The organism is Rhodospirillales bacterium, assembly GCA_014323865.1.
GTDB lineage: Bacteria > Pseudomonadota > Alphaproteobacteria > SP197 > SP197 > SP197.
This window is the reverse complement of record JACONG010000017.1, coordinates 1-53,226: the sequence shown is the minus strand read 5'-3', so window position 1 is coordinate 53,226 and position 53,226 is coordinate 1. Positions and strand designations below refer to the sequence as shown.

Annotated in this window: 53 protein-coding genes, 2 tRNA genes, 1 pseudogene and 1 riboswitch; of the genes and pseudogenes, 32 read left to right on the top strand and 24 right to left on the bottom strand. The window is 64.2% G+C overall.

Features of this window, described 5'->3' with window-relative positions; genetic code table 11:
• Window positions 1-1,521: ankyrin repeat domain-containing protein (locus tag GDA49_13645; GenBank protein ID MBC6441417.1), on the bottom strand; the 1,521-nt coding region annotated here is incomplete at its 3' end.
• A gap of 160 nt (window positions 1,522-1,681) precedes the next feature.
• Between GDA49_13645 and GDA49_13640 the strand changes: the two genes are divergently transcribed.
• The 7 genes from GDA49_13640 to GDA49_13610 all read left to right on the top strand — a co-directional run bounded on the left by GDA49_13640 (window position 1,682) and on the right by GDA49_13610 (window position 10,285).
• Complete coding sequence (locus tag GDA49_13640; GenBank protein MBC6441416.1) at window positions 1,682-2,305, top strand: class I SAM-dependent methyltransferase; 624 nt, start codon at window positions 1,682-1,684, stop codon at window positions 2,303-2,305.
• Between the two features lie 416 nt (window positions 2,306-2,721).
• A complete protein-coding gene (locus GDA49_13635) occupies window positions 2,722-3,633 on the top strand; it encodes a class II glutamine amidotransferase (GenBank protein ID MBC6441415.1) in 912 nt (303 codons plus the stop codon).
• Window positions 3,615-5,567 (top strand): glutamate synthase, encoded by a 1,953-nt coding sequence (locus GDA49_13630; GenBank protein ID MBC6441414.1) that lies wholly within the window; start codon window positions 3,615-3,617, stop codon window positions 5,565-5,567. The genes GDA49_13635 and GDA49_13630 overlap by 19 nt, the downstream gene beginning before the upstream one ends.
• A 10-nt stretch (window positions 5,568-5,577) precedes the next feature.
• Window positions 5,578-8,106, top strand: a complete 2,529-nt coding sequence (locus tag GDA49_13625; protein ID MBC6441413.1) for an FAD-dependent oxidoreductase — start codon at window positions 5,578-5,580, stop codon at window positions 8,104-8,106.
• A 276-nt stretch (window positions 8,107-8,382) separates the two neighbouring features.
• The gene (locus tag GDA49_13620; GenBank protein ID MBC6441412.1) at window positions 8,383-8,793 is read left to right on the top strand and encodes an HIT domain-containing protein; all 411 of its coding nucleotides are present in this window, start codon (window positions 8,383-8,385) and stop codon (window positions 8,791-8,793) included.
• Window positions 8,794-8,832: 39 nt separating this feature from the next.
• A complete protein-coding gene (locus GDA49_13615; protein MBC6441411.1) occupies window positions 8,833-9,300 on the top strand; it encodes a GMC family oxidoreductase N-terminal domain-containing protein in 468 nt (155 codons plus the stop codon).
• Window positions 9,301-9,415: 115 nt separating this feature from the next.
• Window positions 9,416-10,285, top strand: coding sequence for a phytanoyl-CoA dioxygenase family protein (locus GDA49_13610; GenBank protein ID MBC6441410.1), 870 nt, complete (start codon window positions 9,416-9,418; stop codon window positions 10,283-10,285).
• A gap of 224 nt (window positions 10,286-10,509) precedes the next feature.
• Here GDA49_13610 and GDA49_13605 read toward each other — a convergent pair whose 3' ends face one another.
• The 7 genes from GDA49_13605 to GDA49_13575 all read right to left on the bottom strand — a co-directional run bounded on the left by GDA49_13605 (window position 10,510) and on the right by GDA49_13575 (window position 15,800).
• Entirely contained in the window at window positions 10,510-11,259 is a 750-nt protein-coding gene (locus GDA49_13605) for a TlyA family RNA methyltransferase (protein ID MBC6441409.1), read from the bottom strand.
• Between the two features lie 4 nt (window positions 11,260-11,263).
• A complete protein-coding gene (locus tag GDA49_13600) occupies window positions 11,264-11,392 on the bottom strand; it encodes a hypothetical protein (protein MBC6441408.1) in 129 nt (42 codons plus the stop codon).
• 48 nt (window positions 11,393-11,440) lie between these two features.
• The gene (locus GDA49_13595; GenBank protein MBC6441407.1) at window positions 11,441-11,578 is read right to left on the bottom strand and encodes a cell wall hydrolase; all 138 of its coding nucleotides are present in this window, start codon (window positions 11,576-11,578) and stop codon (window positions 11,441-11,443) included.
• A 177-nt stretch (window positions 11,579-11,755) separates the two neighbouring features.
• On the bottom strand, window positions 11,756-13,675 hold the full coding sequence (locus tag GDA49_13590) for a 1-deoxy-D-xylulose-5-phosphate synthase (GenBank protein ID MBC6441406.1): 1,920 nt from the start codon (window positions 13,673-13,675) through the stop codon (window positions 11,756-11,758).
• Between the two features lie 18 nt (window positions 13,676-13,693).
• Window positions 13,694-14,590 carry a polyprenyl synthetase family protein gene (locus GDA49_13585; GenBank protein ID MBC6441405.1) on the bottom strand — a complete coding sequence of 299 codons (897 nt, stop codon included), beginning with the start codon at window positions 14,588-14,590 and terminating at the stop codon, window positions 13,694-13,696.
• Between the two features lie 14 nt (window positions 14,591-14,604).
• Complete coding sequence (locus tag GDA49_13580; GenBank protein MBC6441404.1) at window positions 14,605-14,856, bottom strand: exodeoxyribonuclease VII small subunit; 252 nt, start codon at window positions 14,854-14,856, stop codon at window positions 14,605-14,607.
• Window positions 14,856-15,800 carry a histone deacetylase family protein gene (locus GDA49_13575; GenBank protein MBC6441403.1) on the bottom strand — a complete coding sequence of 315 codons (945 nt, stop codon included), beginning with the start codon at window positions 15,798-15,800 and terminating at the stop codon, window positions 14,856-14,858. The genes GDA49_13580 and GDA49_13575 overlap by 1 nt, the downstream gene beginning before the upstream one ends.
• Window positions 15,801-15,898: 98 nt before the next feature.
• On the opposite strand from GDA49_13575, the gene GDA49_13570 reads away from it, so the two are divergent.
• Genes GDA49_13570 through GDA49_13560 form a run of 3 tightly spaced genes read left to right on the top strand, consistent with a single transcriptional unit; the run spans window position 15,899 to window position 21,390 of the window.
• Window positions 15,899-17,041 (top strand): efflux RND transporter periplasmic adaptor subunit, encoded by a 1,143-nt coding sequence (locus GDA49_13570; GenBank protein MBC6441402.1) that lies wholly within the window; start codon window positions 15,899-15,901, stop codon window positions 17,039-17,041.
• On the top strand, window positions 17,038-20,229 hold the full coding sequence (locus GDA49_13565; protein MBC6441401.1) for an efflux RND transporter permease subunit: 3,192 nt from the start codon (window positions 17,038-17,040) through the stop codon (window positions 20,227-20,229). Before GDA49_13570 ends, GDA49_13565 begins: the two co-directional genes overlap by 4 nt.
• A gap of 33 nt (window positions 20,230-20,262) precedes the next feature.
• On the top strand, window positions 20,263-21,390 hold the full coding sequence (locus GDA49_13560) for an FAD-binding oxidoreductase (GenBank protein ID MBC6441400.1): 1,128 nt from the start codon (window positions 20,263-20,265) through the stop codon (window positions 21,388-21,390).
• A 78-nt stretch (window positions 21,391-21,468) separates the two neighbouring features.
• Here GDA49_13560 and GDA49_13555 read toward each other — a convergent pair whose 3' ends face one another.
• From GDA49_13555 to GDA49_13535, 5 genes are all read right to left on the bottom strand, one after another.
• The gene (locus GDA49_13555; protein MBC6441399.1) at window positions 21,469-22,857 is read right to left on the bottom strand and encodes an aspartate aminotransferase family protein; all 1,389 of its coding nucleotides are present in this window, start codon (window positions 22,855-22,857) and stop codon (window positions 21,469-21,471) included.
• A 215-nt stretch (window positions 22,858-23,072) separates the two neighbouring features.
• A complete protein-coding gene (locus tag GDA49_13550; GenBank protein ID MBC6441398.1) occupies window positions 23,073-23,741 on the bottom strand; it encodes a helix-turn-helix transcriptional regulator in 669 nt (222 codons plus the stop codon).
• 154 nt (window positions 23,742-23,895) lie between these two features.
• A complete protein-coding gene (locus GDA49_13545) occupies window positions 23,896-24,141 on the bottom strand; it encodes a DUF2312 domain-containing protein (GenBank protein ID MBC6441397.1) in 246 nt (81 codons plus the stop codon).
• Window positions 24,142-24,364: 223 nt separating this feature from the next.
• Window positions 24,365-25,561 carry a cystathionine gamma-synthase gene (locus GDA49_13540; protein ID MBC6441396.1) on the bottom strand — a complete coding sequence of 399 codons (1,197 nt, stop codon included), beginning with the start codon at window positions 25,559-25,561 and terminating at the stop codon, window positions 24,365-24,367.
• A 78-nt stretch (window positions 25,562-25,639) separates the two neighbouring features.
• Window positions 25,640-27,016, bottom strand: a complete 1,377-nt coding sequence (locus GDA49_13535; protein MBC6441395.1) for a cystathionine beta-synthase — start codon at window positions 27,014-27,016, stop codon at window positions 25,640-25,642.
• 121 nt (window positions 27,017-27,137) lie between these two features.
• On the opposite strand from GDA49_13535, the gene GDA49_13530 reads away from it, so the two are divergent.
• From GDA49_13530 to GDA49_13520, 3 genes are all read left to right on the top strand, one after another.
• Window positions 27,138-27,584 carry an NUDIX domain-containing protein gene (locus tag GDA49_13530; GenBank protein ID MBC6441394.1) on the top strand — a complete coding sequence of 149 codons (447 nt, stop codon included), beginning with the start codon at window positions 27,138-27,140 and terminating at the stop codon, window positions 27,582-27,584.
• A 144-nt stretch (window positions 27,585-27,728) separates the two neighbouring features.
• The gene (locus GDA49_13525; protein MBC6441393.1) at window positions 27,729-27,935 is read left to right on the top strand and encodes a hypothetical protein; all 207 of its coding nucleotides are present in this window, start codon (window positions 27,729-27,731) and stop codon (window positions 27,933-27,935) included.
• Window positions 27,932-28,549, top strand: coding sequence for a Fic family protein (locus GDA49_13520; GenBank protein ID MBC6441392.1), 618 nt, complete (start codon window positions 27,932-27,934; stop codon window positions 28,547-28,549). The genes GDA49_13525 and GDA49_13520 overlap by 4 nt, the downstream gene beginning before the upstream one ends.
• Window positions 28,550-28,703: 154 nt before the next feature.
• Here GDA49_13520 and GDA49_13515 read toward each other — a convergent pair whose 3' ends face one another.
• The 4 genes from GDA49_13515 to GDA49_13500 all read right to left on the bottom strand — a co-directional run bounded on the left by GDA49_13515 (window position 28,704) and on the right by GDA49_13500 (window position 32,638).
• Entirely contained in the window at window positions 28,704-29,420 is a 717-nt protein-coding gene (locus GDA49_13515; GenBank protein ID MBC6441391.1) for an ATP-binding cassette domain-containing protein, read from the bottom strand.
• A 1-nt stretch (window position 29,421) separates the two neighbouring features.
• On the bottom strand, window positions 29,422-31,050 hold the full coding sequence (locus tag GDA49_13510) for a thiamine/thiamine pyrophosphate ABC transporter permease ThiP (GenBank protein MBC6441390.1): 1,629 nt from the start codon (window positions 31,048-31,050) through the stop codon (window positions 29,422-29,424).
• Between the two features lie 58 nt (window positions 31,051-31,108).
• On the bottom strand, window positions 31,109-32,104 hold the full coding sequence (locus GDA49_13505; protein ID MBC6441389.1) for a thiamine ABC transporter substrate binding subunit: 996 nt from the start codon (window positions 32,102-32,104) through the stop codon (window positions 31,109-31,111).
• A 59-nt stretch (window positions 32,105-32,163) separates the two neighbouring features.
• Window positions 32,164-32,270: riboswitch (TPP riboswitch) on the bottom strand.
• A gap of 146 nt (window positions 32,271-32,416) precedes the next feature.
• A complete protein-coding gene (locus GDA49_13500; GenBank protein ID MBC6441388.1) occupies window positions 32,417-32,638 on the bottom strand; it encodes a sulfurtransferase TusA family protein in 222 nt (73 codons plus the stop codon).
• Between the two features lie 195 nt (window positions 32,639-32,833).
• Here GDA49_13500 and GDA49_13495 point away from each other — a divergent pair, with 195 nt between their 5' ends.
• Window positions 32,834-33,022, top strand: coding sequence for a hypothetical protein (locus GDA49_13495; GenBank protein MBC6441387.1), 189 nt, complete (start codon window positions 32,834-32,836; stop codon window positions 33,020-33,022).
• 113 nt (window positions 33,023-33,135) lie between these two features.
• Here the strand turns inward: GDA49_13495 and GDA49_13490 are convergent, their stop codons facing one another.
• The 3 genes from GDA49_13490 to GDA49_13480 all read right to left on the bottom strand — a co-directional run bounded on the left by GDA49_13490 (window position 33,136) and on the right by GDA49_13480 (window position 34,363).
• Window positions 33,136-33,558 (bottom strand): hypothetical protein, encoded by a 423-nt coding sequence (locus GDA49_13490; GenBank protein ID MBC6441386.1) that lies wholly within the window; start codon window positions 33,556-33,558, stop codon window positions 33,136-33,138.
• Complete coding sequence (locus GDA49_13485) at window positions 33,555-33,986, bottom strand: TIR domain-containing protein (GenBank protein MBC6441385.1); 432 nt, start codon at window positions 33,984-33,986, stop codon at window positions 33,555-33,557. Before GDA49_13485 ends, GDA49_13490 begins: the two co-directional genes overlap by 4 nt.
• A gap of 302 nt (window positions 33,987-34,288) precedes the next feature.
• Window positions 34,289-34,363: transfer RNA gene (locus GDA49_13480), tRNA-Thr, on the bottom strand.
• A gap of 5 nt (window positions 34,364-34,368) precedes the next feature.
• On the opposite strand from GDA49_13480, the gene GDA49_13475 reads away from it, so the two are divergent.
• The 13 genes from GDA49_13475 (at window position 34,369) to GDA49_13415 (ending at window position 43,711) form a co-directional block, all read left to right on the top strand.
• A complete protein-coding gene (locus GDA49_13475) occupies window positions 34,369-34,653 on the top strand; it encodes a hypothetical protein (GenBank protein MBC6441384.1) in 285 nt (94 codons plus the stop codon).
• Window positions 34,654-34,812: 159 nt separating this feature from the next.
• A complete protein-coding gene (gene murA, locus GDA49_13470; GenBank protein ID MBC6441383.1) occupies window positions 34,813-36,105 on the top strand; it encodes a UDP-N-acetylglucosamine 1-carboxyvinyltransferase in 1,293 nt (430 codons plus the stop codon).
• A 29-nt stretch (window positions 36,106-36,134) separates the two neighbouring features.
• Complete coding sequence (locus GDA49_13465) at window positions 36,135-36,605, top strand: DUF2948 family protein (protein ID MBC6441382.1); 471 nt, start codon at window positions 36,135-36,137, stop codon at window positions 36,603-36,605.
• Window positions 36,606-37,062: 457 nt separating this feature from the next.
• Entirely contained in the window at window positions 37,063-37,923 is an 861-nt protein-coding gene (locus GDA49_13460; GenBank protein ID MBC6441381.1) for a hypothetical protein, read from the top strand.
• A complete protein-coding gene (locus GDA49_13455; GenBank protein ID MBC6441380.1) occupies window positions 37,916-38,434 on the top strand; it encodes a PIN domain-containing protein in 519 nt (172 codons plus the stop codon). The genes GDA49_13460 and GDA49_13455 overlap by 8 nt, the downstream gene beginning before the upstream one ends.
• Window positions 38,435-38,756: 322 nt before the next feature.
• The gene (locus GDA49_13450; GenBank protein MBC6441379.1) at window positions 38,757-39,245 is read left to right on the top strand and encodes a UPF0262 family protein; all 489 of its coding nucleotides are present in this window, start codon (window positions 38,757-38,759) and stop codon (window positions 39,243-39,245) included.
• Window positions 39,246-39,249: 4 nt separating this feature from the next.
• The gene (locus GDA49_13445; GenBank protein ID MBC6441378.1) at window positions 39,250-39,705 is read left to right on the top strand and encodes an arsenate reductase ArsC; all 456 of its coding nucleotides are present in this window, start codon (window positions 39,250-39,252) and stop codon (window positions 39,703-39,705) included.
• A gap of 83 nt (window positions 39,706-39,788) precedes the next feature.
• Window positions 39,789-40,364: a septum formation protein Maf gene (gene maf, locus GDA49_13440; protein MBC6441377.1), complete on the top strand. Its 576-nt coding sequence runs from the start codon at window positions 39,789-39,791 to the stop codon at window positions 40,362-40,364.
• The gene (locus GDA49_13435) at window positions 40,361-41,590 is read left to right on the top strand and encodes a ribonuclease E/G (GenBank protein ID MBC6441376.1); all 1,230 of its coding nucleotides are present in this window, start codon (window positions 40,361-40,363) and stop codon (window positions 41,588-41,590) included. Before maf ends, GDA49_13435 begins: the two co-directional genes overlap by 4 nt.
• Before the next feature lie 385 nt (window positions 41,591-41,975).
• On the top strand, window positions 41,976-42,275 hold the full coding sequence (gene yacG / locus GDA49_13430) for a DNA gyrase inhibitor YacG (protein MBC6441375.1): 300 nt from the start codon (window positions 41,976-41,978) through the stop codon (window positions 42,273-42,275).
• Window positions 42,276-42,373: 98 nt separating this feature from the next.
• Window positions 42,374-42,449, top strand: a tRNA-Phe gene (locus GDA49_13425).
• A 296-nt stretch (window positions 42,450-42,745) separates the two neighbouring features.
• The gene (locus GDA49_13420; GenBank protein MBC6441374.1) at window positions 42,746-43,144 is read left to right on the top strand and encodes a hypothetical protein; all 399 of its coding nucleotides are present in this window, start codon (window positions 42,746-42,748) and stop codon (window positions 43,142-43,144) included.
• A gap of 69 nt (window positions 43,145-43,213) precedes the next feature.
• Window positions 43,214-43,711 (top strand): TIR domain-containing protein, encoded by a 498-nt coding sequence (locus GDA49_13415; GenBank protein MBC6441373.1) that lies wholly within the window; start codon window positions 43,214-43,216, stop codon window positions 43,709-43,711.
• Between the two features lie 32 nt (window positions 43,712-43,743).
• Here GDA49_13415 and GDA49_13410 read toward each other — a convergent pair whose 3' ends face one another.
• Together GDA49_13410 and GDA49_13405 are read right to left on the bottom strand one after the other, a co-directional pair.
• Entirely contained in the window at window positions 43,744-44,697 is a 954-nt protein-coding gene (locus GDA49_13410; protein ID MBC6441372.1) for an endonuclease/exonuclease/phosphatase family protein, read from the bottom strand.
• A gap of 949 nt (window positions 44,698-45,646) precedes the next feature.
• On the bottom strand, window positions 45,647-46,255 hold the full coding sequence (locus tag GDA49_13405) for a hypothetical protein (GenBank protein ID MBC6441371.1): 609 nt from the start codon (window positions 46,253-46,255) through the stop codon (window positions 45,647-45,649).
• A gap of 729 nt (window positions 46,256-46,984) precedes the next feature.
• On the opposite strand from GDA49_13405, the gene GDA49_13400 reads away from it, so the two are divergent.
• Window positions 46,985-47,194 carry a hypothetical protein gene (locus GDA49_13400; protein MBC6441370.1) on the top strand — a complete coding sequence of 70 codons (210 nt, stop codon included), beginning with the start codon at window positions 46,985-46,987 and terminating at the stop codon, window positions 47,192-47,194.
• Window positions 47,195-47,290: 96 nt separating this feature from the next.
• Entirely contained in the window at window positions 47,291-47,848 is a 558-nt protein-coding gene (locus GDA49_13395) for a type I restriction-modification system subunit M N-terminal domain-containing protein (protein ID MBC6441369.1), read from the top strand.
• Here GDA49_13395 and GDA49_13390 read toward each other — a convergent pair.
• Together GDA49_13390 and GDA49_13385 are read right to left on the bottom strand one after the other, a co-directional pair.
• Window positions 47,733-48,407 carry a hypothetical protein gene (locus GDA49_13390; GenBank protein MBC6441368.1) on the bottom strand — a complete coding sequence of 225 codons (675 nt, stop codon included), beginning with the start codon at window positions 48,405-48,407 and terminating at the stop codon, window positions 47,733-47,735. The genes GDA49_13395 and GDA49_13390 overlap by 116 nt on opposite strands.
• Entirely contained in the window at window positions 48,404-48,724 is a 321-nt protein-coding gene (locus GDA49_13385) for a hypothetical protein (protein MBC6441367.1), read from the bottom strand. The genes GDA49_13390 and GDA49_13385 overlap by 4 nt, the downstream gene beginning before the upstream one ends.
• A 326-nt stretch (window positions 48,725-49,050) precedes the next feature.
• Here GDA49_13385 and GDA49_13380 point away from each other — a divergent pair.
• From GDA49_13380 to GDA49_13370, 3 genes and pseudogenes are all read left to right on the top strand, one after another.
• Window positions 49,051-51,129: pseudogene (locus tag GDA49_13380) on the top strand (SAM-dependent DNA methyltransferase).
• 50 nt (window positions 51,130-51,179) lie between these two features.
• Entirely contained in the window at window positions 51,180-52,436 is a 1,257-nt protein-coding gene (locus tag GDA49_13375) for a restriction endonuclease subunit S (GenBank protein ID MBC6441366.1), read from the top strand.
• On the top strand, window positions 52,433-53,226 hold a 794-nt coding region (locus tag GDA49_13370; protein ID MBC6441365.1), incomplete at its 3' end, for a type I restriction endonuclease subunit R. The genes GDA49_13375 and GDA49_13370, both read left to right, overlap by 4 nt.

Sequence of the window (53,226 nt, the reverse complement as noted above, 5' to 3'; positions counted from 1 at the left end):
GTCTCCGGCCCGGGCCCCGATGTTGGCCCCGGTAGCGATCAGGGTCTCCACGGTCTCCGCTGTGCCGAAACGCGCCGCCCAGTGCAGCGGTGTATTTCCGAGTTCGTCCCGCGCCCCGATGTTGGCCCCGGCGTCGATCAGGGCCTTCACGGTCTCCTCTGTAACGCCAAGCGCCGCCACGTGCAGCGGTGTCTCTCCGCCTTCGGCCCGCGCCTTGATATCGGCCCCGGCGTCGATCAGGGCCTGCACGGTCTCTGCCGTGCCGTGACCCGCCGCCACGTGCAGCGGCGTCGCTCCGCTGTCGGTCCGCGCCTCGGTGTCAGCCCCTGCGTCGATCAGGGCCTTCACGGTCTCCGCTGTGCCGTGACCCGCCGCCACGTGCAGCGGTGTCCCTCCGCCTTCGTCCCGCGCCTCGATATCGGCCCCTGCGTCGATCAGGGCCTTCACGGTCTCTGCCGTGCCGTGACCCGCCGCCACGTGCAGCGGCGTCGCTCCGTTGTCGGTCCGCGCCTCGGTGTCAGCCCCTGCGTCGATCAGGGCCTGCACGCTCTCCGCTGTGCCGAGACCCGCCGCCGCGTGCAGCGGTGTCCATCCGCTTTCGGCCCCCGCCTCGATGTTGGCCCCAGCGTCGATCAGTGCCTTCACGGTCTCCGCTGTGCCGTGACGCGCCGCCCCGTGCAGCGGTGTCCCTCCGCCTTCGTCCCGCGCTTCGATGTCAGCCCCGGCATCGATCAGTGCCTTCACGGTCTCCGCTTTGCCGCCATCCGCCGCCCAGTGCAGCGGTGTCTGTCCGCCTATGTGCCGTGCCCCGATGTTGGCCCCAGCGTCGATCAGTGCCTTCACGGTTTCCGCTTTGCCGAGACCCGCCGCCAACTGCAGCGGTGTCAATCCGTCTTCGTCCTGCGCCTCGATGTCGGCCCCGGCGTCGATCAGGGCCTTCACGGTCTCTGCTGTGCCGTAACGCGCCGCCAAGAGCAGCGGTGTCGATCCGCCTTTGTCCCGCGCCTTGATATCTGCCCCTGCGTCGATCAGGGCCTGCACGGTCTCTGCTGTGCCGTAACGCGCCGCCAAGAGCAGCGGTGTCCATTCGTCTACGATCCGCGCCTCGATGTTGGCCCCTGCGTCGATCAGGGCCTGCACGGTCTCTGCTGTGCCGTAACGCGCCGCCAAGAGCAGCGGTGTCCATCCGTTTCCGGCCCGCGCCTCGATACCTGCCCCAGCGTCGATCAGAGCCTTCACGGTCTCCGCTGTGTCGCCAATCGCCGCCCTGTGCAGCGGTGTCCATCCGATGCTGTTCCGCGCTCCGATGTCGGCCCCAGCGTCGATCAGGGCCTGCACGGTCTCCGCTTTGCCCCACCGCGCCGCCCTGTGCAGCGGTGTATTTCCGAGCTCGTCCCGCGCCCCGATGTTGGCCCCTGCGTCGATCAGAGCCTGCATGGTCTCTGCTGTGCCGTAACGCGCCGCCAAGTGCAGCGGTGTCGATCCATTTTCGTCCCGCGCCCCGGATTTCCGCGTGTCCATATCGGTTTCTTCCCTGGAAGAATGGCTATCGTTTCACGTTAGCTTAATCATAGCGCACCACGTGACGTCGCTCCACGCTTTCCTGTGTCCGGTCGTGGCCTCCACGCAGCGATGGCACCATAGTCGCGGCCATAGTCACGATGATTAAGGGAGTTACGCCATGAGCGATCACGTCAATCTTCACAGGCTCTACAACGCCACCAACCTCGACGAGCTGCGCGAGGCCTATGACGCCTGGGCGAAGACCTACGACCGGCAGATCATGGTCGACTACGGATGGTCCGGTCCGCGCCTCCTGATCGAGCGGGTGCGGCCTCTGCTCGCCGACGAGGCCGCGATCATGGATGCCGGCGCCGGGACCGGTGCGGTCGGGCTGGCGGCCAGGCAGGCCGGTTTCACAACGCTGGATGCCATGGACCTCTCGCTCGAGATGCTGGAGATCGCGCGCGAGCACGGCGTCTACCGCAACATCCGGGCCGGCATGCTGGGCGAGGCGCTCGACTACGGCACCGACAGCTACGATGCCGTCCTCAGCGCGGGTGTCTTCACCCCGGGCCATGCCCCGCCGGGCTCGTTCGATGAACTCTGCCGGATCGTGAAGCCGGGCGGTTACATCGGCTTCACCATGCGCCACGACCGGACGCCGGATGGCTTCATCGGCACGTTCGAGCGGCTGGCCGATGACGGCACCTGGGAACAGATCGATGTCAGCGAACCCTTCCAGGGCATGCCCGGCGGCGAGCCCGAGCTGCGCCACAGGGTCTGGCTGTTCAGGGTTCTCTGAAACAGGTGATGTCATCCCGGCCGACCGGGGATTTTGTGACCGAAGCCGCCGAAACGATCGAAGAAAGCGCCATGAAACCCCCCGGTGCCGGCGTAGTTCGTCGGCGTGATGTCCTGCGTCAGACAGGCCGGAAACATCACACATCCCGCATCCCGCATAATCTCGCGTGGCTGACCACCTCACAGAGGTCGGCGGATCGTCGGTGTGGTGAACAACGATCTCGTCGCGGACGACGTCCTCTTCGGACCGCCCTGATCCCGGTGTGACTCCTGAAGCGTTTCGAGACGGCCCGGTCACAGGAATGACCGGGCCGTCTCGCATTCGGTATCCGCCGCTTTCCGTTGCAACGGGCGGGTTGGCTCGCTATATAACCAATGTACGTCCAGGAAACTTCGTTTCATCGGAGGAATCAAGTCATGTGCGGAATCGCAGGCATTTTGCTGAAGCGCGACGGCGTCGAGATCGACACCGGTCGCGCTCTGGTCGACATGCTGGACGGGTGTCAGCATCGTGGTCCCGACTCCACGGGCTTCGCGCTCTACGGTGACGACACCCAGGGCCAGCTCAAGCTGCGCTTCTATGTCGGCACCGACAACGAGGCCGGCGACGCCATCGCTCGGCTCAGGGAGGTCTTCGCCCAGCACGGTGCGGAGATCGTCGAGGACGAGCGGATCGGCGGCAGCTATCGCACGATCGTGCGTTTCGGCGGCGATCTGCAGAAGTTCTCCTACGCCATCGAACATGCCGCCAAGGTGCTCTCGATCGGCGAGAGCCTCGAGATCGTCAAGGATGTCGGTGGCGCCCACGATGTCGACGACGTCTATGACGTCCACGTCTTCAAGGGCAGCCATGGCCTGGGACATGTTCGGCTTGCCACGGAGTCCGACGTCGAGCCCGAGGCTTCGCACCCCTTCTGGGCAACCGGCTTTTCGGACGTGGCGATCGTTCACAACGGCCAGATCACGAACTACTGGAAGATGCGTCGCCGCCTGGAGCGCCGTGGCTTCGAGTTCGTCACCGACAACGACAGCGAACTGATCGCGGTCTATCTCGCCGACAAGATGAGCCAGGGCGTCGCCCTCAACGATGCGCTCGCCAGCTCGATCGGCGACATGGATGGCACCTTCTCGTTCCTGGTCTCGACCAGGGACGAGATTGGCTATGCCAAGGACCAGCTGGCCGCCAAACCGATGATCATGTTCGAAAACGACGACCTGATTGCCATCGCCTCCGAAGAGGTGTCGCTCAATCGGCTGTTCCCCGGCCGTGCGCTTGACACCCGTGAACCCCCGCCGGGAAGTTACAACACATGGTCACGATCGATCTGAGCGGTCGCGAAACCCGCGACGTCAACGAGGAGATACGCAAAGCTGCCGCCGACGGCGAGAGCATTGAGGTCCTGAACCCCGACGCACGCCACCATATCGGCGTCGGTGTCATCCATCCGGTCGACATCCACATCCGTGGCTCGGCCGGATATTTTTGTGCGGGTCTCACCGACACACCACGCTTCCACGTCGAGAGCAACGTGGGTTGGGGCGTGGCCGACAACATGTACCGCGGCTCCGTCGTGGTCGGTGGCAACGCCGGTGCGATCGCCGGTGTCGCCATCCGTGGCGCCGACCTGGTTATCAAGGGCAACATGGGCTCCCGGGCCGGTCAGGTCATGAAGAAGGGCACGCTGCTGTGCTGTGGCAACGCCAACTTCATGGCGGGTTACATGATGTACGGCGGCCGCATAATCATTCTCGGCCAGTCGGGCGAGCGTCTCGGTGAGGATATGACCGGCGGCGAGATCTTCCTTGGCGGTGAGCTCCAGTCCCTGGGTTCGGACGCCGAAGTCGTCGATACCGACTCCGCCGAGATCGACGAGGTCATGGAGTTTCTTGATCGCTACGAGATTCCCTTCAGGAACACGTTCCGCAAGGTCGTGAATGCGGGCAAGAAGCTGCGCTACGGCACCGCCGAGCGCCAGGTCCGCTCGATCCCGTACTTCAATTTCTCCGGCGAGAGCGACTACTGGAATCACAAGATCCAGGAAGACGTCTACATCAAGTCGCAGATCGGTCGGTACCGTGTGCGCGGCTACGGTGGCGCCCGCGAGCTGCCGCATCTTTCCGATCTGGCTTTCCGCAAGGACATCACCATGGCGGCGATCGGCGACGATCCCGTCAGCGATGTCAAAATGCACACCAGGATAGGTGGCAAGAACGGTGCCAACCCGCTCGATCTCACCATGCCGGTGCTGATCGCGCCCATGAGCTATGGCGCACTGTCGCGCTCTGCCAAGCAGGCCATTGCGATCGCCTCGGGTATGGCGGGCATTGCCGAGAATACGGGTGAGGGCGGCATGAGCGACGCCCAGCGTGATGCTGCCGGCCAATTGATCTTCCAGATGCTGGGCGGCCGCCTGGGCTGGAACATCCACGACATGAACCGCGCCGACGGGCTTGAGATTTACATCTCCCAAGGTGCGAAGCCGGGCTTCGGCGGCCAGCTCATGGCCAAGAAGGTGACCAAGGATCTGGCCGAAATCCGCGGAATTCCCGCGGGCATTGACCTGCGCTCACCCTCCCGCCATCCCGACATCCTCGGTGCCGATGACCTCGTCATCAAGGTGGAGGAGCTGCGCGAGGCCACCGGCTATCGCCTGCCGGTCAGCGTGAAGCTGGGCGCGGGTCGTATCCACGACGACATCAGGATCGCTGTGAAGGACGGCTTCGACTTTGTCGAACTCGACGGCATGCAGGGCTCGACCGGCGCCGGTGGCGCGGAAGTCATGGAGTATGTCGGTATCCCGACGATCTCGGCGATCTGCGAGGCTGAAACCGCGTTGGCGTCGATCGGCCGCCGTGACGACATCGAACTTGTCCTGATGGGCGGCCTGCGCGACGGCATTGATGCGGTGAAGGGCATGTGCCTGGGTGCCGATGCCATCGCGCTGGGCACCGCGGCGATCATTGCCGGCGGCTGCATCGCCTGCATGCAGTGCCATGTCGGGCAATGCGTCACGGGTATCGCCACCCAGGATCCCGAACACGAGGCGCGCTACAAGTCGAAGGTTGAAGCCCAACACATCTACACCTTCCTCGAAAGTGTTCGTTGGCAGATTGCTGCGATTACCAAGGCGCTCGGACACAATGATGTCCGTCAGCTTGGCCGCGACGACCTCGTGGCACTGACCCCCGAGGCGGCCGAAATCACCGGCCTGCCCTACGAACCGGAACGCCGGAACGAAGAGCTGTTCCAGGCTGCTGGTTAGGAAGACAACCATGGCCATGAGCACCGATAGCGGCGCGAACCTTCTGCCGCCCGAACTCGCCGACGACACCAATGACAAGCACTATGTGGCAGCGCCATGCCAGATTGCCTGCCCGGTCGGCACCGATGCGCCGAGCTATATCGGCTACATATGGGAAGGCAAGTTCGACGAAGCCTTCGAGGCGATCACGGCGACCAACCCGTTCAGCTCGATCTGCGGCCGTGTCTGTGATGCGCCTTGCGAGCCGGCCTGCCGCCGTGCGGCAAGCGACGGTCCGCTCCAGATCCGCAATCTCAAGCGGTTCGTCATGGACAAGCTCGGCGTCAGCTGGAAGCCTGAAGTGGCACCGGTCACGCGCGAGCAGAGCGTCGGCATTGTCGGTGCTGGCCCCGCCGGCCTCGTCGCCGCCCACGATCTTGCTGTCGCGGGTTTCAAGATCGACGTCTACGAGATGACCGACAAGGCCGGCGGCATGATGATCTGGGGCATTCCGGCTTTCCGTCTGCCGCCCGGCATCATCAACGAGGATATGGGCCGGCTCGTCGCTCGCTGTCCGGGTCTCACGATCCACACCAACACCGCACTCGGTCGCGATGTCACCCTGCAGCAGCTGAAGGAGCGGCACGACGCGGTCTGCCTGACCATCGGCTCCTGGTGGGGCAAGAAAATGGGCATCCCCGGCGAGGACGACGCGCGCGTGATCGACGGCGTCGAGTTCCTGCGCCGTGTGAACGACGGCGAACGCCCGCAGATGCCGCGCGAGGTCGTTGTGATCGGCGGCGGTGACGTCGCCATGGACGCTTGCCGCGCTGCCCTTCGCCTGCCGGGCTGTGAACACGTCAAGGTTGTGTACCGTCGCGGTCCCGACGAGATCCCGGCGCGCAAGATCGAGCTTGAGGGCGCGATCGAGGAAGGCATTGAGTTCGTCTACAACACCCAACAGGTCGAGATCATTGATGCGGGTGACGACAGCCTGAAGCTGCGCTGCGTGAAGACCGGACTGGGCGAGCCCGACGAGGAAGGCCGCCGCCGGCCCGAGCCGATTGCCGGGTCGGTGCATGATATCGATTGCGGCATGGTGATCGCGGCGGTTGGCCAGTTTAGCGCCTGCGACGACGTCGAAACCGGTACCCTGATGGGTTCGGACCGCGTCAACACGTCCTGGGAGACAATGCGGACGGACGATCCCAAGGTCTTTGCGGCCGGAGACGGTGCGTTCGGCGGCTCCACGATCGTCATGGCCATGAGCCACGGCCAGCGCCTAGCCTACTACGTGAAGTCGTTCCTTGAGGGTAACGAGGTGCCGGTGTCCTACCGCACGCCGTGGCGCACGCGCCGGGTGCCGGTGGCGCAGGACCTCAACTGGGAGAAGTTCGGGCTGCACCACCCGCCGTTCCATGGTGTCGGCGAGAACCCCATCGAGTTCCCGGAGATCGAGTCGACCTACACTTGGGAGGAGGCGCGCAACGAGGCCGCCCGCTGCTACCGTTGCGATGCCGAAACCGGTTCCGCCGACTACTCGGTGAAGAACCGCGAGGACATCTTCCTGATGGCGCGGATGGACAGGACCGATGTGGCCCGTCAGGCAAAGATGCTCGCCAAAAGGTTGCGTCCGCGCGAGAATCCCTTCCCGGAGCAACGCCCGGCTACGGTCGATGATCTGGTCTTTCTGCCGGCCAACCTGTCGCGTCTGGTGATTGATCCCTATCGCGAAGCCTGCAAGGTGGCGACCGATCTCGGATTCGGCCGCATGGAGATCGCCCAACCCTTCTTCGCCACCGGTTTCGACAACGCGCCGGCAGATGTGAAGGCCGGGATCGCGAAGGGTCTGGAGGCCGGTGCGGCCGGCTACATCGGCGTCCAGCCGATCGGCGACAACGTACCCTGGCTGCAGCTTGTCATCCCCGGTCAGATCGCGTCCGACGCCGAGGCGGCCGGCCTGATCCATGTTGTCGGGCCGCGTTTCGCGGCACCCGGCGATATCAGGCGCCATCACGACGACCAGCTTCTTGGCCTCTCGGTGTCCCATGCCGAGGCGCTCGAAAAGGCCATCGTGTTCGGCCTTGACAACGGCTTCGACGTTCTGCTGCTCAACGGTAGTGCGGCGGTCGGTCGCGACTGGCCGGAGCTTGCCGGCCCGCCCGATCTTTCGCTCATGCGCGATGCCATCCGCATCCTTCGCCGCCTGAACAAGGAGGAGGAGATCGACCTCCTGTGGTTCGGCGGGATTCGGTCGGGCACCGACGCGGCCAAGCTGATTGGCATGGGCTCGAAATCGCTGGTGTTCGGCATGACCGTGGCCTTCGTGGCCGGTGGTGAGATCATCGGCGATCATGCTCTCGTCTTTGCTCCGGACCTGAGCGAGGATGAGCGCGGCCATGCCGTGGCCAACATCCTGAAGTCGGCCTTGGGCGAAGCGTCGATGATGGCGCGCTGTACCGGAAAGACCAATCTCCACAACCTCGAGCCCGAAGACATGCGCGCGCTCACGCTGGCGACGGCCGAGGCCACGGATATCGTCCTGGCCGGCAAGCACTAGGTCTTCCGCGGGTTTGTCGCCCGACTGAAACAATTCCTGCGGTCGGGTTGAAACACGGCGCTGCGATCCGTCGAGCGAAGCGTCCTCTGGTCTTCGAGGCGCTGGATTTCGGTATCATCGGGATCAATGACATCAACCTGACCTAACCTGACCTTGGCAGCCGCACCGTTCGGGGGCATGAAGGACAGCGGTCTCGGTCGCGAGGGTGCGCGAGTGCATCGACGAGTATCTCGAAGCCACGCTTGGTGGTTTTGCGATCTGGAGCAACAATCAGCCATGGCCTTCGCGCTCGACCCCAAGCTTGATACAGACACCCATGCCGTCTGCGATCTTGACCTCTGCACCGTGCGGCTGATGAACGACAGCCGTTTCCCTTGGCTGATTCTGGTGCCGAAGCGTGAGGGGCTCGTGGAACTGATCGATCTTGAGGGCGACGAACGCCGCCTGCTGACCGAGGAGATCGATCGTGCCACGCGGGTCCTGCGGGAAGTCGCTGCTGCCGACAAGATGAATGTCGCCGCGCTCGGCAACAGCGTGCGCCAGCTCCACATCCACGTCATTGCGCGGCACGAGGGCGATCTGGCCTGGCCTGGGCCGGTCTGGGGAGCCGGCCAGGCCGAACCTTATGGTGACAATGTGGCCGCTGGGCTGATCGCCGATGTCCTCGGGCGTCTCGACGCCGCCTGATCATGAACCTCGCGCGCGACAACGACGTGATCATCGTCGGTGCCGGCTCCGCCGGATGTGTTCTGGCCGACCGCGTTGATCAACGGGCAGCTTTGTGTCCGGGGTCACGGGCGTGACTACGACGAGTGGACCCAGATCGGCTGCCGCGGCGGGTCGTTCGACGATGTGCTGCCTTGTTTCCGCAAGTCGGGGAACTGGAAGGGGCCGGGAAACGTGCGGCGCGGGACCGGCGGTCCGCTGGGCACGGTGCCGGGGCGCGACGACAACCCGCTCTACATCGCCCTCATCAAGGCAGGCCGCGAGCTCGGCAACCTCGTCACCAACGACTGCAACGGAACGCGGCAGCAAGGCTTCGGGCTGTCGCAATACACCCATGACCACAGCTTCCCGCTGCGCCATTCGGCGTCGAACGCCTATCTCATGCCGGCACGGCGTCGTCGTAACATCACCGTGGTGACAGGCGCCCGCGTTCTGAAGCTTTGCGTCGAGGATAAGTATTGCACCTGAGAGCTCTACGAAATCCATGGCGAATACAAGCGCGACGAATGGGACCGCTTCAACGCCGAGGTCAGCAACTGGGACCTCGAGAGTTGCATCGACTGCCTGCCCTGAGGAGGACGCCATGTTCACATTGACCCGGGACCAGATTGACAGCTTCCGAAACGACGGTTTCGTGTTTGGTGAGAACTTCGTGGACGATGCGACCATCGACGCGACCCGCGAGAGTTACGAACAGATGTTCAGGGGTAACTTCGAGACCGGCGTGTTCCCCGACGAGGTGAACTGGCAGGAGGGCAAGAGCGATCCCAGCCTGACGCGCCAGATCTGCTGCGGATGGAAAGGCAACCTGACGGTGGCGCGCACCGTCCTGCGCGAGGACATCGGACGCGCCTGCGCCCAGCTTGCCGGTTGGCCCGGCGCGCGCGTGTTCGTCGACAATGTCTTGTGGAAGCCGGCCGGTACCCGCTCCCTGGGCATGCATCAGGATGCGGCCTATCTGCCGTGGATGAATCCTCAGGAGATACTCTCTTGCTGGATCGCGCTGGACGATACGGCTGCCGACGGCGGCACGATGGAAGTGGTCTCGGGCTCGCACAAATGGGCGGTGTCACCGCCCGAGGGTGAGTTCCACGGCCCGGAGGACTATCAGGAGTTCATGCGCAAGGCCGCAGATGCGGAGGGGATCGAAGACCCTGAAATCGTGCCGATCGTCGTGAAGAGGGGATCGGGCTCGTTCCACCATGGCCTGACCTGGCACGGCTCCGGTCCCAACCGGAGCGGCAACCCGCGGCGCTCGCTGGTGGTGCACTGCATCTCGTCGGAAACCGAGTATGTACCGGAACACATCAATGTCGGGATCGGCCCGGTCTACGGCCGCTACATGCGCCGTGACGGCGTACGCCTGATGGACGAGAACCATTTCCCGATCCTGTGGACCGAAGACGGTCGTCGCAGCGCCTGGATCGACGATTATCTGAAGGCGGCCTTATGACCGGCGACGGCATCGGCGGGGTAGCGGCGCGCGGACAGGAGATGTCCGAGGCCAGGATGTACAACGAGCACGATGTTATGCGCGGTCTTCTGGAAGCCTCGCGCGAGGCCTGCTGATGCATCGAGTACGACAAGCCTGTTGATCTTGTCGCGCCTGCCGCCGAGACACTGCGACAGTTCTTCGAGAACGTGTCGTTCTGGCGGTTGTGCAACGAAGCCATGGCTTCAGGCAGGCTTGCTGGCTGCGATCAGGAACTCGCGGTTGCCGGCGGCACCGGTGACGGGGCTGTCGGTGATGCCCAGAACGGTCCAGCCGCTCTCGTCTGACAGCCAGGACCGGATGCTCTCGCAGACCTGATCGTGAACGGCGCGGTCACGTACGACGCCGGCCTTGCCGACCTGATCGGCGCCGGCCTCGAACTGCGGCTTGATCAAGACGACAAGCACGGCGCCTGGTGCGGCCAGCGCGAGTGCGGCAGGCAGGCCAACCGTCAGCGAGATGAAGCTGAGATCGCCGACGATGACCTCCGGCGGGTCGGGGACGAGAGCGGCATCAAGGGTGCGCACGTTGGTCTTTTCCAGCACCACGACACGCTCGTCCTGCCGAAGCGACCAGGCGAGCTGTCCGTGGCCGACATCGACCGCGTAGACGCGCGCCGCGCTACGGCTCAGCAACACATCGGTGAAGCCGCCCGTGGAGGCGCCGAGGTCGAGGGCAATCTTGTCCGAGACGTCGATCTCGAAGTGCTGCAGGGCGTGATCGAGCTTGAGGCCGCCGCGACTGACCCAGGGATGGTCGCGCCCGCGCATGTTGATGGCAGCATCGGGCGAAATCTGCTGTCCCGGCTTGTCGATCCGGCTCTCGCCGGAGAAGACCACGCCGGCCATGACGAGCGCTTGCGCACGGGTGCGGCTCTCGGCCAGGCCGCGCTGGACGAGCAGCTGGTCGATCCGCATGCGTTTGGAAGCCGCCATGGCCTCAACGATAGAAGATGTGGGGCCCGATCTGAACGGTCTGTTGGTCGTCGTCGTCCCGGTAGGGCGAAACGTGATCGGTGTTGTACCACAGTGCGCCGCCGGTGGAATCGGTATCGCGGCCCAGCATCACCCGGCGGGCAACCGAATGCGCCGCACGCCATATGCGAATGTTGCCGGGTCAGTCATCAAGCCCCTTGCACCACCAGCTGAACTGACAAGCACCGCCTTGGGCGTTCTGACCGCCTTGGGCCACGACATCGCAGATCGAGCCGGGGAAGAGCCGACTCTTGACCCGATTGATCGTGACATGGGCCACCGTGCGCAGGCCGATCTCGCCTTCGCCGCGGGCTTCCCAGTACGTGTCGAGCGTCAGGCAATCGACTTCGGAGAGGTTGAAGATGCCATCCTCGGCGCGGGCTTCGGTCTGGTGTCCGACAAGCAGAACCAGGACCCGCGCCGCCTCGTTGCGTTACGATCCTCATCGGTGTGGTTGTCAGGCCCTGGCGGGCGTTTCCGAGAGGTCGTGGCCAAGCGCCATCAGCGCGGTTTCGACGATCTGCGGGGCATTAAGACCCGCTTCGTCGTACATCTCCCGCGGCTTGGCCTGGTCGATGAACGCCGCGGGCAGCATCATCGGCCTGACCTTGAGGCCGTCGAGCAGGTCGTTCCTGGCCAGATGATTCAGAACATGGGCCGAAAAGCCACCGATCGAGCCTTCCTCGATCGTTATCAGAACCTCGTGCTCGCGCGCGAGACGGCCGACCAGGTCGGTGTCGAGCGGTGTGCAGAAACGCGCGTCGGCGACCGTGGTCGACAACCCGCGTGTGGCCAGCTCGGCGGCGGCGCTGAGGCATTCCTGAAGGCGTGCGCCGAACGACAGGATGGCGATGGTGGTTCCCTCGCGCATGATCCTCCCCCGTCCGATCTCGATGGGGGTTCCACGCTCGGGGAGCTCAAGTCCTACGCCTTCGCCGCGGGGATAACGCACGGCAGACGGCGCGTCGTCGATAGCGGCCGCGGTGGCCACCATGTGCATCAGTTCGCACTCGTCGGCGGCGGCCATGACGACGAAATGGGGCAGGGTGCCGAGATAAGCGACATCAAACGCGCCAGCATGGGTCGGGCCGTCGGCGCCGACCAGCCCGGCGCGGTCGATGGCGAAACGCACGGGCAGGCGCTGGATTGCCACATCGTGGATGACCTGGTCGTAGGCGCGCTGGAGGAAGGTCGAGTAAATCGCGGCGAAGGGCTTGCAGCCCTCGGACGCAAGACCCGCCGCGAACGTGACGCCGTGCTGTTCCGCAATGCCCACGTCGAAGGCTCGATCGGGGAAGGCCTTGGCGAACTTGTCGAGGCCGGTGCCCGACGGCATGGCCGCAGTGATGGCGCAGACGCGCTCGTCGGCTTCGGCTTCGGCAATCAGCGCTTCGGCGAAGACACCGGTGTAGCTTGGCGCCTTGGGTGTCGGCTTGGCCTGCGCTCCGGTGATAACGTCGAACTTGGAAACGCCATGGTACTTGTCGTCGGCCTGTTCGGCAGGCTCGTAACCCTTGCCCTTCTGCGTGATACAGTGGATCAGGACTGGTGTGTCCTCGTCGGTATCGCGCAGGTTCTTCAGGATCGGCACGAGCTGCTCGATATCGTGCCCGTCGACCGGGCCGATGTAGTAGAAGCCCAGCTCCTCGAACAGCGTGCCGCCGGTTACCATACCCTTTGCATACTCCTCGAAGCGGCGCGCCGTGGTCTCGACGGTCTTCGGGAAGCGTGCGGCGATCTCCTTGGCGACATGACGGGCCGAGCGGTAAGTCTGCGATGAAAGAATCTTGGCCAGGTAGGCGCTCATCGCACCGATCGGCGGAGCGATCGACATCTCGTTGTCGTTGAGAATGACGATCAGGCGCGAATCACGGGCACCGGCATTGTTCATCGCCTCATAGGCCATACCGGCCGACATGGCGCCATCGCCGATGACAGCGATCACTTCACGACTGTCGCCCTGCAGGTCGCGCGCCACCGCCATGCCGAGCCCCGCCGAAATCGATGTCGAGCTGTGCGCCGCGCCGAAGGGGTCGTACTCGCTCTCGGCCCGTTTCGTGAAGCCCGAGAGGCCGCCGCCCTGGCGCAGGGTGCGAATGCGGTCGCGTCGGCCGGTCAGAATCTTGTGGGGGTAACACTGGTGCCCAACGTCCCAGATCAGACGGTCATGCGGCGTATCAAAGACGTGATGGATGGCGACGGTCAGTTCGACAACGCCGAGGCCCGCACCGAGGTGGCCGCCGGTGGTCGAGACCGCATCGATCGTCTCGCGCCGCAATTCGTCGGCAAGCTGCTTGAGCTCCTCGATCGAAAGGTCGCGCATGTCTGCCGGAATCTTGATGCGGTCGAGCAATGGGGTCGAATTGGAGATGGTCACGTCAGACGTGCTCTCAAGTCAGGTTCGGCGCGTGACGATAAAACGCGCCAGGTCACGCAGGGTTTCGGCAGACTCGCCGAACGGTTCGAGAGATTCAACAGCGCGGGCTGCGAGAGTCTCGGCCCGCGTACGCGCCTCGTCCTTGCCCAGAACGGCGACAAGGGTGGCCTTGCCCGCCGCAGCGTCCTTGCCGACCGCCTTGCCCATGGCCTCCTGATCGCCCTCCTCATCGAGCAGGTCGTCGATGATCTGAAAGGAAAAGCCGAGATCGCGGCCATAGGAGAGGATCGCCTCATGGGCGTCCGGGTCCGCCTTGCCGAGCAGAGCACCGGCTTCGGCGGAAAACATGATCAGGGCGCCTGTTTTGAGCGCCTGGAGCCGTTCCACCGTGGCGGCATCGACCGCACGGTGTTCGACCACCAGATCGATCATCTGGCCGACCACCATGCCATGAGCGCCGGCGGCGTCGGTCAGCCCGCGCACCAGCTCGATCCTGACACTCGCATCGGGATGCGTTGCGGGATCGGCCAGGATGCCGAAGGCCAGCGTCAACAGTGCGTCACCGGCAAGAATCGCCGTCGCCTCGTCGAAGGCGATATGACAGGTCGGTCGACCGCGCCGGAGCTCGTCGTCGTCCATCGCCGGCAGGTCGTCGTGGACCAGCGAATAGCAGTGCAGCATCTCGACGGCCGCCGCGGTGCGCAGGGCATGTTCATCCGCGACATCGAAGAGCGCCGCCGTCGCCGTCACCAGATAGGGCCTCAGGCGCTTTCCACCGTTCAGGCAGGCGTAACGCATGGCCTCAAGCAGCGGGCGTTCGGGGCCTTCGCCAGCGGGCAACAAGCGGTCGAGCATGGCCTCGACTCGGTCGGCGTTTGCAACGAGCACGTCGCCGATGTCGACAGGTCGGTCCATGACGGCGGTGACGCTCATTCGATCTCCGTCGGTTCGGCGCTGACGGTGCCGTCGGCGGCAAGCCGAATCTTTTCCACCTTGTCCTGGGCCTCGCGCAGCCTGGCTTCGCAATGCTGCTTCAGCGCCGCGCCGCGCTCATAGGCGCCGATCGCATCATCGAGCTTGGCATCGCCGCTCTCGAGCCGTTCGACAATAGCCTCGAGCTCGGCCATGGCCTTCTCGAAGCTCATCTTCTTGATGTCGTCGTGCGTGTCCGCCTTCGCCATCATCCGTCCCCGTTGCCTGCCGCCATCAGGCGCGACACATGTGCGGCCGCGCTTGCCCCTAGTGCCTGCAGGTCATACCCCCCTTCGAGCACGGAAACAACGCGTCCGGCGGCGTGGGTATCGGCCACCGCAAGGAGTTGATCGGTCGCCCAGGCATAATCTTCCTCGTTGAGGTTGATGTCGGCGAGGGGATCACGCTCATGGGCGTCAAATCCCGCTGAAATGAAGACGATTTCGGGGCGGAAGGCATCGAGAGCGGGAATGACTGTCCGTTCGAAGGCCTTGCGGAAGGCATCGCTGCCCGATCCCGGTGCCAGGGGTGCATTGGCGATATTGCCGTGGGCGCCGGTCTCGTCGGCCGCGCCGGTGCCCGGATAGTGCGGGAACTGATGCGTCGAGGCGTAAAGGAGGCCCTCGTCGCTCCAGAACATGGCTTGGGTGCCGTTGCCGTGATGGACGTCGAAGTCGATCACCGCTGCACGCGCTAGATCGTGTCGGTCGCGCGCATGTTCGGCGCCGACGGCCACGGAATTGAACAGACAGAAGCCCATGGGCCGCTGCGGTTCGGCATGATGGCCGGGCGGGCGGACGGCGCAGAAGGCGTTGTCCGCCTTGCCGCCGATCACGGCGTCGACCGCCGCAACGAGGGCGCCGGTGGCCCGCAGCGCCGCCTCCCCGGAGCCGGGCGAGATGACCGTGTCGGGATCGAGGTGGCGGTGACCCTCGGCGGGAATGGCGTCGAGCACGGCATCGACATAGGCGCGCGGATGCGCCAGGGCGATGCGGTCGCGCGGCGCCTCCGGTGCCTCGTGTCGCACGAGGGGATCGAAGTCATGGTCCTCCAGCCTGCTCAGCACGGAATGCAGCCGGTCGATCCGTTCCGGATGATGCGGTCCGGTATCGTGACGTAAACACGCTTCATGCGTGTAAAAGTAAGTCGTCATGTGCGAACTCCTGAAAAACTTGCTGACGAAGCGTAGGGATTGATCTGTTCTTGCGTATAACATTAACGCCCGGGTTTCGTTCGGGTCGTGAGAACCTCATGCAGGCGTACACATCGAGCATCATGGATCTAAGGGGTCTGACCCTTTGCGCCGCTCTCACGGCCCTGGCCGCCGCCCTTCCGACCGACGCGCGCGGCCAGGATGCGGTTGCCGTGGTGGTCGATGCGGTGTCCCGGGATGCGATTGTCGAAACGGCAACTGTCATCGGGCGGTTTGTTTCGCGCCAGTCCGGTGTCGTGGCAGCGCAGTCCGAAGGGGCCGTGGGCGAGGTGTTTGTCGAGATCGGCGACCGGGTCGCCGCCGGCGAAACCCTTGTCCAGCTCGAAACCGATCGTCTGACGCTGTCGCGCGATCTACGGCTTGCCGAAGTCGCCAGTGCCGAAGCCCAGGTGGGTGTGGCCCGTGCGGAACTGGCGCTTGCCAGGCAGGAGCTTGAACGGCTGGAGAGCCTGACGGAATCGGCAGCGTTTTCCCAGGCACGCTACGAGGACAGTCTGCAGAATGTGGCGATTGGTGAAGCCGGCGTCGCCCAGGCCCGGGCCGACCTGTTCAGTGCCGAGGCCAATCTCGCACTGATGGAGGACGAGCTGGCCGACGCCACGATCGTGGCACCCTATGATGCCGTCGTTATCCGGCGGCACACCGAGGTGGGCGCCTACATCGATGTGGGTGAGGCCGCGGTGACTCTGCTCAACGACGGATGGATCGAGATCGAGGCCGATGTGCCGTCCAACCGGATCGATGGGTTGGTGCCGGGCACGGTCATCCGGATCGTGCTCGACAATGGTTCCCATGCGGAAGCCTTCGTGCGTGCCGTCGGTGTGTCGGAAGACCCGCAGGCGCGGACCCGTCTGGTTCGCTTCACCCCGGCCTGGGACGTCATCGAAGGCACGCTGGCCGAGGGCCAGTCCGTCAGCCTCCATGTGCCTGCCGGCCCACAAGCGGACGTGATCACGGTCCACAAGGATGCCGTGATACGATCCGCGCGGCTGACGACGGTGTTCGTCGCCCGGCAGGACGCGGAAACGCAGGAGTGGAAGGTGGTCGATCGCACGGTCGCCCTCGGGGCTGGACTCGGAAACAGGTTTGTTGTCCTGGATGGCCTTGATGCCGGCGATCTGGCCGTGGTGCGCGGCAACGAATACCTGTGGGACGGTGCCGTGGTCGAGGTTTCGCAGTGAAGGAGCTGATCCGGCTCGCGATCGAACGGCCGGTCGCCGTCATCGCGGCGGTTCTGATGGTGCTGCTGTTCGGTGCCGTTGCTCTCCACACCATCCCGATCCAGCTCGTGCCCGACGTCGACCGACCCGTCATCACGATCGGGACGAACTGGCCGGGTGCGGCACCGGCCGAGGTCGAGCGCGAGATCATCCTGCCGCAGGAAGAGGTGCTCGCCGGCATTGAGGGCATGACGCGGCTTCTGGCGCGCGCCAGGCAGAACGAGGGCGAAATCACGCTGGAGTTCCAGGTTGGCACCGACATGGACAAGGCGTTTCTGCTTGTCTCCAACCGCCTCGATCGGGTCTCCGGTTATCCCGAGGAGGTCTACGAGCCGGTGCTCGACACGGCCTCGAGCGAGGACACGCCGATCGCCTGGTTCAACCTGATCAGGCTGCCCGGCAACGAACGTCCGATGTACGAGTATGCGGACTTCATCGACGATGTCGTTGCCGACCGCCTCAAGCGCGTTCCGGGGGTGGCCGATGCCGTCCGCTGGGGCGGCGCCGAGCGTGAGGTCCGGGTCGAAGTCAGTCCCGGGAACCTCTCGCGCTACGGGCTCACGGTGCCCGATGTGGTCTCGGCCCTGCGTGAGGCCGACAGCACCGCCACCGCCGGCTACGTCGACGAGGGCAAGCGCCGCTATACCGTGCGGGCCGAGGGAGAGTTCCAGTCGCTCGACGACATACGCGATGTCGTGGTCCTGAGTTCCGAAGACGATGACAGCGGGCGTCTGGCGCGTGTCACGGTTGGCGACATCGCGGACGTCTCGTTTGCCTACAAGGACATCACCACGTTCTTCCGGTTCAACGGTGAACCGGCGATCAGCATGCGGGCCAATCGCGAGTCAGGCGCCAACGTGATCGCGACGATGGACGGCATCCGCGCGGCGGTGGACGAGCTCAACGCCTTCGATCTGCCGAACGCCGGTCTCGAACTGGTCCAGGTCTACGACGAGACCGTCTACATCGAGGACTCGATCGATCTCGTCACCAACAACATCTGGGTCGGCGGTCTTCTCGCCGCGATCGTCCTGCTCGCCTTCCTGCGGTCGCCGCGCGCCACGCTGATCATCTCGATCGCGATTCCGGTCTCGGTGATCGGCAGCTTCGTCGCCATGGCCGCGCTCGGCCGCTCGATCAATGTGATCTCGCTTGCCGGCCTTGCGTTTGCCGTCGGCATGGTTGTCGATGCCGCCATCGTCGTGCTGGAGAACATCTACCGGCTGCGCGAGCAGGGTATGCCGGCGCGCAAGGCCGCGTTCGAGGGCGCACGCCAGGTGTGGGGCGCCATCATGGTCTCGGCACTCACCACGGTGATGGTCTTCGTGCCGATCCTCGTCATGCAGATGGAAGCGGGCCAGGTCTTCCGCGACATCGCCGTGGCGATCTCGGTCTCCGTCATTCTGTCGCTGCTGGTCGCCGTGACACTGATCCCTGCCTTGTGTTCGCGCCTGTTTGCCCGGATCGAGGACCGCAACCGGCTTCGGGTGCCGCCGCTCGACCGCTTTGCGGCGGTGATCTCGGCCGGACTGCGCGGTTTTGCCCGCAACGTCGCCCGCAATCGCGCCGTTGCGGCGGCCACCATCGTCGCCATCATCGGCACGGCCGTGGCCATGACCATCGTGTTCCTGCCGAAGCTGGAGTACCTGCCCGACGGAAACCGGAACTTCATCTCCGGCTGGGTATCGCCGCCGTCGGGCTACAACCTCTCGATCATGGACGAGATCGCGACTCGCGTTGAGGATGCCACGCGCCCCTACTGGAAGGTATCGCACGACGAGGAGATCGCCTTGCATCCGGACGGCCAGGCGATCTTCGACCGCTTCTACTTCGGCTCCGGCGCGGGCTGGACCTGGATTGGCGGCGCGGCCGTCGACGGCGATCTGGTCCGGGAGCTGATCCCGATCATGCGCGACACGCTGGCCGACGAGCCCGGGACCCATTCCTTCTTCCGCCAGCCCAGCATCTTCGGCCGGGGTCTCGGCGGCAACCGTTCCGTCGACCTTGACATCTCCGGTCCGGACCTGGGCGTCCTTGCCGAGGTCGCTTCCGAGGCCAGGGGGCGCATCCTTGAAGAGTTCGGCGCCTTCGAAGGTGTCCAGATTCGCAACCGTCCGTCCGTCTCGAGCGGTGTGCCGGAGATCCGGGTCGTGCCGGATCGCCTGCGGCTCGCCGACAACGGTATCACCGCGCAGGACCTGTCGATGGGCATCGATGCCTTCAACTCCGGCCTGCGCGTGAAGGAAATCTCGCTTGAGGGCCGGGAGATCGACCTGACGCTCACGGGCCCCGACAACCACATTGTCGAGACCCAGGGCATCGGCAAGCTGCCGATCGTCAACCATGACGGTCTCATCATTCCGGTCTCGTCGCTGGCGGACGTGATGGTGACAATCGGTCCGGGCGAGATCCGCCGCCTGGAGCAGAACCGCACCGTCACGCTGGTCGTCAATCTGCCTCCCGGAATCCCGCTCGAGACCGGTATCGAGATGATCCAGGTCAGGGTCATCGACGCGATGCGCGAGGCGGGCCTGCCACAGGGCGTCCAGCTCAGGCTGGCCGGGACCGCCGACAAGCTGACCGCCACATGGGATGCGATGGTCGTCAACCTGCTGATAGCGCTCGTGATCGTCTATCTCGTCATGGCCGTTCTGTTCGAGAGTTTCCTGCATCCCCTGATCGTCATGATCGCCGTGCCCGTGGCGGCCGCCGGCGGTGTGCTCGGACTTCTGGTTCTCAACATCTTCCAGACCCAGCCGCTCGACATGCTCACCATGCTGGGCTTCGTCATCCTGATCGGAATCGTGGTGAACAATGCGATTCTGCTCGTGCACCAGACTCGGCATCACATGCGAGAGGACGGCATGGCGGCGGACGCCGCGATCGGGGAGGCGGTGCGCAACCGTATCCGGCCGATCTTCATGTCCACGCTGACCAGCGTGTTCGGCATGGTGCCGCTGGTCCTGTTCCCCGGCGCCGGCTCCGAGCTTTATCGGGGGCTCGGATCCGTCGTCGTCGGCGGCCTGTCGCTGTCGGCCGTCCTGACCCTGACCCTGGTGCCGCCGCTGCTGGGCCTGGTCCTGCGACTGACCGAGTCGCTGCCCGATATCGGCAGCGCGGTCGATGCTGGCCGGGAGCCTGCGGAATAGGGCAGCATGGGCCCGCCGAGTCGGGAGTGGTCCATGGCAGACCATGACGTCATCATCATCGGCGCCGGCGCGGTCGGCGCGTCGCTTGCCTTCCGGCTCGCGCGCAATCGCCGCGTCCTCATGCTCGAGCGGGAGGAGCAGCCCGGCTACCACAGCACCGGTCGCTCGGCGGCGCATTACACCGGCGCGATCGGCGGAACCGAAATCCGGGCACTCAGCGAGGAGACCCGCCGGTTCATCGACAACCCGCTCCGGGGTTTCGCCGATACGCCGCTGGTGAACCCTCGGCCGGTGCTGATTGTGTTCGGCACGGAGACCGAAGAGGCGCATTTCGACGAGTCCGGCCTGGCGCATGTGATCGGCACGATCCTGCATCCGATCGATGCCGCAACCTGTGTCGAACGATGCCCGGTCCTGCGTCCCGAGAAGATCGGGGGCGGCCTTTGGGAGCCCGGTGCGGTCGACATTGACGTCCACGCCATCCACGGCGGTTTTCTGCGTGGCGCGCGGCAGACCGGTGCCGAACTTGTCTGCAATGCGGAGGTGCTGGGGCTGGAGCGGCACGACGGCGTCTGGCGGGTCGAGACCCGCGCCGGAACCTTTGCCGCGCCGATGGTCGCCAACTGCTGCGGGGCCTGGGGCGATGTGCTGGGGACCATGGCGGGTGCGCGGCCGGTCGGCCTCAAGCCGATGCGTCGCACGGCCTTCCGCTTCAGGGGGCCCGACGGCGTCGACGATGCGGACTGGCCGCTGACGGCCGACGTCGGCGAGAGCTTCTACTTCAAACCCGATGCCGGACTGATCATGGGTTCGCTCGCCGACGAGACGCCATCGGAACCGTGTGACGCGCAGCCCGAGGACATCGACCTCGCCATGGCCGCGCACAACATCATGGCATGGACCACGCTCAGGCTCGCCCGCATGGAGGCGCGCTGGGCGGGCCTCCGGAGCTTCGTGTCCGATCGTCTGCCGGTCACCGGCTTCGATCCGGCGCTGGAGGGTTTCTTCTGGAACGTCGGCCAGGGCGGCGCGGGGATCCAGACCTCGGCAGGGCTCTCGGCCTATGCGGCGGCCGTGATCCTCGGGACGGAGCTGCCCGACGGGCTCGCCGCGATGGGCCTGACCGGGGAGACGTTCTCGCCCGCGCGGATCACGGGCTGAGAGGCCGGACAGGACCGCCGCCGGACCCCTCCCGGACCTTTTGCGGATCCGGCGGCCTGCGAGGCTCTCCGGCCTGCCTCACCCGGCGGCCAGAAGCTGTTCCCTGTTGACGTAGTCCCAGGTGTCGTCGAGCGCCAGCCTGAAGCGGTCGAAGAGCTGATGGATTTCGTCTTCCCTGATGATCAGCGGCGGGCAGGCGGCGACCGAGGTGCCGGCGGCGGCGCGCAGGATCAGGCCATGGTCGAGGCAGCGTTCGCCGCAATAGGCCGCAACGGAAGGATCGAAGTTCTCCTTCGTTTCCTTGTTCCTGACCAGCTCGCAGGCGCCGATCAGGCCGGTGCCGCGGGCTTCACCCACGATCGGGTGGTCGGCCAGGGCGTGCAGACGCTCCTGCATGACCGGCGCAACGCGCTTCACGTGGCTGGCGATATCCATCTCTTCGTAGATCTTCAGCGTCTCGACGGCGACCGCGGCCGGCACGGGGTGGCCGGAATAGGTGAAGCCGGTGGCAAGCACGCCGTTCCTGTCGGAGAAGTCGCGGATCGGGCCGTAGACCTTCTCGTTGATGATCACCGCACTGATCGGCAGATAGGCCGAGCTCAGCTGCTTGGCGACGACCATGATATCAGGCTCGATACCGTACCTGTTTGAGCCGAACACCTCACCGGTGCGGTGGAAGCCGCAGATCACCTCGTCGGCAACCATCAGGACGTCGTGCTTCCTGAGCACGGCCTGGATCTTCTCGAAGTAGGTGGCCGGCGGCAGGATCACGCCACCCGCACCCATGATCGGCTCGGCGACGAAGGCGGCCACGGTCTCAGGCCCCTCGTCCACGATCATCCGGTCGAGCTCGGTGGCGCGACGGGTGGCGAAATCCTCTTCCGACTCGCCCTCCTCGGCGAAGCGATAGTGATGGCACGAACCGGTGTGCATGATGTTGTGGATCGGCAGGTCGAAGCCGGCGTGCATCAGCGGCATCCCGGTCAGGCTGCCCGACGACACCGCGATGCCGTGGTAGCCGCCGATCCGCGCGATGATCTTCTTCTTCTCGGGCTTGCCGCGGGCATTGTTGTAATACCAGACGAACTTGACCATGTGGTCGTTCGCTTCGGAGCCCGAATTCGCGAACCAGACCTTCGACATCGGCACCGGCGACATGTCGATCAGGCGCTCGGCGAGATCGATCGACGGCATGGAGCCGCGATGGAAGAAGGCGTGGTAGAAGGGCAGCTTGCGCATCTGGTTGGCGGCCGCCTCGACCAGGCGCTCGTTGTTGAACCCGAGCGAGGTGCACCACAGGCCCGCGAGGCCCTCGATGTACCGGTTGCCCTCAAGATCCTCGACGTGAATGCCGTCGCCCTTCTCGATGATCAGGGGACCCCTTTCCTCATGCTTTTTCAGGTTCGAATAGGGATGCAGATTGTTCCTGATATCGCGCGCGTGGGGTGAATTCGGGAGCACGGTCATGGCTTGAAGTCCTTCATATGTCTCGGGCGTGTGTCCCGGGGATGTGTCCCGGGATAGGGAAAGGCCGCCGGCGGCGGTGCCGCGGCCCTGCTTTGCGCGTCATTTAAGGTCCATTGGCCGGGCTTGGCAACCGTGCCGACGAGACCGGATCAGACCTTGTGCCCGACCGCACCGCCCGCCGATCTCGGCGGGCGGCTAGTGCCGACGGGACCGCATCAGACCTTGTGCCCGACCCAGATGACGCGCCCGATCAGGTCCGGATCGGCCATCGGAACAGGGTTGAGCGGCGGGTAGTCCGGATTGTCGTTGCCGATGGCGACAAGCTGCCGAACAGGGTCGACCGTGAGCCGCTTGACCAGCAATCCCCCGCTGCTGCGCAGGACGTAGATGCCGTCCGCGCCGGGCGACCATTCGGTCAGGTCCACCAGCAGGGTGTCGCCTGCCGCGATCGTCGGCACCATGGCATCGCCGTTCATCGTGATCACGGCCAGCCGGTTGACCGGTGTCGGCGTCAGGCGCGCAAGCCAGGCTGACTGGAAGGCAATTTCGGCAGTGGCATGGCCGGGACCGGCAAGCGACTCGCGGCGCGGGTCCCGTTCGGGGTCGTAACGTGCCACCGGCAGGAAGGCGTCGGGCGCGTCGCCGGTGCGGGCCGCCGGGCCGGCCGCCGGACCGAGATGTTCGTCGATCAGCTCCGCGACCGAGCACTGAAGCGCGCTCGCAAGCTTCTCAAGTGTGTCGTGGCGCGGGTGGCGCGAACGGCCGGCGACGATGTCGCGCACGGCCGTTTCGTTCAGTCCCGCGATCAGGGCCAGCCGCTTCTGCGACAGTCGGCCCAGCGCCATGCGGCGTTTGAGTTCACGAACAAGCTGCGTGTCGTTCATGACGCCATCATGCCTGTCTCCTCGCGTGAACCCGGGGAGCTCTGTGAACCCGGGGAGCCCTGTGGTTGCGCGTTTGCGCGCGATCGGGTGCTGCGGCTGCTGCCGCGAAAACCGGGCCTGCGGAGAGGTGCGCGGCGATGCCCCGCCGCAGGACTCAGGTCATGCCGATCGCGGCCTTGTAGGATTCGATCAGCGCTTCCTGCTCCTGGCGATCGTCGTTCTCCATCTTCCGGAGCCTGACCAGCTGGCGCATGATCCCGGGATCGAAGCCGAGCGCCCTGGCCTCGCCGTAGACCTCGCGGATATCGGTCGCGATGCTGCTGCGTTCCTCTTCGAGGTTCTCGATGCGCTGGATGAGCGAGAGGAGTTTCTCGCCCGCGATACCGTCAACATTGGTCATGCACTCGTCCTGTCGTTCCCTCAGATCCTCGATTCGTCTTCTCGCGCATCGCGACCGCGATGGCAAAGGCGATGCGGGCCAGGGCGCTCGACACGCGCCGGCCGATCCCCTCGCCGGGAAGAACAGCGCCCGATAACACACCGGACACCGACACGCCAGACACTGGCACCGGACACCGACACATTGGGCAAGACCCGGAGCATCCTCACCCGTTGCGATGGATTCAAGCGGAACGGGTGAGGTGCGGGATGGCCGCCAGGGCCTGTTCCAGCTCGCGGATCAGGTCGTCGCCGTCCTCCACGCCGACCGACAGGCGCACGAGGCTGTCCGAGATGCCGATCGCCTCGCGAATCGCCTTCGGGATCGAGGCATGGGTCATGATCGCCGGATGCTCGATCAGGCTTTCCACGCCGCCGAGGCTCTCGGCCAGGGCGAAGAGCCGGCACTGTTCGAGGAAGCGGCGGACGCCGTCGGGATCGGCGTCGAGAGTGGCGGTCACCATGCCGCCGAAACCCGTCATCTGTCGGCGCGCCACGTCATGCTGCGGATGGCTCCCGAGGCCCGGGTAGTGAACGCGGGCGACCCCGGGATGGGCTTCGAGGAATTGCGCGATCGCCAGGGCGTTCTCGCAGTGGCGCTCCATGCGCAGGTGCAGGGTCTTGAGGCCGCGCATGGCAAGGAAGCTGTCGAAGGGACCCGCGACGCCTCCGACAGCGTTCTGCAGATAGGCCAGCCGGTCGGCAAGCTCCGGGTTGTCGCCGACGATCGCCATGCCGCCGACCATGTCGGAATGGCCGTTGAGATACTTGGTGACGGAATGCACGACGATGTCGAAGCCGTGCTCCAGCGGCCGCTGCACCCAGGGTGTGGCGAAGGTGTTGTCGCATACCGCCATGGCGCCATGGTCGTGGGCGACCCGCGCGACCATCGCGAGATCGACCACCGTAAGCAGCGGGTTGGTCGGCGTCTCGATCCAGACCATCCCGGTCTCCGGCGTCATGGCCGCGCGCAGCGCTGCCTCGTCGGTCATGTCGGTGAAGCGGAACGTCAGCCCGGCGCTCCGCGCGCGCACATTGGCGAAGAGCCGATAGGTGCCGCCGTAGAGATCGTTGCCCGCGACCACATGGCTGCCCGTGTCGAGGAGATCGAGAATCGTCGCCGCCGCCGCCAGCCCGGACGCGAAGGCAAAACCCCTCGTGCCGCCCTCGAGATCGGCGACGCAGGCCTCGAAGGCCATGCGGGTCGGGTTCTGCGAGCGCGAATACTCGTAACCCTTGTGGATGCCGGGGCTCTCCTGGACATAGGTCGAGGTCGCGTAGATCGGCGTCATGACGGCACCCGTGGCGGGATCGGGCTCCTGGCCGGCGTGGATGGCACGGGTCGCGAAGCCGGGACGGTTGGGGCGTGGGCTGTCGGGCATGGGAACCCTCCGGATGGGGTACCATTCCATGGCCGCACTGCGCTGCGGCGTCAAGCCGGGAGCGGGTGACGCTGCGTCCTACGACGTTTCCCGCAGCCCTCGCCGCAGGTGGTTCAGCAGGTCGATGCGGGTGATCACGCCGAGGAAGCTGTCGCCGTCGACCACGATCGCGGTGAGGTCGCGGCGGAAGATGGGGATGAGCGCCTCGATGCCGGCGGACCTGTCGACGGTTTCGAGGTTGGTCGACATGGCCGAGGCCACGTTGTCCTGGAAGTTCTCGTGCTCGTGGTGGATCGCCCAGAGGATATCCGACTCGTCGATGATGCCGATGGCACGATCGCCCTCGAGGACGGGAAGCTGGCTGATGTCGTAGAGCTTCATCCGCGCCAGTGCGGTGGCCAGCAGGTCGTCGGGGCGGGCGGTGACGGCGGCCTTGTCGGCGTGGCTGCGGGCGATCAGATCGCGCAGGTCGCCGTGCCGCTCGCGCTCCAGGAAGCCCTGATCGAGCATCCAGTAGTCGTTGTAGACCTTGGAGAGATACTTGTTGCCGCTGTCGCAGACGAAGGTGCAGACGTTTTTCGCTTCGGTCTGCTCGCGGCAATAGGCAAGTGCTGCGGCGATCAGCGTGCCCGATGACGAGCCCGCGAGGATGCCTTCGTCCTGCAGCACCTGGCGGACGGTCAGAAAGGCCTCCCTGTCGGTCACCGTGAAGGCCCTGGTCACGAGCGAGAGGTCGCTGATGTCGGGGATGAAGTCCTCGCCGATGCCTTCGACCAGCCAGGAGCCGAGCGTGCCCATCTCGCCCTTGTTGACGTAGTCGGCCAGGACGGAGCCCTCGGGGTCGGCCAGGATCATCTCAAGGCTCGGGTTGACCTTCCTGAAGTAGCGCCCGAGCCCCGTGATCGTGCCGCCCGAGCCGACGCCGCACACCATGGCGTCGAGCCTGTGACCCATCTGGGCCCAGATCTCCGGCCCCGTCGCGGTCTCGTGGGCCAGCGGGTTGGCCTCGTTGCCGAACTGGTTGATGAAGACGCTGTTCGGGGTCTCCGACTGAATGCGCCGGGCCATGTCCTGATAATACTCGGGATGGCCCTTGCCGACGTCCGAGCGGGTCAGCAGCACCTCGGCGCCCATGGCCTGGAGATTGAAGATCTTCTCCCGGCTCATCTTGTCGGGGATCACGAGCAGCAGGCGATACCCCTTCTGGCGGGCGACGAGCGCCAGGCCCAGGCCCGTGTTGCCGGCTGTCGCCTCGATCAGCGTGCCGCCGGGCCCGATCGCGCCCGATTTCTCCGCAGCCTCGACCATCGACAGCGCAGGCCGGTCCTTGATCGACCCGCCCGGGTTCTGGTTTTCGAGCTTGAGAAACAGGCGGCAGGGCCCGGTGTCGAACCTGGTCACCTCGACCATCGGCGTGTTGCCGATCATGTCGAGCACATTGCTGTTCACGGTCATGGGATACTCCGGCACCAGGGTGGAACGTCATGAGTCGAATGTGTCGAATGTCATGGCGTGGCGGATCGGTTACCATAGGGCAACGACACACGGGCGAAACCCCCGCGAGGCTCCGGCGACCATGGCCAATCCCCAGAACTGCCGCGCCTATGGCGTGCTCATCCGGAACGGTCAGGTTCTGGTCTCTGCCGAGCATATCGCCGGTGTGCCCGTCGAGAAGTATCCGGGCGGCGGCGTCGAGCCGGGCGAAACGGCCGCGGAGGCCGTCGTGCGCGAGTACAGGGAGGAGACCGGCCTCGCCATCCGGATCCTTGCCGAGCTCCACGATCCCGGCACCATGATCAGCCCGCTCACCGGTCGGCCCTATACGCCGGTCTACTTCCTGATCGACGCCGAGGGCGAACCCGCTGTGCCCGACTGCGAGCCCATCGCGATTGGCTTCGTGGACCCCGCCCGCGTGTTCGCCAGCGACCGCGTCGCGCAACCCGAGAAAACCGCCCTGCGACTGGCACTGGCCCGGGAGGCGGCCAGGGAAGAAGCCAGGGAAGAAGCCAGGGAAGCAGATTGATCGGGCGTTCCGCCGGCACGTGGCAGTGCCGCTTTCCGCAGCCCCGGCGTCCCGGGACCACGGGCCTCTCTAGGATAGCGCCGAAATAACGATTGACGAGTGGACGATATCCTGATTCGGTAGCGGTGAAATGGAGTGCAGGGAATGACGAAACTCAAGACGAACCTGAAATACAAGACGAACTCGGCGTTATTGCAAGCCCTTGAAGAGGCTGCGGGAAGAGAAATGACTCAAGCTGAGGTGCGCGAGCAGAAAATTTCATTTGTCATGGGAATGATCGGCGAGCACAACGATCTGACCCGGGCTCAAGTGGCACAGCTTATTGATAAACAGAATGGCAAAGCCACGTGATTGTTCACGACCTTACGCATGGGGAAACCCATGGCAGCTATCGAAAACTTGAAGCGTCCAACGAACAGCGTCATTACGATTTTCTTCGTTCCATCGTTGAGGCTGCATTGGAGATGGACAGGCCGCTTTTGTCGCAGACTGTACTTAAAGCGCTGAACTTCCATGCTATTGCCTGCCTTCACTCAAACGCAGGGATGTATCGTCCGTGCATCGTTTCAGTTGGTGAAAATGAAAACTTCCCGGAACCATGGCAACTTCCGGATTTGATGGATGATTTTGTTAATCTGGTCAATCGCCACTGGATGGAATCCAATCCTTTGTCATTGGCGGCATTTGTGCTTTGGCGATTGAACAGGATTCATCCATTTATCAACGGAAATGGACGCACTGCCCGCGCCGCATGTTTGTTTGTATTGTGTCTGAAGCTCGGTGGATGGATGCCATACAGCCCAATTCTGCCTGAACTCATTCGCGAAAACAGGACCCGGTATGTTGCCATATTGAAAGGCATAGATAAATCCGAAAGTGATGGGGATTTGGACTTGCGGCCCCTCGTTGATTTTTTGTCCGGGTTGCTTCAGCAGCAAGTGAATGCAGCGCAAGCGCCACAATAACCGAAGCTCAGCCCGGATGTATTCGGGCGCTGTTCGTATACAATTCCCAAACGCAACCTTGAGATCCGACACGACCGGACGTTGGCTTGCGTCAGCCGTCCTCGCGGGCACGATGCCGGTTCGCACCCGCCCCACGCGCGCGCCTCTCCCGGTCTCAGGCCTCCACGGGGTCCAGACCGAGGTATGCGCGCATGTCCGGATCCGCGGGATCGTTGAGCACCGCATCGGTCGGCCCGCAGAGCGCGATGCCGCCGCCATGGACGAACGCGGTCAGATCGGCGACGCGTCTGGCGTCGGCCGGCTCGTGGCTGACCATCAGCACGGTCATGCCGGTCTCGCGGCGCAGGGCGTCGACCAGGTTGAGCATGTCGCGGCGCAGGGCGGGACCGAGCGCGGCGAAGGGTTCGTCGAGCAGGAGCAGCGGACGGCGCATCACCAGCGCGCGGGCGATGGCGACCCGCTGGCGTTCGCCTCCCGACAGGGCGCCCGGCAGGCGGTCGTGCTTGCCCGCGAGCCCGACCCGGTCCAGCGCCGCGGCGACGTCACGGCGTTGCGCGGCGTCGATCCTGAGACCGGGGTCGATCCCCAGCGCGGTGTTGCGGAAGGCGTCGAGATGGCCAAACAGATTGTGCTCCTGGAAGAGCGTCGTGATGGGCCGCTGTGCCGGAGGGCGTGCGGAGATGTCCCGGCCATCCACCAGCACCGCGCCCGAATGCGGCGTCTCGAACCCGGCCGCGAGCGCCAGCAATGTGCTCTTCCCCGCACCGCTGGGGCCCAGCAGCGCCGCGGACGCCCCGCGCGGTACGGCAAGATCGCAGGCGACCTGCCAGTCGCCACACCCGTCGCCATAACCGAAGCGCAGGTTGCGCAGCTCAAGTCCGGGCGCGGCCACGGGCGGCTCCCTCGATGACGATGAAGACAACGAGGCAAAGCCCGACGAGCAGCAGGCTGAGCACGGCGGCCTCGTCCATGCGATAGCTGCCCAGCGCGCGGAAGATCAGCAGGGCCAGCGTGGCGTCGCGTTCGGTGCCGAACAGCGCGATCGCGGCAAGATCGCCGGTCGCAAGCGCACTGGTGAGCGCCAGCGCCGAACCCAGCATAGGCCGCGCGCCGGGCCATTCGAGATGACGCAGGCGGTTCAGCCCCGCGAGACCGAGGCTGGCGCAGAGCCGGTCGTGACGTTCGGCACTGCGCCGCAGCACGGGCCCGAGAAGGCGCAGGACATAGGGCGTGGCGACAAGGCCGTTGACCGTCGCGGCGAGCGGCAGGGCCCAGTCGAACACCGGAACCAGCGGCAGCAGCAGGACGAAGAGGCCCGCGCCGAGCACGACAGGCGGGATCACGAGCGTCAGGCTGCCCGCAAGCTCCAGCCGGTCGGCGAGGCGCGGGCGTCGCGACCGGACCGCCAGGTCGTGCGTTGTGAACAGCAGGAGAGTGCCCAGCGTGACCGCCAGCAGGCCGGCCCCGAGCCCGATCGTCACGCTGCGCAGGGCCGCCTGCCAGACCTCGGCGCGTGCCAGGACCGCGACCAGGGGACCCGTGAGGCCGGCAACGACGATGGCGACCAGGGGGCCGAGCACCCAGAGACTCCCGGTAGCGATCCAGAGGCAATCGGCGAGGCGGCCCATCGGCCCTGTCGTGTCGGGCCGGGCCGACATCCTGCTCTCGGCGGCGCTCCCGGTCGCCGCGCCCGGCACTGTGGGGGCAAGGCGGAGCAGCAGCAGGGCGACCCCGGCGCAGATGGCGACCTGCAGCAGGCCGAGCGTGACGGCGCGCGGGATATCGAACTCCAGCCGCATGGCCCGATAGATGGCGACCTCCAGCGTGGTCGCGGCGGGGCCGCCGCCCAAGGTCAGCACGACCGCGAAGCTGGTGAAGCAGAGCAGGAAGATCAGGATCGCGGCACCGGGCAGGGCGGGCAGCAGACGCGGCAGTTCGATCAGGCGCAGGATCGCGCCGGACCCCATACCGAGCTGGCTCGCCAGCCGCCAGGTCTCGCCGGGGATCGCCTCCCACACCGGCAGCAGCAGGCGCACCGCAAGCGGCATGTTGAAGAAGATATGGGCGATCAGAATCCCCGTGAGCCCGTAGAGCGGGCCGATCCCCGTGAGCCCCAGGGACTCCAGGCCCAGCGCTTGCAGGCCGTGGTTGAGCGCGCCGTTCCGGCCCCAGACTGCCGCGATGCCGAACACCGCCACGATGACGGGCAGGACGAGCGGCAGGCCCATCAGCCGCAGCAGCAGGGTGCGCCCCCGAAACCGCTGCCGGCGCGCCAGGGCGCGGGCGACCGGCAGGGCGAAGGCAACGGATATCAGGGTCGAGAGTCCGGCCTGCATCAGCGTGAAGCGCAGGACCCGCAGGGTGTAGTGATCGAACACGCTTGCCGGGTCGAGCGCCGGCGCGCGTGCAAGGAGCGCGGCCAGGGCCGCCGCGGCCAGGCCCAGGAGAGCGCAGAGCGCCACCAGGCCCGGCCACAGAAGCGGCCTGTGCCCGACCATCATGGCGCGCCCATCATAGCGCGCCCATCATAGCGCGCCCATCATGGTGCGCCCATCGTCATCATGGCGCGCTCATCGCGTCGAGCCATTCCCGGGTCCAGGCCGAACGGTTGCGGCGCACCTCCTCGGGCGGCAGCAGGATCGCCCTGTCGGGCCGGGGCAGGGTGCGGAAGGCCTCGGGCAGGGCGTCGCCGAGCTCGATCGCCGGATACATCCAGTTGCCCGTGGGGATCGTCGCCTGGAAGCCGGGCTCCCCGATGAAGGCGAGGAAGTCGCGCGCCAGCTCTGCCCGCTCGGTATGCGCCGACATCGCCGCCACCTCGACCTGCATGTAGTGGCCTTCCGGGAATATGATGGCCCGGTAGCGGTCGGTCCCCTCGACCATCCGGTGATAGGCGGGCGAGGTCGTGTAGCTCAGCACCATCGGCGCCTCGCCTTCGAGGAACAGGCCATAGGCCTCGCCCCAGCCCGGGGTGACCGTGAGCGTGCGCCGGGCGAGCCCCTTCCAGGCCGCGCCCGCATCCTCGCCGTAGACCGCCTTGAGCCACAGCATCAGGCCGAGGCCCGGCGTGCTGGTGCGCGGGTCCTGGATGATGAGCTTGGGTTCGGCCTCGCCCGAGGTCAGGGCATCGAGGCTCGCGGGCGGAGCAGGCACGCGTTCGCTGTCGTAGACGATGGCGAAATAGCCGTAGTCGAACGGCACGAAGACGGGGTCGGACCAGTCGAACGGCAATGCGAGCCCGTCGAGGTCGAGGCCGTGCGCCTGGACGAGGCCCTCGGCCTGCGCTTCGGCCTGAAGATTGGTATCGAGCCCGAGCACGACATCGGCGCGGGTCGCCGTCCCTTCGAGACGCAGGCGGGACAGCAGGACGGCGGCATCCTCCACCGCGGTCCATGCGATGCTGCAGCCGCAGCGCGCCTCGAAGGCCTCCTCGATCGCCGGGCCGGGGCCCCAGTCGCCGATGAAGGAATCATAGGTGTAGATCGTCAGCACCTCGGCCCGGGCGGGCAGGATGCCGAGGGCGGCAACGAGAATCGGGACGGCAAGACGCAGCATCGCTTCCTCCTCATGCCCGGACCTGTGGCCGGAGGAGGGGGCGGGGACCTGCTTGCCGGGCAGATCCGTCGTCTCAATCCCTACGCCGGCATGATCCGGATCAGGTTCGACGGGTCGGCGCATTCCGCGCCTCTCAGCCCCGCCCGGGGCTCCCCGTGAGTGACGCCGCAACGATAGAGCCTCGGCATGGCGATGACAAGTGTGTGTCTTGTGCCCGTGTGCCTGCCTGTGTGTCTTTCGGCATCCGGGGCCGCCGGCGCGGCGCGCCTTGCCCGGGATGGCAGTGCCCGGGAGGGCAGGGGCCGGCGCGGCTCAGGCCCGTTCCAGCACGAAGCTGAAGACACCGTCGGCTTCGGTCGAGGCCAGCAGCCTGTGCCCCGTCAGGTCGGCAAAGGCGTCGAAATCCTTCACCGAGCCCGGATCGGTGGCATGGACCACCAGAATATCCCCGGCGGCCATGCCCTTGAGCCGCTTCCTGGCCTTCAGCACAGGCAGCGGGCAGACCAGCCCCCTGACATCGAGTTCCTCACGCATGGCGATGTCATAACCCGGACCGCCATGCCATTCCAGATACCCCGGCCACGCCCATCGTCCATTGTCGGAAGACCGTATCGGAAGACCGTCGATTGTCGCCCTGCCGCTTGAAGTCGAGCGCGGCGCTTGACAGACGTTCGTCACCGGATTCTAAAGGGTTTGGGTTGGGATTCTCACACGCAAGGGAGCACGAATATGACGGTCAAGGATGATATTGCTGCGATCAAGGTCTCCGACGTTCTTCGCCCGAAGGGCCGGGACGAAGTTCCTGTGAACTCCCATTTGATTCAGGAGCGTAGCGCGCCTCAACCGGATTATGAGGCAATGCGCAGGACCATTTCCGGTGAGAACGAAGATGACCGGGAGTCCATCGTTGCCGACTGACAAGGCTCAGTTTCCGCGATCGGTTGACCTTCCGGCTCAGTCTTCCATTACAGTCACTGAGCAGAAACTAACCCTCTCCCGAAGGAGTACTATTCTCGGATAGCCAGTGCCTTCTAGATAAGGCGCTGCCAAATATAACAAGCAATCCAAAGCACGACGTAGACGCCACTGATGATCAACAGACCAACGGGAATGATCATCTCGATACGCGTTAGCGAGAAGGCCTTCTTGCCTTCCTTGAAGCGCTTCCACTCCATATCAAATGCGGCAATCTCGAGATCCTTTTCCATCTCTGCAATGACGTCGAATTTGGCGGTCGCCAGACGACGGAAGTAGCAAACCGTGGCGGACCATACCAACGCGATCACAAACACCTGCACAGCAGCAGTGATTGCGGTCAGAGATGAGAACGCACCCGTGGCTGTCACGATAGCCGCGATCATTCCGATGTAGGCGGAACCGGCCTGTTGTCGCCGAGCTTCGCTCGCCGTGATCGTGTCGACGACAATCTTGTATATTTCGATGCGTTCGCTCACGGTCTATAGAGCCTCCAGATTCCTTCGATAACGGATTTCTTGTTCCAGCCAACGGTCTCGGCTGCGGCGTCGCTCACCGTTGAGGACGTCCTTTTCTGGCCCCACGGATTGACTGCAAGAATAGGCTTGTTCTTCTCGTTAGCACCGTCGATTTCCTTCTGAATCCAGTCGCTGTAGCTAGCGTACATGCCCGTGGGGATCACGATTACATGGGACAAAGCGATCTTCCGATAGATTGCATCGCGAAGCGCCTCAGTGGTAGGTGCATTGTGAATCGGATCATCCTTCGGCACGGAGAAGTCGCGAAGGTCGAGCGATGCTTGGCCGACTTTCCAGTTTTTATCGAAGATCCAGCCCGACAGAGTGTCGTAGTGCTCCGAATAAGACCATGAGTGGCTGATGAAGACGTGAATCTGATGGGTGCTCATGCCTTGGACCTCTGTTTGTTCCCTGTTGGCCGTATACAGCACCGTCGGCTGAGATGTCAATAGCTGTTATAACATTTGACGACTTAATCTGTGGGTTCTGTGCAGGGGTCGTTACGAAACAAACAATCAGCTGGGATCGTGTCGTTGAAGCAGCGAGCGTTTGGCCCTGCGCGTCGTCGTGGCGAACGCCTCGGAAGCTGCCCTGAGGGCAGTCCCTCGACGTTCTGCCGCTCTCCACAGTCTGACCGACCGAAGATGTAACCGGAAACCGTAGAAAACAGACGGTTTTCTGCAGTCTGGAATGGTGCCGCCGCTCAGGATTGAACTGAGGACCTCACCCTTACCAAGGGTGCGCTCTACCACTGAGCTACGGCGGCACGGGATGGCATTGGAAAGCGGCGCGGAACCTGCCACAGTGACCGGATCGAGGCAAGCGCCGAACGTGGGCCAGAACGGGGAGGTATTCCTGGGCGATTCCGGGGGCAGGGGCATCCGCGAGCAGGGACAGGGGCCGCAAGGCCGCGACGAGCGGGCCGGGCGGCTCGCCGAAGCCCTGCGCCGCAACCTGCGCAGACGCAAGGACCAGGCACGCGAACGGGGCTTGGGCAACGACCGTGAGTCCGCCGATCGTGAGCGGGACGCCCCTGAATCGGACGTCAAAACCTGAAATCCGGCGCAGACCGAATGATGCAGACCGGGCGGACAACCCTCCGGGCGAAAACCTCTCCACCTCGAAACCCGGCATCGAAACCCGGCAGCGGGCCATTCTTTTGCCCATTTCGGCCCCCAGTGTAAGGCGGGACGGGCGATGAACGGAGCATGATCGTTGGACAGGATTGCCATCGCGGGCGGTGTGCCGCTCAACGGTGAGATTCGCATTGCCGGTGCCAAGAACGCGGCGCTCAAGCTCATGGTTGCGGCACTTCTGAGCGAGAGTCCGCTGACCCTGGAGAACATGCCGCGCGTCGCCGATGTCCGTGCGCTGAGCGCCGTGCTGTGCGCCCTCGGTGTGGAGGTCTCGGGCGATCTCGACGGGTCCGGAACCCTGCGGCTCCATGCCGCCGGGATTGCCTCGACGACAGCACCCTACGACCTCGTGCGCAGGATGCGGGCTTCGGTTCTGGTCTTCGGACCGCTGCTGGCCCGCTGCCGCAAGGCGCGTGTTTCCCTGCCGGGCGGCTGTGCCATCGGAACGCGACCGGTCGATCTTCACATCCTGGGCCTCAAGGCTCTGGGGGCGGAGATCCGTCTTGAGGACGGCTACCTGGTCGGCCACGCGCCGGGCGGTCTGACCGGTGCCGATATCGCGTTCCCGCAGGTCTCGGTCGGTGCGACCGAACACGTCATGATGGCCGCCACCCTTGCCAAGGGCACCACGGTGCTGCGCAACGCCGCCTGCGAGCCCGAGATCGACGATCTCGCGCAATGTCTCAACCGCATGGGTGCCGGGATCGAGGGGGCCGGCAGCGACACGATCCGTATTCGGGGTGCCGGGGGGGGTGCCGGGGGGGGTGTCGGGCGGCTCGACGGTGCGACCCATCGGGTCCTGCCCGACCGCATCGAGACCGGCACCTACGCCATGGCCGCCGCCGCGACCGACGGCGCACTCGAACTTGTCGGCACCGGCATGGACCATCTGGGCGGTGCCATCGGGGCGCTCGCGGCAGCCGGGGTGGCGATCGCGCCGACCGACCGCGGCATCGCGGCGAAGCGCGCCGAAGGACGGCTGGCCGCGACCGATATCGCGACCGGCCCGTACCCCGGTTTCGCGACCGATCTTCAGGCCCAGTTCATGGCGCTCATGACGATGGCCAGGGGTGAATCGCACATCCGGGAAAACATCTTCGAGAACCGCTTCATGCACGTGCCCGAGCTGATGCGCATGGGGGCCGACATCCGGATTCGCGGCGCGACGGCCATCGTCAACGGTCTCGGGCGGCTGCGCGGTGCGCCTGTGATGGCGACCGACCTCAGGGCATCGGTCTGTCTTGTGCTCGCAGGGCTGGCGGCCGAGGGTGAGACCGTTGTAAACCGTGTTTATCACCTGGACCGCGGTTACGAGCGTCTCGTCGACAAGCTCGCGGCCTGCGGTGCCAGGATCGAACGACGGACGGATTAGAACGGACGGATCGGACGCGGGGGGATCGGATGCCGGGGGATCGGAGACAGGACCGGGCGCTCAGGCTCAGGGCCACGGACGACGACGACCTCGAGGTCTTTTCGACCGTTCTGCAGGACGCGCCGATGCCGTTGTCGGACGTCACCCATCTCGGGGACGAGCGCCGCTTCGCAGCCCTGTTCCATCGCTTCTGTTACGAGCGGGAGAACATCGGCAAGACCGCCCATGACCTTCTGCAGGTCGATTGCGCCCTGGTGTTCGAGCATGTCTCGTCCGCCGCGGCCCTCGACCTCGGCGGCCTGGGCGGCCCCGGCACCGCCGAACTGATGACGATCGTCAGCGAGGACATGTCCTCGGGCGGCGTTGCGGTCACACTGGTCTTCCATGGCGGCGGCCAGATCCGGATCGAGGCCGACAGGATCGAAGCCAGGCTGGCCGACATCGGCGACCCGCAAGCCGCCGACCGTCACCCCCGCCACTCACCCGTCCCCGACACCTAGAGCGGATCGCATCCGCCTCCGCGTCGACAGAGACGATCATGCCCTGAGAAACGGGGGCGGGGGCGGGGCCGTAGCGACACCGGTTCAGCGCAAGTTGAAGAGGAGCCAGAGCATGTCTGCGAAACGAACGACGACCCGGTCGCCAGGGATGCAACGCGCGCTGCCGGCAGCAAATGGCCGCTTGCCAGCGACCATCCGGCGTGGCACGCTCTTCCTTGGCCGAGCGCCGCTGACGCCTTGGGTGCGTTCATGCGGGAATGCTTCGCATGAACCGACTCTACGACGGGGACTGCCTGACCATCATATGCGGCGGATCGACTTATCGCTACAACCGTCGTGCAGCGAATGGCGTTGAGGACACGGAAAGGGCCTCCGTCGCACTCTTCTGGTGTGCGTGGGAAGAGATTTCTTTACCGGGACTCGTTGGGCGCGTAAAATCCGCTCCGGAGCGTGAAAATTGGCAAGCCCTATAAAAATCACAATCCAGGGAAAGACCGCCCGCGGCGTTGACGCGCCGACTGTAGGAGATCTGCTTTCTCAGGTCAAAGACATTGTCGATGTTCTTCACGATGTCGAGGAAGCTGTCGCTGATGGAAAGGACCGAGAGATTGAATGGAGAATAACGGACGTTACCAAGAACTCCCCGCTCACTTTCGAGGTAACGCCATTCTCCAAACGATACGCAATGAACGTAGACAACCGAGCGCAAGATGTTGTCGCCGCAACCTCTAAAGGGATTAACTCCCTGACGCAGGGAGAGGGGCACCCATTATATTTTTCTGACCCAACAATCCAAAAGGTTGAAAAAGTTGTCGATAGGATTGCGAACGGATTGGCAGAGACCATTATTGATTTGTCCGCCTATCGTGACGCTCCTGAGGTAAAGGTCACAAGGGCGTCTGCTCCAGCTGCCCTGAACAATCTGCGCCAATTTATAAGCCCTGAGCCGATCCGTTATCGCGAGCTTGGTTCTGTGGAAGGATTTATCACGAAGGTTGAGCGTGATGGACATCAAAGGCCGATTGTCTGGCTCCGGCATCGCATAGATGATCAAACGGTGAAATGCGTTTTGAATGATAAGGGGCTGGACCGTATAGGTCACTATGAGGTTGCGGAAGTCCTGAAGGGCCTTCGCGTTCAGGTTTTTGGACTGATAAGCTACAAGGGTCTTGAAAAGATCAAGTCCATCGAAACCCATGATGTGCATGTTTTTGGGGAGGATAATGATCTTCCTGATATGGAGGACATTATGGCACCGGGGTTTACTGATGGTGTAGAGGCGGTCGAGTATTTGATGCGACTTCGCGAGGATGGCTAAGCCGAAGCGCATATACTGGGATGCTTGTACGTGGATTGCGTACATAGCCATGGAGAAATCCATTTCGCTAAAGGATGGGGGAACGGAAAATCGCTTTGCTATGTGCGAGACGGTTCTGAAAAGCGCCAGGAAAGGTAGGTACGAAATAGTAACGTCGTGTTTTACACTCGCTGAGGTTTGCAAGAGCTGCCAGGTAAAGAGTAGCCCCGTCGGTAATCTGCCCGCGTTTTTTGAGCATACCTATATTCTGACTGTCCCTGTTGATCTGGCTTTGGGGCGCCACGCGCAGAGCATGCAGGCGAGTGGACTGGTCGCGCTCAAGCCGCCAGACGCAATCCATCTGGCCTCGGCTCTTCGCGCGCAAGTTGACCAGATAAACACCTTCGACACTGAGATATTGAAGCTGGATGGAACCATTCCTGGAAGGGACGGCAAGCCGCTGAAGATTGTAAAGCCCGGGTCCGACAATTCTCCAATGCCACTCTTCGAAAAGGGCGAGGATGATGACTGACCCAGCCTGTTACGCTCTTGCGAGATCGCTCAGGAGGGCTGCTTTGTCAAATATACAATTGCCCCTTTCAACGAAGGCCCCTTTCAACGAAGGTCGGTGACGCCCTCTCCCGGTCCGGGGCGTTTCACCGCCCCCTGTGACCAGCAGTTCCCGCCCCCGCCGCGCCACTGCGCTCGGCTCCAGTGCCACCGCCCCGACCGCCGCCCGGGTTCTGCTCGATCCGGCAGTCTGAACATCGCGATCGTCCACGCCGGATGCACCGCGCCATTCGACACGGGCACCCGGTGGGGGCATATCTTGCGGAATGTTCCGGACGGAGACCATGACCGGGGACGGTGCCAGCGCTTTCCGCATTGCCGACATCGAGCTCGACGACCGCCTTGTCGTGCGCCGCAGCCCCGAGGTCGAGCACGAGATGGCTGTCGCCATCTTCGATCTGCTTGAGGAAAACCTCTTCGAGCCGACCGCTGCCGCACCCGGACCCTACCGCGTGCGGCTCACCATTCGCGACGGTCGATCCCTGGTGTTCGGGATCACGGACGGTTCCGGCCAGCCGGTGCCCGACGTCACGCTGTCGCTCAAGCTCTTCCGACGCATCGTGAAGGACTATTTCACGGTCTGCGAGAGTTACTTCGAGGCGATCAAACATGCACCGGCATCCCGCATCGAGGCGCTCGACATGGGCCGCCGCGGCCTCCACAACGAAGGTGCGGACCTGCTGCGCGACACTCTCGCCGGGCGCATCCGGATCGACGGGGAGACCGCGCGCCGCCTGTTCACGCTGATCTGCGTGCTGCACATCCGGGGCTGAGCCGATGGCGACCCTGCCCGGCGCGGTGCTCTTCGTCTGCAACTTCAACGCGGTACGCTCGCCCATGGCCGAAGGCCTCATGAAGCACCTCTGCGGCAGCCGGGTCTTCGTCGATTCCGCCGGCGTGCGCCACGCCGACGCCCCCGACCCGTTCATGGTCTCGGCGATGGACGAGATCGCGATCGACATGGCACGCCACCGGCCCAAGACCTTCGAGGATGTCGAGGACGAGGCCGAAAGCTACGATGTCGTGATCACGCTCTCGCCCGAGGCGCATCACCGCGCCATCGAGCTGACCCGCTGGGCCGCCATCGAGGTCGAGTACTGGAACACCTTCGATCCCACGTCGATCGAAGGCAGCCGCGAGGTCGTCCTCGACGCCTATCGTCAGGTGCGCGATCACCTGCGCCGGCGGATCGACCGGAAGTTTCCCGCGGCGGCGGCCCTGCCGGCGATCTGACGATAATCCTGCAAATCATGTCCTGCGAATGTGGCAGGATGCACTGACACGCCCCTCGCTGCCGTGATACCCCCTTCGCGCCCATGTCCTCCCGTCTGATCCTTGCCTCCCGGTCGCCTCGGCGCCTCGATCTTCTGGCGCAGATCGGCATCGTTCCCGACGCTGTCGTCCCGGCCGATCTCGACGAGACGCCGCTCGGCAACGAAATGCCGCGCGAGCTCGCCAGGCGACTGGCGCAGGCCAAGGCCGAACAGGTTGCAGAGGGACGCCATGGCGATGCCGTTCTCGCTGCCGACACGGTGGTCGCCTGTGGCCGACGCATCCTGCCGAAGGCCGGGAATGTCGAGGTGGCGCGGCGCTGTCTTCGCCTGCTGTCCGGTCGCCGGCACCTCGTCCACGGCGGGGTCTGCCTCGTGTCCGACGGCAGGGCGTATGTTCGTCATGTCGCCACCCGTGTCCGGTTCAAGCGCCTGTCGGATGCCGAAATCGACTGGTATCTCGCGAGCGGCGAGTGGGACGGCAAGGCCGGCGGTTACGCCATTCAGGGCCGGGCCGCAGTCTTTGTCGCTCTCGTGAACGGTTCCTTCAGCAATGTCGTCGGCCTGCCGCTCCATGAGACCGCGACGCTGCTCGATGGCCGGGGCCTGCTCCGCCGGTGACGATCGACACCATCCTTGCCGAGACCACGCCGCGGGCCATGCGCATCGCATTGATGGCCGGCGACAGCCTTGCCGAGCTTCACATCGACCGGCCCCCCGACCGGCACATCGACCCGCACACGCCCGGCCACCGTGCCGGCGATGTCGTCGCCGGTCGGGTCACCCGTGTCGTGCCGGGTCTGAAGGCCGCGTTTGTCGATATCGGTCAGGGTGTCACCGGATTCCTGCGGGCCAGGGATGCGGACCGCGAGGGTTCCGGGGCGAGGATCGAGACCCTGGTGCAGGAAGGCGGATGCGTTGCCGTGGCGATCGGGACCGATGCGCGGGACGGGAAGGGCCCCGTGCTGACCCGGCGTTTCGCCGATCCCGACGGCGCTGTTGCCGCGGCTGCCATGCGCGCCGACCCGCCCGCACTGCTGAGCCGCCGCGAGCCGCTGCTGCTCCGCCTCTGTCGGGTCTATCCGGAGGCGCAGGTCGTCGCCGACAGCCCGGCCGATGCCGCCGCGCTGCGCCGCGCGGAGCTGCCCGGCGGGATCCGGCTGCATCGGGGCACCGAACCCCTGTTCGAGGGGGCCGGCATCGAGGAGCAGATCGAACGTGCCCTTGGCCCCGACGTGGCCCTTTCCTCAGGCGCCGTCCTGCGCTTCGACCGGACGCGTGCGCTGACGGCGGTCGATGTCGACAGCGCGGCTGCGAGCGAGGCCGGAGCGCCGCCGGCCGCGCTCAATCTCGACGCGGTGCCGGTGCTGGCCCATCAGCTTCGCCTGCGCAACCTTGGCGGTCTCGTGATCGTCGATTTCCTCAACATGGACAACAGGGCCGACGGCAAGCGGCTTGTGGCCGCCCTCGCCCGGGCCCTGCGGGACGATCCCGCCCGGACCGCGCTCGACGGCCCCTCCCGGTTCGGCCTGGTCGAGCTCGCCCGCCAGCGGCTGGGACCCACCCTGGCCGAAGCCATGGGCTCACCGGTCGAGGCCGCCGCCGAGGCCCTGGTGCGCCGGGTGCGGCGGGAAGCGCACATAGAGGGTGGTGCGGCGCTTCGAATCCGTGCCTCGCCGGAGGTCGCCAGCGCCTTCCGGGGTGCCCATCGCGGTCAGGACATCGCGCACTGGATCGGCCGCCGCCTCGAACTGGTATCCGATCCCGGCCGCCCCCACCACGACACCGAGGTCGCGCCGCTGTTCCAGGGCCCGGGCGGGAGCCGCAGCGCGAGGTCGACCCTATAGGACAGGATGGCAGAACAGGAGGGCAGGGCAGAAGGCCAGAGCAGGATAGCAGGGCAGGATACCGGAGCGCCGGGCGACGCCGGGCGGACGCTGTGACGCTGCAAGGCCGCCGTCTTCCGGGATCGCCGTCCCGCACGGCAAAGGGGCAGGGAATGTCGCTCGGCCCCGCGCGCAAATGCGCGCAAATCATAGACAATGCGCAAATGCGCGCAAATCACAGACAATGCGCAAATCGCGCGCAAATCGCCCGCAATGTGCCGAAGGGGTGGGCATCGCGTACCGGAACCATGGCTGCGGCACGGTCACGGGTTCCATCGCGCGACGAACCGCTCTAGCCTGCGCCCCTTCGTGCCTCGACCCCCTCCGTGCCTCGATAAGGAGCGCCATGCCCGACGATCCGCCGCACGCCGGCCCATGCCCGATCTGCGGGACGCCCGCGCAACCGGCGTTCAGGCCGTTCTGCTCGGACCGCTGCCGGATGCGCGATCTTGCCCATTGGGTCGGCGGCGACGAACCCTATGTCATTCCGGGGCCGCCTCTGGCACCGACCGGTGCAACCCTGACCGAAGAGGACCAGGCGCTTTTGCAGGAGGCCATGGCTGAGGGCAGCACCGGCACCGACGCCGGCAACGTCATCCGGGCCGATTTCCGCGCGCGCAGGCGGCGCGACAACGACGAGGCTTGATCGGCCCCGCCCGATGCTGCAGAATGCCGCACACCTTGCCTGAACATGCGCCCTCTGCATGAGAGTTCTGCATCAGAGTTCTGCATGAGAGTCAGGGGGCCCAGGTAGCTCAGTTGGTAGAGCAGCGGACTGAAAATCCGCGTGTCGGTGGTTCGAATCCGCCCCTGGGCACCATTTTCCCCTCCCGGCGTGACGATCTCTGTCGCCGAGGCATTGGCGCCGAGTGTGCTTACAGAACACACGGCGCACCACGCCGTCATACTCAAGCTCGACCTCTTCTCTCTTGTACATTTTGCAGCTCCTTCCCATCGACGGTTTGCCGCCAATCTCAGCAGAGGGGTATTGTAGCTTGTGACTGGACCATCGGCACATTCTGATTGTCGTTGAAGGCTGGCTTGCTCCTTCTATAGTTGTATGCTCTGTGGGCAGGTTGAGATTTGACGGAAGATCGAAAAGTCAGACACTTGGAGATGATCCAGAGTGTCATCAACCGGATGGCGATGAACTCGTTCCTTCTCAAGGGATGGAGTGTCACTCTGCTTTCCGCATTGTTCGCCCTGGCAGCAGCTGACGGGCACCCTTCGTTTGTCCTGCTGGCATTCATTCCGATTCCGGTTCTCATGTTCTGGGTGCTCGACGGCTATTTCTTGCTGCAAGAGAGGCTCTATCGAGCGCTCTACGATCACGTTCGTCAGCGAGACGATGGTTCGATCGACTTTTCGATGGATGCAGCTCGGTTCAAGGATCGAGAGAAGCGAAGGTGGTGCGCAGCCATGAGGTCAACGACGTTGGTGCTCTTCCATGGTGTTCTGTTCCTGTTAGTCTGCCTCTCAACCATGCTCGCGGCATGGTCGATAATGGAGGAATAGCGATCATCTTGACCTCTATGTCGCTTTGGACGTATGCTCGCAGCGTGGTCGCTAATGGAGTGGATAGCGATGGTACGAAGAGTCTTCTTTAGCTTCGAGTATGGTTTGGACGTGTCGCGCGCGATGGTTGTTCGAAACAGCTGGGTAACTCAGGAAAAGACAACTCAGGAAGGGTCAGCTCAGAAACGCGGCGAGGCCGCAGGGTTTGTTGACGCTGCAGACTTCGAGAAGGTCAAGCAAAAGGGCGACAAGGCAGTCAGGGACTGGATCGACAAACAGCTCAAAGGCACCTCGGTAACGGTCGTTCTCGTCGGAAAGAACACCTGCGATAGCAAGTGGGTCAAGTACGAAATCGAAAAGAGCAGGGAGGTCGGCAACGGTTTGCTCGGTATCGACGTGAGCAAGATCGAAGACCTGAAGGGAAACACCACAAACCGGTGCGGTCGAATCCCGGCCGGCTACTCGTTCTATTGTTGGGACAAGGACAAAGGCTACGAGAACATGGGCGACTGGATCGAAAAGGCAGCTCAAGAGGCTTATTGGTCGCGCATAGTGGGCATGGAGTAATAGGCTCGAACCGCTCGTCCGCCCCCATTTGCCTATTCGGAGACAACGACAGCGCGAATGCTGAAATGGTCGGAACCGAAATGGTCTCCCAGCTCGACCGTCAGCTTTCTTGTCCTGTCGAAAGCCGGGCCCATCGCGTAGATGTTGTCGATGGGGCTGGAAACAAAACCGCCCGGTGCATAACTCGATGACAGGCCCAATGTCAGGTTGCGCATGGCCAAGCCGCTTACCAGGCCGCCGCCAAGCAGGGCATGGGTCTGGTCGTATCGGGTGCACGCACCGTTGCAGGGGCACCGAAGCGCCAGGTCCACGCCGACCTTGCCTGTGTCGCCCGGAGCGACGTTGAAATCGCCCGCCACGACATAGGACCAGCCCGCGCGCTCAAGCGCGTCGTCGCGGATTGTCACGGCAAGAGCCGAGGCCACGGCCTCCCGCTTGAAGGCGTTCTCCTCGTCGTCTCTGCCCGTTTGGCCTCGTGAGGATTTGAGGTGCACGGCGGCAACCGCAAGATCGAGATCGGGAAGCTCCGCCCAGAGCCAGCCGCGCCCGTCGATCGTCTCACGCTGATCCGGGGGCATGAAATCGGGTATGGGAAGATCGCTGTCCTGCGCCGCCATGGCCTCCGTGTCATTATACGGCCAGGGATCGACCTCGATCACGCTGCCGATCCGATGGGGGGAGAGGATGGCAACCTCCAGTTTTGAAGACCACTCATCGAGGTCGTCTCTGGAAAAATCCGAGATGGCAAAGCTCCACGCGCCAATCCCGGCCTCGCCCATGAAAGCCCTCAGATCGGCCTCGCCGGGAACCTCTTGCAACACCACAACATCGGCCTCGCCTATGAACGCCCTGAACGCCTCGCCGGAATGGTTCGTTCCATCGAACTGTCTTGCGTTCCAGGTCACGATCGCCAGGGGATCGGCGGCCCGCACCGGTGCCGTGATGGCCGGGACTGCCGCCAGAACCGCCATTGCCAGAGCTGCCACTGCCAGAACCGCCCCTGTCAAAATCCGTGAACCCGGCATCGCTCTGCCCTCCCCCGGTTGTCATCATTATCCCGCACTCTTTGCCATCCCGCCCTCCTGACCGTCCAGCATATCCCACTGCTGCCCGGCAGGCACCATCGTCCCCCGCCGAATGCCCCCCGCCGGATATCCCAAGCCGCATGGTCCCCGGCCCCGGCAGCCCCTGCCACCTGCACGAGACACGGCCTGACCGCGAACACGCCCGGGACTGCGATTGAGATTGACGATTGCGATTGAATGGAACAGGGGGTGAACCATTCGACGGGGGCCATGCGACGCGACCGCCGCACAACCCCACCCCACAGGTGCGGGCAGGTCGTTCAGGGCCCTCCATGGCGAAACGTGAGCGGGGTCACGTCTTGCCCCGCCCCGCTTCCCGATGGCAGCGATGTTCCCAGGCGGCCGGTTGCCTTGGATCCCGAAAGCGTCGCGTTCGTCCCGGATCATACGCTGAACGACATGGCTGCCCGGCGCAAGGAGTGGGTTGGCCGTCTCCGGATCGTCGTCGGGATCAATGTTTCCGGGGGATGCACCTGCTCATTCCCGATAACCCCGCCCACGTCGAGCGCCTGTTGAACGCGAGCCTCCAGCCCCCAAAGCCGCACATCGCCCCGGCCCCCGCGAGGTCCCGCCCGACCTGGCCGCCGCGCGCCTCGCTTCCGCCCGCGGGCAGCAGCACCCGGTCGGGAATGCAGCGACACGAGCCCCAGCCCCGAGAGCACGGCGCTGGGGCGGTGGACCGTCCCGAACCGGGAGAGGGAGTCACTGGCGGAGCGAGGCAGCAGGCTGCCGGTCTATGCTTGCCTTGGCGCGAGACGTTATAGGCCTGATCATCGGCCTTCGTTGAAAAGGCCCGCAACATCAGGAATGACGATCACTCCGCCTTCGGCGCAGAGACTATCGGCGTCGTTCAAACCGGGCAAGTCTGGTTGGTTGCCGCCTCAGTTTGCCAGGTTTCCAGCAGAATCATTCGTTTTTCGGCATCGGTTTGTTTCTGATAATCACTGAAAAACCGGACAAAATGGCGAATCCCGCACAAGAAGCGTTCATCCTCTATTTTTTCTGCGTATTCATCAAAAAAGGGTTCCCATCTGTACCAAAAGACCTGGATTTGCTCACCCAGCAACGCGGTCGCAATGTCACCTGAGCAAATGTCGTTGGCCACGCAGATGATGACCTCATTATAGAAGCTAAACACAACGAAAAGGTCCAACTCCAAGTTGATGTCACCCTCGACGATCTCGTGAAGACGATTGCCGTAACCACGGCCACCAATCTCCTCGTTGATTCTCCTTAAATCGCTTTTCTCATAGCGCCAGACGTTTGAGATGTACCTCCGCGCTTCTATAACATTGGGGGGACCGGACCGCTCAGCGAAGGAAAGCGCTTGTTCAATCTTCCACTGATCGACTTTCGTCTGGTATTCCCAATACCCGAGGATGCTGACGAACGCGAAACCGATGAAGGTGAGCCAGCCCCTCAATGTGTCGGATACTGATTTCCAAGTTGGTTCGCTCATTCGATGACCGCCATGTCAGTTTTGCGGAAATCCGCTATTCGTAGGTGCAATGGGGGGGAGGGGGGTCCCAATGGCACGGATGGTCAGGCGATAGTTGTTCCCACATCCATGAATCGCCTTGCGCCGGGACATCACTTATCATCGGGACGTCATTTAGCAGGTGGTCGAAGTCAGTTATCTCTTGATTCTCTTCTTGATCCATAGGCGGCTCAATCCCGGTGGTATCGTGCTCTTGCCCGTTGGGCATGGCCTCTTGCGCAAGCGCCGCGAAAGAGAACGCCAAACCCAAAGCCATGGCCAGGGATGCGGCAAAGACGCGCCGAGAAGCGCTTGTGCCTGCTCCTCCGTGCCCGACAACCGACAGTTCGGCACGCAACCCGCCACGACCTCGCCTGGTGAAGCCCAACACACGAAGAACACGAGGGACCAGAGTCAATTTGCGCATCTCAATCTCCCTGCCGGGACCCGTTTTCAACGCCTCTGTCGCAGGCCCCGACAGTCACCTTGTCAGTCAGGATTACAGATGTCAAGAAAAAAATGCACACCTCCGGCGCGCCATGCCCGCTTCCGGCTGAACCCGTCGTCCGCGCGCCGGGGACGCGCCGCTTTCTTTTGCCCGAACAGGCGGTATCATGGGCACGGCCTCGTGCGCATCCGCGGTGCGCTGCCGCCCCGGTCTTGCCCCCGGTCTTACTGAATCCCTTGGTTGCCGACCAGACGGAGACGTTCATGTTTTCCCTCGCGAAGCGCGCCACCTGCGCCACCCGTGCGATCTCTGCGATCTCCGATCTTTGCCGGAACGAGTCCGGCCTTGTGAGGACCGAGCGAACGCTTCTCTGGGCTGTTGTCGCGATGGCCCTTGCCACGGTGCTCCTGCTTCTCGGTGCCGACATCGTGGGCTGGTTCGGTCTCGAACCGCCGCGTGACGACGAGGCCTGACGGCCGCCGCCCCACCGCCAACACGCCACCGCCCCGCCACCCATCCCCCTCGACCTCAATCCCCGACATCCACAGGCAACCGCCACAGACATCGACATGAGCACAGACATCAAATCGCTCGGCGCGTTCGTCTGGTCCATCGCCGAACGTCTTCGCGGCGACTTCAAGCAGCCCGGGTATGGCAAGGTCATCCTGCCGTTCGTCGTGCTGCGTCGTCTCGACGGCATCCTTGAGCCGACCAGACCCGCCGTTCGGGAGATGGCGAAACCCTTCCCGCCCACCCAAGCGCCGCCTCCCGTTGCAATCATTTGTCCGTGTAGACGGCCACAAATGAAAAAGGGACGGCTCCGCAGAACCGCCCCGCAGAACCGCCCGTTGGCGAGGTGGTGTGCCTGGCGTCAGGCAGTGTTGTCTGGGAAGCGGGAGATATCCTCGGGCGTCAACGGGCGCAAAGCGCCACCGTCACACGTTTCCAGACCATCTACGCCTTTGGCCATGATCATCCTTCGGCATTCCCGGTCGGGAAGGCCGAAGATGTTCATGTGGCAATCGTCTCCGGTGGCGGAACGTTGTTTCTCCAATTCGCATTGGCCCGGCAGGTCCCTGGGGTCAATTCGCCAGAGAACAGGAGGCTCCCCTGCCACGTTGGCGTAATACTGTCGAACATGATTGCATTCGTTGCCACTCCTGGCGATCGCACAGGCAGATTCGAAGACAGAAATTCCCCCGTTATTGGAGGAATTCCTGAATGCGACACTTGTGAACCGGTGCTCGCGCCTGCTGTAATGCAGCGGATGAAGTAACCGGATGACCTCTTCGACCGCCACGCCGTCCCCCGCAGAAATTTGACCAGATCATCGAACAGGATGTCAGGGTTCTCGCTGACAACCTCGTCGGCAATGTCGTAGACGAACTCAAGTCTTCCGTCCGCACGACAAAGAACCTCGACACACTCTTCACCATTGTAACCGGCAACAAGTATGCCGCCTTCAGTCTCCGGGAACACTTCAACGTCTGTCGCGCCCATTGTCCTGATGAGGGAGTTGACGGCAAGCGCATTGTCAACGGCGAGGGCAACAGCGCCCCGCCCAACACCATAGTGCCATCCTTCGGGCAACTCTCTGAAAGAGAGTATGCGGCTCGCAACAGGGTCGTTCGCATGGGTGATCTTGACGATCTGCCCGGACGGCGAGACGTAACGTGTCCAGTTCATGACGTCTCCTGGGCAGCCTTCAACCTGGTTTCCACCTCCCCCATCGTCATGATCGAATGACCGGTGACCTTTTCGAACTCGGCCATGCCCGCGCCGAGGTTCTCAGCCATGGTTTTTGCCGTTGTGAACGACATGTGCAACTTGGCCAGGGGTTGCCCGTCAGTCATCAGAAGTACGCTGATATCAGACAGCGAAGATCCGATCTCGATCCCGTTGAAGTAGAATGTCGGAATCGCCAGCATCTGAACCGCTTGATGTCCTGTTGCGTCCTTGGTGGTGCTGACTTGCTCAGGCGGTAACCGGGTTTCATCGGCCATTGCAATCCCGTCTATGGTTGGTTCCCGAAACGCCCGCCAGGCCCGCTTTCGACGTGGAGGCGCTACAGGTTGGTTGACACGCCATTATGTCCACCTCCCCCATCCCGTCAAGCCCGGCTTTACTGACGGTGCCCAGCCCACCATACCCGCCGCACCATGCCCGCCGCTTTCTTTTGCCCGAACAGGCGGTATCATGCGCGCGGCCTCGTGCGCATCCCCACCGCCCCACCGCCCCACCGCCCCACCGCCGCCAGCGCCCACCGCCGCCGCCCATCCCCCTCGACCTCAATCCCCGACACCCACAGGCAACAGGCACCGACATCGACATGAGCACAGACATCAAATCGCTCGGCGCGTTCGTCTGGTCCATCGCCGAGCGTCTTCGCGGCGACTTCAAGCAGTCCGAGTATGGCAAGGTCATCCTGCCGTTCGTCGTGCTGCGTCGTCTCGACGTCCTCCTTGAGCCGACCAAACCCGCCGTTCTGGCGATGGCGAAAACCCTTCCCGCCCACCTGGACGACCGGGCACGCGACATCGCGCTTCTTCAGGCCGCCGGGCAGGCCGCCGGGTAGGGCATCGGTCTCTACAACCTGTCCCGCTTCACCTTCGCCACGCTCAGGCAGCAGGACGCGGAGAACATCCACGACAACCTGACCGATTACATCGCCGGATTCTCCGACAACATCCGCGATATCTTCCACGAGAAGTTCCAGTTCCCCACCCAGCTCAAGCGCCTCGACGACGCCGGCCTGCTCTGGCAGGTCTTCGACGCCTTCAGCCGCATCGACCTCAACCCCGATACCGTCCCGAACCTTGCGATGGGCCATCTGTTCGAGGACCTCATCCGCCGCTTCTCGGAAATCTCGAACGAGACGGCGGGCGAACACTACACCCCGCGCGAGGTCATCCGCCTCATCGTCGCGCTGCTGCTGGCCAACGACACGGACGCGCTCAGAGGATCGGGCGTCATTCGCCGGATATACGATCCCGCCGCCGGCACCGGCGGCATGTTGTCCATCGCCGAGATGGAGATGAAGGCGCAGAACCCCGACATCCGCGTCGAACTCTTCGGCCAGGAACTCAACCCCGAATCCTTCGCGATCTGCAAATCCGACATGCTGGTGACCGGCCACGACCCGGAGAACATCGCCTTCGGCAACACCCTGACCCGCGACGCCCACCCGACCGGACGCTTCCACTACATGCTGTCCAACCCGCCCTACGGCGTGGACTGGAAGAAATACGCCGACCCGATCAGGGCCGAGGCCGAGAACGACGGCATGTCCGGCCGCTTCGGCGCAGGCCTGCCGCGCATCTCCGATGGCCAGTTGCTCTTCCTCCAGCACATGATTGCCAGAATGCGCGACGACGAACAGGGCTCGCGCATCGGCATCGTCATGAACGGATCGCCGCTCTTCACCGGCGCTGCCGGATCGGGCGAGAGCGAGATCCGCCGCTGGATGCTCGAAAACGACTGGGTCGAGGCAATCGTCGCCCTGCCCACCGATCTCTTCTACAACACCGGCATCCAGACCTTTGTCTGGCTGCTCACCAACCGCAAGGCCCCCGCCCGGCGCGACAGGGTGCAGCTGATCGACGCCAGCGGCGAACGGTTCTGGAAGCCCCTGCGCAAGTCCCTCGGCTCCAAACGCCGCGAAATCCCGCTCGAAGCCTGCGCCGACATCCTCCGCATCTACAGGGACATGCTGGGCTCTGACGCCCTGCGCGACGACGTCCGGGACGATGACGCCCAGGGCTCTGACGACCTGCGCGACCTGTCCAGGATCGTCGCCACGACCGACTTCGGCTATCGCGAAATCCGCGTCGAACGCCCGCTCAAACGCGCCTTCGCCGTCACGCCTGAGGCGTTGGCGACCCTGCGCGAGGCCAAACCCTTCCAGGCCCGCGACGACGCCGACCGGGCCCGCATTCTGGAGGCCTTGCAACATGGCCTGCCCGCCGGCGAGCGCTGGCGCGACCGCAACGCCTTCGACAAGGCGCTTTCCGCCGCCCTCCGTGGCGCAGGTTTGCAGAAGATCGGCGCGCCGCTCAGGAAAGCAATCCTCGCCGCCCTGTCCGAACCCGACGACGACGCCCCGCCCTGCACCGACAGGAACGGCAATCCCGAACCCGACCCCGACCTGCGCGATCATGAGCGGGTGCCCCTGAACGAGGACTGGCGCGACTATATGCAGCGCGAGGTTCTGCCCTTCGTCCCCGATGCCTGGGTCGATGAGACCCACACCGACCCGAAGGACGGCGGCGTCGGGCGTGTCGGCTATGAGATCAACTTTAACCGCTACTTCTACAGATACACCCCGCCCCGCCCGCTTGAGGAGATCGACGCCGCATTGAAGGCACTGGAAGCCGAGATTGCCGGGCTTCTGGGGGAGGGGGTCGGGTGATCACACTCCAACAACGCGTCCACGCTGCAGCGAGACCTGAAGACTGGCAGTTGGACAAACTGCATCAGGTGTTCCGTGTCCGTCGCGGCAACAAGAACAAGGGCATGAAGGAAGACAACCTTCTGTCGCTGAGTTACGGTCGGATCATTCAGAAGAGTATTGAAACCGCCGACGGTCTACTGCCCGAGAACTTCGAGGGGTATCAGATCGTCGAACCCGGCAACATCGTTCTGCGACTGACCGATCTTCAAAACGACAAGCGGAGTTTGCGGCAAGGTCTCGTGACCCAGCGCGGTATTATCACTTCGGCATATGATGCGGTCGAGGTTCAGCGCGATAACGATCCTCGTTTCTGGTTCTACTCACTGCTCGCACTTGATCTGGCAAAGCACTACTACTCACTCGGCGGCGGCGTTCGTCAGTCTGTGAAGTTTGCTGACTTCCCGAATGACTGGGTGTATTGCCCCGCCCTCGCGACCCAGCGCCGGATTGCCGGGTTTCTGGACCGGGAGACTGCAAGACTGGACCTGCTGATCGGGAAAAAGCGGGGGATGCTGGAGCTTCTGGGGGAGAAACGATCCGCGCTGATCGCCGCAGCGGTCACAGGCGGTCTCGATCCTGCATCGGGTCAACCCGTCGTCGCCAAAACCGCCGCCCGCCCCTCTGCTGCGGGAGGGGGTCGGGTGACGTTCCCGAAAGTCGGTTATCTCATACGCCCTCTCGCGACGAGTTCGACAATCAAAAACACAGTCGAACTGGAACAGGCAGATGACTTGTTTCCGGGTTACAGCGCATCAGGACAGGACGTTTGGTTGCCCTACTACGACTATGATGGACCTGCGATTGTGTTGAGTGCAGTCGGCGCGCAGTGCGGTAAGACGTTCCTCGCTGACGGCAAGTGGGGCACGGTTGCCAATACCACCGCATTCGGCATCGACACGAGTAAGGCATCGCCGAAGTTCCTGCACTATATGACAAACCAGAAAGACTTCTGGGAGAAAGGCGGATCGGCGCAACCATATGTGAAGGTCTCCGAAACTCTTCGGAAGCGTTTCTTCATCCCCGACCTCGCGACCCAGCGTCGGATTGCCGGGTTTCTGGACCGGGAGACCGCAAGGCTGGACCTTCTGATGGCGAAGATCGACGCTTCCATCGACCTTCTCAGGGAACGTCGCGCCGCCCTGATCACCGCCGCAGTCACGGGGCAGATCGACGTGCCGACCTCTGCCAAATCCGACACCCCCGGCACCCCCGACCACCCCCCGACGGACCCCATGAACGCCCCTCAGGAGGAGACGAGCGCATGACGGAGAAACCCCACACCACCGCCGACATTCATCGCGAGGCGGTCTTCGAGGAACATATCGTCGCCCGCCTGACCGCCGATCAGGGATATATCGAACGCGCTCCGTCCCATTATGACGTCGCCCGTGCCCTCGATACCGGCTTGCTGTTTCGCTTTCTGAAGGCCACGCAACCCGACGCATGGAAGGCGCTGGAAGCGCACTATCCCGCGCAGGCAGAGGCCGAGGTTCTGAAACGTCTCGAAAAGGCGTGGAAGCGGAATCCGACCCATGTCGTGCTGCGCGAGGGCCTCAGACTGGTGCCGAATATCGAGCTCGGGCTCTGCTTCTTCAAACCCGCGTCGAACCTGAACCCCGACCTGACCCGTCGCTACGAGGCGAACATCCTCTCCGTCATGCGGCAGGTGAGCTATTCGGCGAGGAACGGGAACACCATCGATCTCGTGATCTTCGTCAACGGCATTCCGGTTGCCACCCTCGAAGTGAAGAACCTGCTGACGAACCAGAACGTCAGTCACGCCGAGAAGCAGTATCGGGAAGACCGCTCCCCCGCCGGCGAACCGCTGCTGACCTTCAAACGCGGTGCCATCGCACATTTTGCGGTGGATCAGGACAACCTGTCCGTGACAACCCGTCTGAGAAACGGCAAGACGCGCTTCCTGCCCTTCAACCGCGGGCGCGATGGCGGGGCCGGAAACCCCGATATCCCCGGCGAGAACCGGGTTGCCTGGCTCTACAGCGATCCGCCCGACGGCAAGGCGGTCTTCTCGCGCGATGTGCTGCTCGACCTGAT

Excerpts from the sequence above, each read along its gene's own strand:
- GDA49_13640 (MBC6441416.1), top strand. The coding sequence starts at position 1,682 with ATGAGCGATCACGTCAATCTTCACAGGCTCTACAACGCCACCAACCTC.
- GDA49_13635 (MBC6441415.1), top strand. The coding sequence starts at position 2,722 with ATGTGCGGAATCGCAGGCATTTTGCTGAAGCGCGACGGCGTCGAGATC.
- GDA49_13630 (MBC6441414.1), top strand. The coding sequence starts at position 3,615 with ATGGTCACGATCGATCTGAGCGGTCGCGAAACCCGCGACGTCAACGAG.
- GDA49_13625 (MBC6441413.1), top strand. The coding sequence starts at position 5,578 with ATGGCCATGAGCACCGATAGCGGCGCGAACCTTCTGCCGCCCGAACTC.
- GDA49_13620 (MBC6441412.1), top strand. The coding sequence starts at position 8,383 with ATGGCCTTCGCGCTCGACCCCAAGCTTGATACAGACACCCATGCCGTC.
- GDA49_13610 (MBC6441410.1), top strand. The coding sequence starts at position 9,416 with ATGTTCACATTGACCCGGGACCAGATTGACAGCTTCCGAAACGACGGT.
- GDA49_13605 (MBC6441409.1), bottom strand. The coding sequence starts at position 11,259 with ATGGCGGCTTCCAAACGCATGCGGATCGACCAGCTGCTCGTCCAGCGC.
- GDA49_13585 (MBC6441405.1), bottom strand. The coding sequence starts at position 14,590 with ATGGACCGACCTGTCGACATCGGCGACGTGCTCGTTGCAAACGCCGAC.
- GDA49_13580 (MBC6441404.1), bottom strand. The coding sequence starts at position 14,856 with ATGGCGAAGGCGGACACGCACGACGACATCAAGAAGATGAGCTTCGAG.
- GDA49_13575 (MBC6441403.1), bottom strand. The coding sequence starts at position 15,800 with ATGACGACTTACTTTTACACGCATGAAGCGTGTTTACGTCACGATACC.
- GDA49_13570 (MBC6441402.1), top strand. The coding sequence starts at position 15,899 with ATGCAGGCGTACACATCGAGCATCATGGATCTAAGGGGTCTGACCCTT.
- GDA49_13560 (MBC6441400.1), top strand. The coding sequence starts at position 20,263 with ATGGCAGACCATGACGTCATCATCATCGGCGCCGGCGCGGTCGGCGCG.
- GDA49_13555 (MBC6441399.1), bottom strand. The coding sequence starts at position 22,857 with ATGACCGTGCTCCCGAATTCACCCCACGCGCGCGATATCAGGAACAAT.
- GDA49_13550 (MBC6441398.1), bottom strand. The coding sequence starts at position 23,741 with ATGAACGACACGCAGCTTGTTCGTGAACTCAAACGCCGCATGGCGCTG.
- GDA49_13545 (MBC6441397.1), bottom strand. The coding sequence starts at position 24,141 with ATGACCAATGTTGACGGTATCGCGGGCGAGAAACTCCTCTCGCTCATC.
- GDA49_13540 (MBC6441396.1), bottom strand. The coding sequence starts at position 25,561 with ATGCCCGACAGCCCACGCCCCAACCGTCCCGGCTTCGCGACCCGTGCC.
- GDA49_13535 (MBC6441395.1), bottom strand. The coding sequence starts at position 27,016 with ATGACCGTGAACAGCAATGTGCTCGACATGATCGGCAACACGCCGATG.
- GDA49_13530 (MBC6441394.1), top strand. The coding sequence starts at position 27,138 with ATGGCCAATCCCCAGAACTGCCGCGCCTATGGCGTGCTCATCCGGAAC.
- GDA49_13525 (MBC6441393.1), top strand. The coding sequence starts at position 27,729 with ATGACGAAACTCAAGACGAACCTGAAATACAAGACGAACTCGGCGTTA.
- GDA49_13510 (MBC6441390.1), bottom strand. The coding sequence starts at position 31,050 with ATGATGGTCGGGCACAGGCCGCTTCTGTGGCCGGGCCTGGTGGCGCTC.
- GDA49_13505 (MBC6441389.1), bottom strand. The coding sequence starts at position 32,104 with ATGCTGCGTCTTGCCGTCCCGATTCTCGTTGCCGCCCTCGGCATCCTG.
- GDA49_13500 (MBC6441388.1), bottom strand. The coding sequence starts at position 32,638 with ATGCGTGAGGAACTCGATGTCAGGGGGCTGGTCTGCCCGCTGCCTGTG.
- GDA49_13495 (MBC6441387.1), top strand. The coding sequence starts at position 32,834 with ATGACGGTCAAGGATGATATTGCTGCGATCAAGGTCTCCGACGTTCTT.
- GDA49_13485 (MBC6441385.1), bottom strand. The coding sequence starts at position 33,986 with ATGAGCACCCATCAGATTCACGTCTTCATCAGCCACTCATGGTCTTAT.
- GDA49_13475 (MBC6441384.1), top strand. The coding sequence starts at position 34,369 with ATGGCATTGGAAAGCGGCGCGGAACCTGCCACAGTGACCGGATCGAGG.
- GDA49_13465 (MBC6441382.1), top strand. The coding sequence starts at position 36,135 with ATGCCGGGGGATCGGAGACAGGACCGGGCGCTCAGGCTCAGGGCCACG.
- GDA49_13455 (MBC6441380.1), top strand. The coding sequence starts at position 37,916 with ATGGCTAAGCCGAAGCGCATATACTGGGATGCTTGTACGTGGATTGCG.
- GDA49_13450 (MBC6441379.1), top strand. The coding sequence starts at position 38,757 with ATGACCGGGGACGGTGCCAGCGCTTTCCGCATTGCCGACATCGAGCTC.
- GDA49_13445 (MBC6441378.1), top strand. The coding sequence starts at position 39,250 with ATGGCGACCCTGCCCGGCGCGGTGCTCTTCGTCTGCAACTTCAACGCG.
- maf (MBC6441377.1), top strand. The coding sequence starts at position 39,789 with ATGTCCTCCCGTCTGATCCTTGCCTCCCGGTCGCCTCGGCGCCTCGAT.
- yacG (MBC6441375.1), top strand. The coding sequence starts at position 41,976 with ATGCCCGACGATCCGCCGCACGCCGGCCCATGCCCGATCTGCGGGACG.
- GDA49_13420 (MBC6441374.1), top strand. The coding sequence starts at position 42,746 with ATGATCCAGAGTGTCATCAACCGGATGGCGATGAACTCGTTCCTTCTC.
- GDA49_13415 (MBC6441373.1), top strand. The coding sequence starts at position 43,214 with ATGGTACGAAGAGTCTTCTTTAGCTTCGAGTATGGTTTGGACGTGTCG.
- GDA49_13405 (MBC6441371.1), bottom strand. The coding sequence starts at position 46,255 with ATGAGCGAACCAACTTGGAAATCAGTATCCGACACATTGAGGGGCTGG.
- GDA49_13400 (MBC6441370.1), top strand. The coding sequence starts at position 46,985 with ATGTTTTCCCTCGCGAAGCGCGCCACCTGCGCCACCCGTGCGATCTCT.
- GDA49_13395 (MBC6441369.1), top strand. The coding sequence starts at position 47,291 with ATGAGCACAGACATCAAATCGCTCGGCGCGTTCGTCTGGTCCATCGCC.
- GDA49_13390 (MBC6441368.1), bottom strand. The coding sequence starts at position 48,407 with ATGAACTGGACACGTTACGTCTCGCCGTCCGGGCAGATCGTCAAGATC.
- GDA49_13385 (MBC6441367.1), bottom strand. The coding sequence starts at position 48,724 with ATGGCCGATGAAACCCGGTTACCGCCTGAGCAAGTCAGCACCACCAAG.